We start from the raw sequence: 52,486 nt of genomic DNA, 5'->3' as shown, positions 1-52,486 counted from the left end.
AGGCTTTGCGCCAAGGTATAGCCCTCAACGACTTTCGAGCGCACGGCGGTGAGTAGGCGTTTAACGGTGGCTTTTTCTGATTGCTGAGCAACTGAGCGCAAAGAATCATCGAGCGTTAAGCCTGCCTGCACGAGCGTGGCAATTTGCCGGGTGATTAAGGCTAGGTCTTGGGCGCTGAGTTTGGGCTTGAAGAATGAGAACGACATGCCCGCTTGTTGAGCTGCGGGCTTTTCACTGGCGTTATTAACTGAGATTGGCACCAATTGGCGCTCACGTAAAAGCGAGCGTGCATGACGCAAATTGTCGGCATCGATTACCCCTTTACGGCGCTTTCCCTGAGGATCAACACCAACGTAATCAAATGCCGCCATAGATTAATCTTCTCTAGTTACGCGCAGCACCTCATCCAATGATGTGATGCCAGCTAGCACTTTTACCATGCCATCTTGGCGAATGCTCGGGCCGTGAACGCGAGCCTCTGTTTCTAGTTCTTGCTCGAGGCCGCGCTCGTGAATCAACCGGCGAAGCGTATCATTGATGGACACAACTTCGTATATCCCAGTACGACCTTTATAGCCGCGTTGGTTACATTGTGCGCAACCAGCTGAGCGATAAATTGTTGGTGGGTTCGCTACTTTAACGCCCAGCAATGCGCACTCAGCTTTATCGGCAATATGCTCTTCGCGGCAAGCTAGGCATAGGACACGAACCAAACGCTGGGCTACAACACCAATCAATGATGACGACAGCAGAAATGGCTCAACACCCATGTCGACCAAGCGCGTGACAGCGCCGACAGCTGAGTTGGTGTGGAGCGTCGATAACACCAAGTGACCTGTCAGCGAGGCTTGCACAGCAATCTCAGCAGTTTCACGGTCACGAATCTCACCAACCATGACGACATCGGGGTCTTGGCGCAAAATCGCACGTAGACCGCGAGCGAAGGTCATTTCAACCTTAGTGTTGACCTGAGTTTGGCCAATGCCATCGAGCTGATATTCGATGGGGTCTTCGACCGTGAGAATATTGCGGCTGTGATCGTTAAGCTCAGTCAGCGAGGCGTATAGCGAGGTGGTTTTACCGGAGCCGGTTGGGCCGGTAACTAGCAAAATGCCGTGTGGCTTTGCGATCAATGCTTGTAGAGCAATATGATCTTTATCAGCTAAGCCCAGACTGGATAGATTTAAGCGCCCTGCCTGTTTGTCGAGCAAACGCAGCACAACGCGCTCGCCGGCGCTTGAAGGCATAGTCGAGACACGAACATCGACTTCACGGCCAGCTAAGCGCACAGAAATGCGGCCATCTTGAGGCACGCGCTTTTCAGCGATGTCTAAACGAGCCATAACTTTAATACGCGAAACCAATAGCGGTGCTAGCTCGCGGCGTGGCTGCAAGACTTCACGTAGCACGCCATCGATGCGCAAACGCACAGTCAGGCGGCGTTCAAAGGTTTCAATGTGAATATCCGAGGCGTTTTCGCGCACGGCTTCCTGCAAAATTGCGTTAATCAGGCGGATGATCGGCGCGTCATCCTCCTGTTCCATCAAATCTTCAGTCTCTGGCACTAAGTCGGCCAAGCTTTCTAGGTCGATGTGGTCGCTGATGCCCTCGGCGGCTTGCATTGAGTCGCCGGCATCGCCTTGATAGCTGCGCGATAAGGCCTCATTGAATTGATTTTCTGAGACCGGGCGGCAATACACAGGCCGGCCCAATAGGCGTCGTGCTTCTGCCAGAGAACTTAACTTCCAGTCTGGGCGAGCCAGTAAGCACCAGCTTTCCTCCGACTCAATATGCAGCACGAGGCCATTACGTTTAGCAAAGCTATACGGTAGGCGCGTCATGGCAGCTGCTTGGGGCCAGGCAGTGGATGTTTCTGGTTGAGCTAAAGCAGTCATCATGCGATGAACACCTGTTGGAACATTGGACTGCAGTCTACTGCAAGGAAACGTTGCTCAACAGTCAGACTGTGTTGGTGTTTTATTAAAATCGTGGTTGCTGCGTGCTTTTGCTCGTAAATCGCACGAACGGCGCAAGATAGAGTGCGTTGTAGTTGACGCTCCTAAGAGCCATCGCTATTATGCCGCCTCCCGAGAGGGCGCTTGGTATTAGGCTGGGTGGCAGAGTGGTCATGCAGCGGACTGCAACTCCGTGTACGCCGGTTCGATTCCGACCTCAGCCTCCAATATCCTCGCTATTCTCGACCGCCCCGATGGTGAAATCGGTAGACACAAGAGACTTAAAATCTCTCGACCGCAAGGTCGTGCCGGTTCGATTCCGGCTCGGGGCACCATCTTTGTATCGTAACACCCGCTTCCAGCAAGCATCCCTGCTCTCTATTACAACTCGTTGAAATCAGCCGACGCCATCCTTGGCATCAACTTATTCGTCTTAAGCGATTGCGCCTGAACGTTTGGCTTGCGCGATCTCATCTGCACTAAAACCAGCTGTTTTCATTACAGCATCTGTGTGCTCGCCTAATGCGGTGCCGGTATAGGCGTAATGCGCCTTGGTTTCCGAGAACTTAATTGGCGATGCTAGCTGACGCTGGGTCTGGCCATTGCTCATTGGTACATCAACTAAAAGCTCACGAGCTTGAATGTGCGGATGCTCAGTAGACTCAGCAAAGCTCAATACTGGCTCTGTGCACGAATCTAGTGCGGCAAAAATCGTCGACCATTCGTCGTAAGTCTTCTTCTTCATTTCGATCTGAATATCGATTTTTAGCTGCTTGACCACTTCTGGTTGCAACATATTTAAGCCCAATGGTGCCAACTCTGGGCGACCGAGCGCTGCGCAAAATTGCATGAAGAATTGTGGCTCTAAACCACCGACAGAGAAGTAACGGCCATCTGCGGTTTCATAGCAGTCATAAAAGCTACCGCCGTTGAGCTGAGTATTCTCCAAGCCGGGCTGATCGCCACCGTTGAGCGCGCCTGGAGCGGTGAGCGCGTGCAAGCTGAAAGCGGCATCGGTCATGGAAATATCGACGTGTTGGCCAATACCGGTGGCTTGACGATGAATTACTGCGGCCAATAAGCCAATAACTGCATGGCATGAGCCACCAGCAATATCTGCTACTTGCACAGCCATTGGTGCAGGGCCTGAGGCTTTGCGGCCGTTATAACCAAGCACACCAGCAATGGCTAAATAGTTCATGTCATGGCCGGCACGATTTTTGTACGGGCCAGTTTGGCCATAGCCGGTGATCGAGACATAAATAATTTTTGGATTAATGGCTTTAAGTGCTTCGTAGCCAACGCCTAATCTATCCATAACGCCAGGGCGGAATTGCTCAACCACGATGTCGTACTCGGCGACCAAACGCTTAACGACCTCAAGGCCTGCAGGCGACTTCATATCGATGCCAATCGAGCGCTTCGAACGGTTCAAATAACCATGAGCGGCGGAATTACCATCGCTGGCCATGGGGGGCAGCATGCGCACCATGTCTGGGCGTGATGGCGACTCAACGCGCAGCACATCTGCGCCCATGTCGGCGAGCATTAAGGTGGCGAATGGGCCTGGCAGCAGCGCTGAGAAATCAAGCACTTTCAGGCCAGTAAGTGGACCGGACATAACTATACCTCTGTGAGTAACGACGAAAATGACTAAGCGGTCAGCATGCTATTACGACAAACAGCAGCTGCCAATGACCAGAACGCTCATCTGCTGACGAATTCAGCTAGTTGAAGTCATTGCGCCTTGGTCTGTGTGGGCGACATACTTTGGCTATAACTTTTCGAGCAAGAACCTATGCTGTCTTTTTTACCCGCCCCGCTGCTGGGCTTTATCGTTGCGTTTTTACTGGTGGTCTCAACACTCCTTGCTTCTACTATTATTTTGCTGATGAGCCCGCTAAAACTATTGTCACTTGTCTTTCCGGCCCTAAGCCCGCGTGTGCGCCGTGCTATTGCCGCCATTCAAGAGACATGGACTGGCACTAACTCGACTATTTTCAAGCTTCTGCCCGACTTAACATGGGATATTCGTGGCCTGTCCGAGCTTCGCCGTGACCGTTGGTATTTTGTCGTCTCTAACCATCAATGCTGGATGGATATTTTGACGGCCTTCCATGTCTTGAATCGCCGTATTCCGCCGCTGAAGATTTTCATCAAACAAGACTTGCTGTATGTGCCGGTGATTGGTCTGGCGGTATATACGCTCGATTACCCATTTATGAAGCGCTATAGCCGTGAATTGATTGCGAAAAAGCCGCATTTGCGTGGCAAAGATTTAGACACCACGCGCCGAGCTTGCGAGAAATACAAAGACTATCCGGTCAGTGTTATGAGCTATCTTGAGGGCACACGGGCAACGCCTGAGAAAATGGCCGCAAGCCAAACGCCTTTCCGGCATTTATTACCGCCAAAAAGTGCAGGCGCGGCCTTCGTGCTCAATGCCTTAGGCGAAAAAATGGATACCGTGTTGGACTTAACCATTGCCTATCCAAATGCAGTGCCTAGCTTCTGGGACTTCTGCTGTGGCCGAGTGCGTCGCATCGTGGTCGATGTCGCTTTACGTGAGATTCCAGCGCACTTTTGCCAGGGTAGTTTTGAAAGCGACCCCTCCTTCCGCGAAGAGTTTGCGCAGTGGACTCAGCAGATGTGGGTAGAAAAAGATGACTTACTTCTGACATTACAGCGTGTCAACGATTAGACTAGTGCAAATAAAGACTTATATCGGAGCCGTATATGGCCGTTTCACAACCCGCTAACTTCAACGAAACCTGGTCGGACAAGCGCATTGAAAGTTTTCTCGCTTTTCAGCCGCCCGCTGGTGAAAGCGCTGACTTTCACACGCTCTACAACGCCTATAAGCATATGCGTGATTCTGACTTCAGTATTTTTCTAGAGCACTTTAAAGCGGCAGGCCGCGATATTCATGCGCTTAATGGTTTGGGTTTATCATTGCTCGACATCGTTAAAACGCATGCACAATCACAGGCTTTTGCCGACCTGCTCAGCGCTTAAACGTGACGATGATCAATGGTATAAAACGTAGCGAATCTGCCCTGCTTCACGCAGGCTCGCCGCTATTTGGCCAGTTCAAAGACAGCCTTCGTCATGTGCAGGGCCAGTTAGACACAAGCTTAGATGCTTTTGGGCACAGTCGAAGCGCCTTTGCACGCCGCTTAGGCTATAAGCAATTTCAGTTTTTTGGCGGTATGAGCGAAGAGCTGGTATTCGGTTGTGCCTTGGTCAGCTTAGGCCATTCCTGCAGCGCCTTTATTTATGCCGTTGATATGCGCACGGGCGAACGCTTTGAGCATAGCAGTATGCGGCCCGGCAGCATGGGTATGAGCCTCAGTGATAACCCCCGCGAAGGTAGTAGCCATTGCCAAATGGGTCGCTTACAGGTCGAGCAGCGCTATTTCGATCAACCCCGACAAAAGCAGCTAAAAGTAAGCATTGGTGAAGAGTTTGTACTTGAGGCATTAAGCCATGAGACAGACTTCGAGCCCATGTCGCTGTGCACGCGCAGTGGTTATAACGGCTGGACATACGCCAATAAAACCGCTGGCGTAGCGTTGACTGGCAGCTTGCTCTGGCGCGGCAAAAAAATCGACTTAGAAACCATTAAGTGCATGGGCCATCACGACTTTTCCTGTGGCTTTATGCGACCTGAAACGTGGTGGAACTGGGCTTGCTTTTCAGGCCATGCTGAGCTTGAAGGTGGCGCTGAATCAGCGGCGATAGGCTTGAATATCTCCTGTGGTGTCAATGAAACTAGCTATAGCGAAAACTGCTTTTGGCTTAATGGCGAATGCATTAATACTGCTGCTGCAGTGTTTGATTTTGACCGCCAAGTGCCATTATCTGAATGGAAAATTCACACTCACGATGACAGCGTAAGCTTGCGTTTCACACCACTTGGCATCTACGAGGACAATACGCGACTTGGCCCTTTGGCGGCACGCTTTCGCCAAGTCTTTGGCCACTTTGATGGCTATCTTATCCACCAAGGTCAGCGCTACTTAATTAAGCGTTTAAGTGGATTTGTTGAAGATCAATTTGTGCGCTGGTAAATCGCGCCCACCTACTGAGCACAAACTCAATGTCAAAACATCATAAAAAACATGCGCATACTGTCGAAAAACCAAGTAAGCGCGCACTATTTCGCGATTACTTGGTACTGCTTTGTGACCTGCGGTTTTCGCGCTATTTAACGGTGCAAATGCTACCAATTTTATACGTCCTACTCGTCATAGGTGGTGCTGGCGTCATTGGCCAGTTTGTGTGGGACGCCTTTGCGCAAAGCCTTTTGCGTGGCATAACTTTTCTTGTTGCGGCTCCTGTCGCTGTTTTGATTTGGGCATCTGCTTGCCGAGCTATTACTGAGTTTTTACTCGCTGTTTTTCGCATGTCTGAAGATGTAAATAAGCTAGCGGGCATTCGCCCAACGGTCGATAAGCTTGACCAATTCATTAGTGGCCCAAGCTGGATGAGCCGAATCATGGGCTCAGTCCAGGCTGCATCACAACAACAAAAATCTCCGCGTGCTACGCCCGCTATTCATCCAGAGAAACCCCAGTGAAATTACTATCGACTAACACCTGCTTTATTCCGAAAGATTTAAGTTCAGTCACTCAGTACGACCCTAGCAGCGAGGCTGACCTTGCTGCCATAGGCATGAGCGCTAAGCAAAAAGACACGATTTGGCGCGCGGTCGAAGGTTTTTATCGCACCGGCATCTCGCCTGCCGTGACCATTTGCATGCGGCGCCAGGGCCAGATCGTGTTTAACCGCGCCTTAGGCCACGCACGGGGTAATGGCCCAGACGATAGCCGTGATACACCAAAAGTATTGGCGCAGCCGGACACGCCCATGTGCTTGTTTTCGGCCTCGAAAGTGGTTACCGCCATGCTTATTCATAAGCTCGCCGAGGATCATCTGATCGACTTGCTAGCACCGGTGGCGCATTACCTGCCTGCTTTCGGTGTCAATGGTAAGCAATACGTAACAGTCGCTCATATTTTGGCGCACCGAGCAGGCATTCCAACCATACAAGGCGATTTCGACACCGAAATCCTGTTCGACACACCGCAAGTTGTCGATATTTTATTTAACTCCAAACTCAATGCTCGTAGCGGTCATCGCGCCGCCTATCACGCCGTCACTGGTGGCTATATTTTGGGTGAGTTGATTCGAGCTGTTACTGGCAAAGACGCCCGAGAATATTTACGCGAAACAATCCAAGAGCCACTGGGCATGCGTCACTTAAATTATGGTCTAGCGCCTGAGCATCGTGGAACCGAGGCAATTGGCTACGCTACTGGCTTTAAGCCCGTATTAGCCATCGATTGGTTTTTGCAGCACGCACTAGGCGGCAATCTCGACACCGTGGTTAATGTCACTAATGACCCACGCTTTATGGACATCATCTGCCCGGCCGGTAATATTTTTGCTAACGCCGATGAGGCCTGTCGCTTCTTTGAGCTCATGCTTCGCGGCGGCACGCTCGATGGCAAACGCATATTTGATCCACTAACTATTCGTCGCGCTACCCTAGAAGCCGGCAAGCCACAGTTCGATGGCACCTTGTTAGCGCCGTTACGCTACAGCCACGGCATGATGCTCGGCGGCAACCCAGTCGGGCTTTATGGGCCAATGACTGGCCATGCCTTTGGCCATCTTGGTTTTTCCAATATTTTCTGTTGGGCCGACCCCGAGCGCGACATCTCCGTATCTCTGTTAACCTCAGGCAAGCCGATTGTTGGCCCACACTTACCTGCTCTAGCAAAGCTGCTCGCGAGTATTTCGTTTAATGTGCCTAAACTATGAGTTTGAGCCCGAAATACCCTGTCATAATTTTGAATTGTTAGCAGTGCAATATCTGACTATAATACAATCTCTGTGAACACTCATACACTGAAACTATTGAGGCAAGACCCTATGTCCGATGACATCGCGTCAACACAACAAGCCCCGGCAGAGAAACCGCCGATTAACTGGCTAGGTGCAAGCGTATTACTTTCTACGCCTATTTTAGCGCTGTTGTTGATTCCAACTTATGCATGGTTTAATGACTACTCAACTGCTGCCTGGGTGAGTTTTGTCGTGCTCAGTGCCTTAAACGGCATGTCGATCACTGGCGGCTATCACCGTCTGTGGGCTCACCGTGCCTATGAAGCGCATTGGTCATTACGCATTTTCTATATGCTCTTTGGCGCCATGGCGACCCAAAATAGCATTTTAGTATGGGCCTCAGGCCACCGCACGCATCACCGCCACGTTGACCATGTTGATCATGATCCCTACTCCTCAAAACGTGGATTTTGGTTCTCGCATATCGGCTGGATGTTGCGTAAATACGAGTCGGGCAAAGAAGACTTCCGCAACGCACCGGATTTACTCAACGATCCAATCGTCATGTTTCAGCACAAACACTACTTGGGTGTTGTGCTCGCGATGAACTTTGGCTTACCTCTAGCTATCGGCCTAATAGTCGGCGATGTCTGGGGCGTATTGCTGCTTGGTGGTCTTTTCCGCTTAGTTTGGAGTCACCACACCACTTTCTTTATCAACTCGCTCGCTCATATGTGGGGCAGCCGGCCATACACTGATGAAAACACCGCGCGCGATAATGGCTTTTTAGCGCTATTCACCTACGGTGAGGGCTATCACAACTATCACCATATCTTCCAATACGACTACCGTAACGGCATTCGTTGGTATCAGTTTGATCCAACCAAATGGATGATTTTGGCGCTATCGTGGGTTGGTATTACGCGTAATCTCAAACGTTGCCCTGAGTTTGCCATCGAGAAAGCTAAGCTCACCATGCAGTTCAAACGTGCTGAAACTAAGCTGTCTTTGATTGCTGCTGGTCATGCCCAGCTAGAAGCTTGGCGTGCCAAATTGGCACAAGAATCCGAGCACTTCAGCCAAGTTATGGCCGATTGGAGCCAGCTGAAAGAAGCTTGGTATGGCGAGAAAAAACGTCAGTTATTGCAGAAATGGGAAGAGGCTAATTTCCACAATCGCTTTCAAGAAATTGAATATCGCCTGAAAATGCAACGCAAACGCTTACGCATGCTCACCGCGCAGGTTACTGCCTAAAGCATGTTGGCTTTCGACAACTCCTACGTCACCTTGCCGACGTCGCTCTGGCGTCGGCAACGCCCCACCCCCATCCAAAACGCTAAACTACTGACGCTAAATACAGCGCTAGCCACTGAGCTTGAGCTGGATATTGCGTGGTGGCATTCGCCTGAGGCGCTAGCTGGCCTCGCCGGCGACGGTGTATGGTCTGGCGCAGATCCGGTTGCGATGAAATACGCTGGCCATCAATTCGGTGGCTGGAATCCTGACTTGGGCGATGGCCGCGGTGTGTTGCTTGGCGAAATCATCTCGCCGCAGGGGCAGCGCTTAGATTTGCACTTAAAGGGTAGCGGCCCAACGCCATTCTCTCGCCAAGGCGACGGCCGAGCCGTGCTGCGCTCGAGCATTCGCGAATACTTGGCTGGGGAAGCCTTGCATGCGCTTGGTGTGCCGTCCACGCGCGCCTTAGCCATCGTAAGCTCTACGCATCCCGTGCGCCGCGAGCGCATGGAATCCGCCGCCACGCTATTACGCGTAACGCCCTGCCATATTCGCTTTGGCCATTTCGAATGGTTGTTTCACAGCAACCAACACAATGACCTGCGCGATCTCGCCGACTATTGCATCGAGCGCTATTACCCAGAAGCTAAAGCTCAGTCCAAGCCTTATATGGGCTTGCTGGAAGGCATCATTAAGCGCACGGCTAAGCTGATGGCGGATTGGCAGTGCCAAGGCTTTGCTCACGGCGTGATGAACACCGATAACTTCTCCATTGCCGGCGAAACACTAGATTTCGGCCCTTATGGCTTTCTTGAGCAATACGACCCCTACTTAATTTGCAATCACTCCGACCATAACGGCCGCTACGCTTGGTATTTGCAGCCATCTGTTGGCCTGTGGAACCTAAACGCTCTCGCCCAAGCTTTTACGGCACTGCTTAGCATTCCCGAGATAGAGCTCGCGCTGGCGCAGTATGAGCCGCAGTTGGTTAAGCATTATGATCAATGCATGAATGCCAAGTTAGGCTTAGGCGCAGTACAAGATGGCGACCGTGACTTAGTTGCTGGATGGTTGGCGTTATTGCAGCGCGCGAAGCAGGATTATCCGCAGCGCTTTCGCTGGCTTAGTGAGCATGATATAGCGGACTTAAGCACTGATGATTGGGGCGTACAGGCCGCCGAGGTACAGCAATGGCTTCAGCGCTATCAGCAACGCGTCGAAAAGCAAAAGGCCGTAGACTATAGCGAGCCAGAGCGGCAAGCGGCCATGCAAGCGGTAAACCCTTGCTATGTGCTACGCAATTACTTGGCGCAGCAGGTCATTGAGGCCGCCGAGCAAGGTGATGCAAAACCGCTAGAGTTACTAACTCAGGCCTTACAGTCACCCTTCACTCGCCGATCTGAGCTAGAGCACTTCGATGCCGCTGCACCGGAGTGGGCATCGTGCTTATCGATCAGCTGCTCGTCTTAAACGGCCATCAGCATATCGCCAAAATAGCGACCAAAAGCTTTTAGCTCCGTAGGCTTCAACGCAGGTATTAAGCGGCGAATAGCTGCTTGAGAGCCTTTGCGAATAGCAGCTTCGCCAACGGCAAAAACATTGCGCGCGATAAAGCCAAGCTTTACTGCTTGCGCAGACTCTTGGTAAAACGCCTGAATGGCCAGCTCCGAAAAGCGCAACATCGCCTGAGTCATGGCGACTTGGTTTATGCCTTCAGCAGCGGCATCGGCCCAAGCCTGCTGCAGCAAATCATAATCTGCCTTAGCCAAACCAAAACTGATGAAGTCGCGCAACGTGCCCTTGACCATATGCTGTGTACGGCGAGCAGCAATATAAGTCGTTAAAGGCTGTAGCTCCGCGTTAGACATTTTAGCTAGCACTTGGCGCACCAAGGTGTGCGAGGCGCCTTTAATCACACTAGCGACTGTTTCGAGTACTTTCGGCGCACTACTTGATGGCGATGAGCCTTTCATCAGGTTCACTACCAATGCATCGACGATTTCATCGGCGTAGCGCTGCGCCAATGACACTACAGCGCCAGCTTGTGGCTGCGCAGGAATGCCATTGGCAAAAGCATTTAGCACCTCATTAAACTCTTCGGTAAGGCTTTTTGAGGCTTGAAAAGCAAACAAAAACGTCATGATTTAACCTTGCGTGAACATGCTGCCGTAGTGCGCAGCTACTGCTTGTAGCTCAGCATCATTCATCGACACGAAAAGCTTTGATGTTGCTGAGTTGCTGCCCTTAATAATTGTTGAACGGCCTATCGAGACCATTTTCTTTTTCACAAAGCCCACTTCTAATGAATTGGTGAAGTCATCGTAAAAAGCAGCTGTGGCGGCATCAACAAAATCGCTCATGGCAGCGGTTAAGTCTTCACGGGCACCGGTCATATTACCAGCAGCAATGCGCGCTAAAATCTCTTCAAAGCGCTTGCCTAAAGGCTGTGGCATAACAAAGCCAAACTTCGATGCACCATCGACCACTTGCCGGCGGCGACTTAAATAACCAGCTAACTTGTCTTGCTCAGCATCGCTAACTTTGCCCATAATTTGTTTAATGAGCACGTGCATGGTGCTTTTAAGCAAGTTGGCGAGAACAGCTAAAACGCCACCGCCCTCTCCACTGGCCTTCAAGATATCAATAACATCTAGGGCTAATGCTTTCACCACACCATCAGTGGTACCAATCGCTAATTTAATAGCAGTAGCTGACTCTGCATACTGGCCTTTGGCGTGGTTAGTTAGTAAGTCATCAATCGTCTTTTGTAGCGAGGCGTCTAGCGGAAATCCAAATACGTACTGGCTCATGGTTATTCTCAACAGCTTTTAGAGGAAGAAGTGGCATTCACAGTGTTTGTGCCTGAAGTGATTTATACCTTATTGGCGCGCCATGCGCAGCGATTCTGTCAGGCTTTCGAAGTTGGAGCGGAATGGATTGATGTCCAAGCCACCGCGTCGCGTGTAGCGCGCATAAACGGTCAGTTGCTCAAGCTTCGCATGGCTCATTAGATCCATAAAAATACGCTCTACGCATTGCTCATGAAAGTCTGAATGACGGCGATAGGACACTAAGTAGGCAAGTAAACTCTCGGGCACTAAAGCAGGCCCGCGCGCATGAATCATCACGCTGCCCCAGTCTGGCTGGTCGGTAACCGGACAATTGCTGCGCAGTAAATGGCTATGCCAAATAGCGTCTTCATATACGCCTTCACGCACGTGAATCAGGCTTGGGTCTGGCCTGTAGACATCGGTGCTGAGCGCCAGATCATCTAAGCAAGTGCCAGGTAAAGCGACCAAGCTAGCAGCCGCGCCTACATCTAATAAGCTTAAGGTGACTTTCGCTCCAGCAACTGGGCTTAAGTCGGCTTCAACGTGTGCGACGAATGCCTCTGGACTTGCGAAGCGCGTAAAATTCAAGCCATTGAAATACAGCTTCAGCGATTTTGACTCGATGATATTGGCTGATTCGGCCGGCACGCGTATTTCACCAATGGCGACGCGTGGCTTGCCCTGGCCATCAAGCCAAGACAACTCGTAATGTGTCCATAAATCCACGCCCTGAAAAGGCAGCGCTGAGTGAGCGCCTAGCCCAAGGCCATCGCGTGAAAACTGGCGTGGTATGGCCTGCAGGCGCTCGGCGCAAGGCATATCAGGATAATCTGTGGCTTGGCCAAGCTGAGTCAGTAAGTGTAAGTCCATGGTAATTAATCACGCATGCCTGTGCCGCGATTGAGCAAATGCAGCGCAAAAGCAAACATTGCAGCGGTGATCAATGTGATAAGCAGTAAAGAGCTGAAAATCGGCACGTCACTATGGCCAAGCACGCCGTAACGGAAAGCATTAACAACATAGACGATGGGGTTAAGCATGGATACGCTTTGCCAAAATGGCGAGAGCAAGTCCATCGAGTAAAAAACCCCGCCTAAATACGTCAGTGGCGTCAGTACAAAAGTAGGTACGATAGAGACATCATCGAAGCTTTTGGCATAGACCGCATTGATAAAACCACCGAGCGAAAACAGCACTGCTGTGATGAACACGCTGTAAATCATGACAAAGCCGTTATGCAGGCTTAAATCGGTAAAGAATAGTGATAATAGCGTGACGATGGCGCCAACCATGAGGCCGCGGGTGACACCGCCTAAGACAAAACCGACCAAAATAACTGCATGCGGTACTGGCGATACCAGCAGCTCTTCAATGCTGCGTTGGAATTTCGCGCCATAAAAGCTAGACACCACATTGGCATAGGAGTTAGTGATGATCGCCATCATGATCAGCCCAGGCACAATGAACTGCATATAGCTAAAGCCCTGCATGCTGCTGATATTACGGCCAACTAAGTTGCCGAAAATAACGAAATACAGCGTCATCGTAATAGCCGGTGGCAGCAGTGTTTGTACCCAAATTCGAGTAAAACGACGTATCTCTTTTAAAACGATGGTCTGAAGCGCAACCCAGTTTTCAGGTGAAAGTACAACGCTCATGCTGCACTCCCATGGTCTGGACCTAGGTTTTTCTCGACTAAACGCACAAATAGTTCCTCTAAGCGATTGCTTTTATTACGCATGCTGCTGACCTGTAAGCCTTGCGCACTGAGTGCAGCAAAGACCTGATTTAACGATTGGCCACGGCGAATATCGACCTCTATAGCCCGCTCTGAAGTCTTTCTCAATTGGTAGTCATCGAGCGTGGGCAACGCTAATACAGGCTCCACTGTGTCTAGGACAAATGTCTCTTGCTGCAACTTGGCTAGCAAAGAGCGCATGTCGGTATTTTCGACTACCGTGCCTTTGTCCAAAATCGCGATATTACGACACAGCGACTCTGCCTCTTCAAGATAGTGAGTGGTCAAAATAATCGTCGTGCCTTGCTCGTTTAGGCGAGTGAGATACTCCCACATAGATCGCCGCAATTCGATATCCACACCAGCGGTTGGTTCGTCTAAAATCAATAGCTTAGGCTCATGAACTAAAGCCCTTGCAACCATTAATCGGCGCTTCATACCACCCGATAATGTGCGCGCTTGCTGGTTTCGCTTCTCCCAAAGTCCAAGCTGCTCGAGATATTTCTCGGCTTGGTCATACGCTTTTGTACGCGGCAATCCGTAATAACCTGCCTGTGTCGCCAAAATATCGATGACTTGCTCGAACTGGCCAAAGTTAAACTCCTGTGGAACCACGCCCAGGTAGCGTTTGGCGGCATTTAGATCGGTATCAATGTTGTGTCCAAACACGGAGACCTGACCGCTTGTTTTCTTTACTAAAGAGCTAATAATGCCAATACAGGTCGATTTTCCGGCACCATTGGGGCCCAGCATGGCAAAGAAGTCTCCTGGAGCTACGCTCAAGTCAATTCCTTTCAGTGCGCAAGCACCTGATTTATAAGTCTTTACAACGGAGTTTAGTTGCAGCGCTGCGATCATATTACCCTCTCCTCCGATTCAATAAAAAAACTTCATATTTTTCTGTAACGCACCGAATGCTCGCGAGTCTAATTGGCAAGTTGTATAAAACAGCGCGGGAAAAATGATGAAACTCACACAATCAGTACGACACTTTTGCGGGCATTGCCCGCATGACTAATTCTAAAATCGCCGTCATTGGCTCCGGCATTGCCGGTCTAAGCTCAGCATGGCTGCTGTCCAAGCAGCACAGGGTCACCGTTTTTGAAGCGGCAGACTACGCTGGCGGTCATAGCAACACGATCGATGTCACGCTAAATGGTATTAGCTACCCCGTAGATACCGGATTCTTGGTTCATAACGATCGCACCTATCCTAACCTGATTGCCCTGTTTAAGCATATTGGACTAGACACTCCAGCTAGCGAAATGTCGTTTAGCGTGAAGTTACCGCACGTCAATTTAGAATGGGCTGGAGCCACCACAGCCAGTTTATTTGCGCAAAAGCGAAATCTATTCAGGCCCAGTTTTTGGCGCATGATTCGCGACATTCTAAATTTCAACAAGCGCGCTCACGACTTGCTCGCCAGTGTTGAGGACAGCAATATGACCTTAGGTCAGCTGCTCGATCGTGAAGGCTATAGCCGAGAATTCCGTGAATGGTATTTATTGCCCATGGGCGCGGCTATTTGGTCTAGCCCCATGGATGATATGGCTGACTTTCCGGCTAAAACCTTTATCCAGTTCTGCTTAAACCACGGACTGCTGCAAATTCATGATAGGCCGCAATGGAAAAGCATTCGCGGTGGCTCACGCGTTTATGTGCAACGCTTATGCCAAGACATCGAAGCGAATGGCGGCCGCGTACTACTCAGCACGCCGGCATTAAATGTGACGCGACATGCCGATGGTGTGCACATAGAAACTGCCGAAGGCGTTGAAGTCTTCGATCAAGTCATTATGGCCTGCCACACGGATCAATCATTAGCCTTATTGAGCGATGCCCATCCGCAAGAGCAAGTCGTGCTTGCCGCCGTGCGCTATCAGCCTAATACGGCTTATTTGCATACCGATGAAAGCCTGATGCCTGTGCGCAAAAATGCGTGGTCAGCTTGGAATTACTACGCCGGTGCTGTGCAAAACGGCCAATTTCCAGTGGCCGTCACGTACTGGCTCAATCGCTTACAGCCACTGCCTTTTGATCGTGCCGTGATGGTTACGCTGAACCCACCAGAGCCGCCACGTGCAAATGAAATCATTGCCGTTATCAATTATGCCCATCCGCTTTTAGACACCGCTGCATATCAAGCACAGCAAGCGCTGCCATCGGTACAAGGCTTAGATCGTGTCTATTTTGCCGGCGCATGGGCAGGTTTTGGCTTTCATGAAGATGGCCTGAAGTCTGGCTTAGTCGTAGCGAATTTGCTGGGTGTGTTTGCACCTTGGCAAAAAGCTGACGATTCAAAGCAGGAGCAATCCGCATGAATAAAAATTGGCTTTTTAAAGGCCGAGTCGGCCACGCCAGAATAGGTGAAAAGCGCAACGCATTCGTTTATGACAGCTTCTTCATCTGCTTTCCTCTATCTCAACGAGAGCAGTTGAAGTCGCGCTTCTTTGGCCTCAATCGCTGGAATCTATTTTCGTGGTTTGAGAAGGATCATGGCGATGGTGTTGATGCTGAGCATTGGATTCGCCAGCTCTTTAGTGATCATGGCGCCAATGCTGTTGATGGCGAAATACATTTGCAAACAATGCCGCGCATCTTCGGCTATGTTTTTAATCCAATTAGCTTTTGGTATGGCCACGATAAGCAAGGTCAGCTCCGCGCCGTACTCTGCGAAGTACGCAACACCTTTGGCGAACAGCATCGCTACCTACTGCAAGCTCCAGAGCAAGCCGTGATCACGAACGACACTGCTCTGCACAGCGAGAAAGTCTTTCATGTTTCACCGTTTTATCCGGTTAGTGGCGAGTATCGCTTCCGTTTTAGCGGCAGCAATGGCAATCGCCGCGTCGCCATTGACTACTGGCAATCTGGCGAGCTAGCGCTGAAAACCTATGTCAGCGGTGAAGCCTGTGAGCTCAATGATCGCCACTTAATGGCTACGTTAGCGCAATTAGGCTGGACCACCGTGATGGTGGTGTGGCGCATTCATTGGCAAGCGCTACGCCTATGGCTGAAAGGTGTGAGCTTTCACCGCAAACCTAATCCCCCTACGCTGGAAACTACACGATGAATATGTCCGTCTCAGCCTCTATAGATTTATCTCGTGCCCCTGCTATGGCGCGTTTACTTATTTCTTTGTTTGAGCGCCTGCAAGTCGGTGTGATGACGGTGCAATTTCCAGATGGCTCGCAGCGCCATTTTGGCGGCAAAGTCGAAGGCATCAATGCCACCTTGATCATCAATGACTGGACTGCCTGCAGCCAAATTTTGCGCGCAGGCGATATTGGTTTGGCAGAGGCGTATCGCGACAAAAAAATCGAGATGCCCGACATCACCGCCCTACTATTACTGGCGATGGCCAATGAAGATGCGCTGACTCAAGCCTTTTATGGCAGCTTTTTTGGCACTTTGTTTTATAAAATCAAACACTTCCTAGGCAATCGCAACACACGTAAAGGCAGCAAGAAAAATATCCATGCGCATTACGACCTTGGCAATGATTTCTACAAACTCTGGCTAGATCGTGGCATGACTTATTCTGCGGCCTTGTTTGATGGCACCGATATCAGCCTAGAAGATGCACAAACCGCAAAATATGAGCATTTGTTAGATCAGCTTAATGTGAAAGCCGGCGACCATATTTTGGAGATCGGCTGTGGCTGGGGCGGCTTCGCTGAGCATGCCGCACGCACACGTGGAGCACGTGTCACCGGCATTTCTTTGTCACAAGAACAGCTGAAATGGGCGCGTGAACGCGTCAAAGGCACTGATATTGAAGACCTATGCGAGTTTAGTTTCCAAGATTATCGCGATGTTAAGGGTCAATTTGACGCCATTGCTTCGGTTGAAATGATTGAAGCCGTTGGCCAAGCATTTTGGCCATCGTACTTCGGGCAAATTGAGCGACTGCTGAAGCCCGGCGGCAAGGCCGGCATCCAGGCTATCACCATTGCTAATGAACGTTTTGATGATTACGCCAGCGGTACCGACTTTATTCAGCAATACATCTTCCCCGGCGGCATGTTGCTGTCGCCACAAGCCATCGATGAGCAAGCGGCGAAAGCCTCATTGCTGGTTGAGTCGCGCCGCTTCTTTGGCCTCGACTATGCCGAAACACTACGGCGCTGGCGTGTTGAGTTCGAAGCCAATCTCGAGGAAATCGGCGCTCAAGGTTTTGATGAAGCGTTTCAGCGCATTTGGCGATTTTATTATGCCTATTGCGAAGCGGGCTTCGACTCAGGCCGCACCGATGTTTGCCAAGTTGTTATGAGCAAATCCTAAATAACTGCCCCCTTTGACTAGTTGGAGTTCGACATGATCGCAGAAGCCACTCGCGCTAAATCTGGCGCAGAAGAAGAGCCCGTGCTGTTACCAATTAATGCTGTCGAGCGCGAAACTGGCGTATCTAAAGAGTTGTTGCGGATGTGGGAACGCCGCTATGGCTTTCCTGCCCCGCAGCGTGATGCCCAAGGTGACCGCATTTATCCCATGGTGCAGATCACAAAATTACGTCTGCTACGGCGTTTAATCGATAATGGTTTTCGTCCCGGAAAAATCATGGCGCATGAAATCCCTGAGCTTGAGCGTTTAATGCGAGCCCAGAGTAAGGCTGGCCAAGAAGTCCCTAAAGATCTTGAGGTCGAGCTTTTGCAAGCTTTACGCTCACGCGACCATCAGCAGTTGCGCGACTACTTATCGCACCAGCTCATCAAAATGGGCCTGCAAAGCTTCATCCTCGACTTTTTGCAGCATGCCAATACCATCGTTGGCGATGCTTGGGTGCGTGGCCAGCTCGAAGTGCATGAGGAGCATCTATTTACAGAGCAAGTGCAGGGTTTGGTACGCCAAGCTATTGGTAACCTGCGTGAACCGACACAGGCTCCACGCATTTTATTGACGACGCCGCCAGAGGAAACGCATACCTTGGGCATTCTGATGGTCGAAGCCCTACTGCGCCTCGATAATGTCGATGCCGTTTGTTATGGCGCGCAAATGCCCGTGCGAGACATCGCGCAGGCCGTGACACGGCACAAAATGAATATCGTTGCGGTCTCTTTCAGCGCATCCTATCCGGCGAGTAATGCAGTTAATTTCCTTGAAGAGCTACGCTTTAAGCTGCCATTAGCAGTGGATATTTGGGGCGGCGGCGCAGCACTGCGCTCGACACGACGCAGTATTGAGGCCGTCAGTTTTCTACATGATTTATCGGCTATGCGCCAAGCCGTGTTGGGCTGGCGCCGCGTGCATGGAGTTGGCTAAACACAATGAGCGTTCCGCATCATCTTGTCTGCTTGCGTAATGATTTACGCGTAGCCGATCATCCAGCTCTTCACGCCGCCTGTGCCGATCCAACGGCACAGGTTACTGCGCTCTATGCCTATACGCCGGAGCAGTGGCAGCAGCACGATGTCGCCGCAGTTCGTATCGACTTTGAATGGCGTCAGCTACAAAGTCTGGTGACTGACTTAGCTGAGCTAAACATCGCCTTAGTAGTTTTAGCAGCGGACGACTACTCATCGCTCGTGCCCAAGCTGCTGGACTGGTGCCAAACCCAGAAGGTGAGCAGCGTATTTGCGCATGAGGCTTACGAAATTAATGAGCGCGCCCGCGATAACGCTATTAGAGATGGCTTGAGCGAGCTTGGCATTGAGGCGCAATGGTTTCATGACAGCTGCATTATTGCGCCAGGCCGTGTGTTTACTGGCGATGGCCGCGTTTACACGGTATTTACACCATTCAAGCGCAATTGGTTGATGCAATTAGCTGAGCATCCAGTGCGTTTGCTGCCAGTGCCAGAAAAGCGCACAGCCTGTGCCGTGGCTTTTAGCCAACTCTCTGTGCGTGCACCGGGCATTACCGTGCCTATTGCCGATGACTTAGTGCAAACGCTATGGCCGGTCGGCGAGGCTGAGGCGCATGCGCGTTTGGCGCAATTCATTGAAGAAGATGGCGGCCGCTATCACGAACGTCGCGACCTTCCTGCAATCAATGGCACCAGCACTTTATCGCCGTATTTAGCCGCTGGCGTTATTTCCGCAAGGCAATGCCTATATCGCGCCGAACAGCACAAACATCATCATGCTGGGCAGCAAGGTTTGGATACTTGGATTAGTGAACTGTGCTGGCGTGATTTTTATAAGCATATTTTGCTCGGCTTTCCTCACGTATGCCGCCACCAAGCCTTTAAGCGCGAAACGGATAAACTGCCGTGGTCGCATAACGAAGCGAATTTTCAGGCGTGGTGTGAAGGCCGCACAGGCTTTCCTATCGTCGATGCCGCCATGCGCCAACTCAACGAAACTGGCTGGATGCACAATCGCCTGCGCATGATCACAGCGATGTTTTTGACGAAGGATTTGTTTATCGACTGGCGCTTAGGCGAGCGCTACTTCATGCAGCACCTGATCGATGGTGATTTATCGGCTAATAATGGCGGTTGGCAATGGAGCGCCTCTACTGGCAATGATGCCGCGCCCTACTTCCGTATTTTTAACCCATTTCTGCAGAGCAAAAAATGCGACCCCGATGGTGAGTTTATTCGCCGTTTTGTGCCTGAACTGGCTCATCTCGACGCTAAACGCATACATGAGCCGCACGCTAAAGGTGTGGATGTGCGTTTGAAATATCCTAAGCCCATTGTCGATCATGCCCTTGCGCGACTCGATACCTTGGCCTATTTCAAAGCGTTAAACGCCGCTAGTGCTAACTAGCTGGCGTTAATCTGATCAAATAAGGCTTCGAACTCGCCCGTGAGCTTATGCTTAGGCGCGCAGCTGATCAGTGGCGAGCAGCGCTGATGGGATTCACGCATGATCACTGAGGCTGATAATGGCGGATCTAAAATCGGCAAGCCCTCTGCTTTTAATTCACTGACTAATTGTCTAGGCAAAGCGGCCCGTGGCTGAAATTGGTTAATGATGATGCCCTCAACCTTTAAGTCCGGGTTGTGGTCTTTGCAGGTTTCATCGACATTTTCCAGCAAGGTGTAGAGCGCGCGCCGCGAAAAGGCATCGCAGTCGAATGGGATCAAGCAGCGCTCAGCGGCTATCAAGGCCGATAAGGTGTAGAAGTTAAACGCTGGCGGTGTATCGATATAAATCGCGTCGTAATTATCAGAAAGCTCTTTCAATGCGGCGGCAAGCTTATAAATCTTGTGCTTACTTTCTAGCAAATGCTCAATTTCACGCAGTTCAGGATTCGATGGAATCAAAAACAGCTTGCTGTAATTAGTGGCGTGAACGAATTCGGACAGCGGTTTTTCTTTGGCGCGAAACGCTAAGGATTGCGCGAAAAATTGACCAATATTTGGCGAGAGCTCTGGCTTGTCGCGGCTAAACTCTGCGGCCTCACCAAGCAGGTATTGGCTCGCGTTGCATTGTGGATCTAAATCAATAATCAGCGTCTTTAAGCCTCGCTGAGCGCTGATTGCCGCGAGGTTTACGGTGATGCTCGATTTGCCAACACCACCTTTTTGATTAAATACGACGCGACGCATAGTCATTCCCGCTTAAGCTAAAAATCGGCTCGATGGTAGCAGCGCGGCCTCGCTGACGCGAGACAGAAAACACTCAGTTCGGCGGGAAAAACAGATAACAGGCATAGATAGCCGTGACCACGCCAGCAAGGTCGGCGAGCAGGCCACACGCTAAAGCCCCGCGATCACGCTTAATGCCGACGACGCCGTAATACACCGCCACCACATAGAAGGTGGTTTCGCTTGAGCCTTGCACCGTAGCCGCGACTAGTGCGGGAAAGCTATCAACCCCGTAGGTCTGCATGGTCTCGAGCATCATGGCGCGCGCACCACTGCCCGATAATGGCTTGATCAGTGCGGTTGTTAGTGCTGGGATAAAATCAGTCGCCATGCCAAGCTGAACAGCCAACCATGCAAAGCCAGCCAAGGCCGCCTCTAAGGCTCCGCTCGCCCTTAGGCCAGCAATGGCCACCAGCATTGCTAACAAGTATGGAATTAGGCCGATAGCAGTTTGAAAGCCCTCTTTCGCGCCATCGATAAACTGATCATAGACGGGTTGTTTACGCCAATAGCCCCAGCCTAAAAACATCACGATGAGTGCTATCAATAAGCCGTTACCTAAAGCACCTGAGTTTCGCCCCATATCGGCAGGAGCCCATTGCGACACCCAGGTAATTAGGCCAGCGAGTGCCAAGGCAAAGCCTGCGGCATAAGCTAATACCACGCGATTAAACAGGCCAATGCGCTGGCTTAAGCAATAGGCCGAGACACCAACCAGCGTCGACATACTGGTGGCCATTAAAATTGGTAAAAATACGCTGGCTGGATCGGCGGCGCCCTGCTGTGCACGAAATAGAAATACGGTGACTGGGATCAAGGTCACCGATGAGGCATTGATCACCAGAAACAAGGCCTGTGCCTTGGTTGCACGCTCGGGCTCAGGGTTTAGCGTTTGCAGCTCATGCATGGCTTTTAAGCCCAATGGCGTAGCGGCGTTATCAAGACCCAGCACATTGGCAGACAAGTTCATGGTCATCGCGCCTAAAGCTGGATGACCTTTTGGTACCTCCGGCATTAGGCGCGCAAACAATGGGCTTAAGCCACGACCAAGCACAGCAATTAGGCCAGCATGTTCAGCAACTTTAAACAGCCCAAGCCATAGCGTCATTAAGCCAATAAGGCCAATGCTGATATCGACACTGACTCGTGCGGCGTCGAACCACGCCATGACCACACGCGTACTGATTTCTAAGTCATTAGCGAAAATTGACTGATAAGCAACACAGAGCACTGTGATGAGAAAAAAACTGAGCCACAAACGATTGAGCAAACGAGCGCTCCTGCTTAACGCATGTCTACTTAAGACATGAAAAATATGTCATCGCAGCATAGCCTCCACAGCGTAAAAATTCAGTAAATCTTCGGCCACTTTGTCGATAGCCGCACAGCACGCGGCCTTGGTGACTTTTCCACAGAAACTGTGGATAAGTCTGTTGATATCCTCTCTATGCACGCAGAGGCTGCAGCAATTACCTAAACCTACACAGATTGATCATTTTTTGATCAAAGTATAATTTCACTTACTTATCAATGATTTATATTTGTCAACGTTGAAACATATAATATATAGGCCACTATCGCTGAAAATAAACAGGGCTTTTTGAGCAAGTGCATTTCATCGGTCGATAAAATGCACTTGCCCGTCTTTTGTCTGACAAAAAATATTAGCGAATAGATAAAATTGCTTTATTTCGCTCGTACAGCGATGGGCCGATACCTTTCACTTCCATGAGCTGTGCTGGATTTTTAAAACCACCATTCGCCTTACGCCAAGCAACAATAGCTTCCGCTTTTTTCGGGCCAACGCCGACTAATTTATCCGTTAGCTCTGCGGCATTCGCGCTATTTAAATTCAATGAGCCAGCTTTCGACTTTGTCGCTGCTGGCGCTGTCGCTGCAGCATTGGTTTTCGCCACAGCTGTGGCTTGTGCTGCGGCCACAAAAGGTGAAAAACTGCATGCCATGACGATGGCAGCCGCCGATAAAGCCTTTGTTAGTGTGGTGAGTGTCATGGGGCGTCCTCCTTGGACTGTTTGGGTACACTCCAAGGTATAGATGCGCTTGTGCTGAATTGCCAAAAAATAGATGAAAAATATGCCTAATTATTTTCACTAGACCAAAAAAAACCGCTGAAGCAAGGAGCCTCAACGGTTTAGAAACTTTTGTATGGTCGGGACGGCAGGATTTGAACCTGCGACCACTTCACCCCCAGCGAAGTGCGCTACCAGGCTGCGCTACGCCCCGACGAAGCACGCATCATACTGAAATTGTTTTCGATGTCTAGCCTGGCTTAAGCGTCTTGGCTCAACAATTGAGCAATTTGCTCTAAATCGTTCAGCATTTCATCAATCGCCTGTTGTAGGGACTGCGATCCGGCAGCGATGACTGGTGCTGCTAAAGCCTCACCTGCCACTTTTGCATGATTACTTGGAGCTACACCTTGCTTAAGCTCTTGCAGCTGAGCACGCGCACCTTGGATGGTGTAGCCCTGAAAATACAATAGCTCGCGAATACGGCGAATCAACTGCACATCTTCGCGCTGATAATAGCGGCGATTACCGCGTCGTTTCACTGGTTTAAGTGAAGGAAACTCTTGCTCCCAATAACGCAGGACGTGGCACTTCACATCACAGAGTTCGCTTACCTCACCAATGGTCAAGTAACGCTTATTAGGGATTTCCGGCAGCGCAGAATCAGTCGCTGTGATGGACATGCTCATCTACTCGCTGCTTGAGTTTCTGGCCCGGTCTAAAGGTCACCACACGACGAGCCGAAATAGGAATCTCCTCGCCAGTTTTTGGGTTACGACCAGGGCGTTGACGCTTATCGCGCAACTCAAAATTGCCAAACCCTGAGAGCTTCACAAACTGGCCATCGACCAGTGCTTGGCTGACCTCTTCAAAAAACTGTTCAACCAATTCTTTGGCTTCACGTTTATTCAGGCCGAGCTCGTCGAACAAGCGATCAACCATATCGGCTTTAGTTAAGGCACCCATCGACGTCTCTCCTGAACGATTTTATCGCTTAGCGTAAGCGCACGGCTAAATCAGCCAATGCCGTTAGCACATTATCCACACTACTCTGCACCTCGGCATCTAATAAGGTACGCTCAGCATGCTGCCAAATGACAGTAATCGCCAAGCTGTAATAGCCCTCAGGCAAACCAGCCCCGCGATACACATCAAACAAATCTACTCGCTGCAGATCGGCACCTGCGTGCTGCCTAATGCTGCTAATAACAGCGTCTGCATTCGCAGCCAATGGCACTAGCAAGGCCAGATCACGCTGCATCTGCGGAAAGCGCGATAGCGGCGTAAAGCCCGGCAGACTACCTAAAGCTAATAGTTGCTGTGACAACTCAAATGCAAACACAGGGCCATCAACATCGAAAGCCGCTAATGTGCTGGGATGGATTGCGCCAAGCACACCTAAACAGGTATCGCCTTCGTATATCTCAGCACATTGGCCGGGATGAAAACCGTCACGTTGCGCCGACACAAATCGCAGCGTAGCGACTCTAGCGACACTCAGCAAGTGCTCAATATTTCCTTTTAGATCATAGAAGTCGACATTAGTCTTCGTGTTACTCCAGAGCATCGGCAAAGCTGAACCCACCAGTACGCCAGCAAGCATCGGCTCTTGCACCAAGCCATCGGCCTTAGGCAGGAAACGCATGCCTGCTTCAAATAGGCGAATACGACTTTGCTGGCGGCTTTGGTTATGACGAACAGCCATCAGCAGGCCCGGGAGCAAGCTGGTGCGCATGCTCGCAAGCTCTTGCGACAACGGATTAGCTAAGGTCAGCGGCGTCAAATTTGGGGTAAAGGCTTGCTGCACTGAAGCTTCGGTAAAGCTAAAAGTAATGGCTTCTTGATAGCCCATATCGACCAAGGCACGTTTTAGACGACGCAGGCTTTGCGCTGACTCTGTGCGCGGCGCTAACTTGATAGCGGCGAGCGCAGGCGTAACGGGAATATTGTTGTAACCAGTCAGGCGGGCCAACTCTTCAATCAGATCAACTTCAATGCTGATATCGAAGCGATGGCTCGGTGGAGTAACCAACCAACCATCGTTAGATGCCTCAATCTGCATACCTAAGCGCTTGAGCAAGGCGATCACACGCGCATCATCAATACTAAAGCCGAGAACGCGAGTGATGCGTTGGCGTCGTAAATTTATGGCTAGCCGTTGTGGCAAATGCTTAGCGTTAGTCATTTCCAACACAGGGCCAGTTTCGCCGCCCAGTACTTCGATAATCAGCGCCGTAGCCAACTCAATGGCATGACGTGGCAATTCTGCATCGACACCACGCTCGAAGCGGTGCGAAGCGTCAGTGTGCAGGCCATAACGGCGCGCCTCACCGGCTAAGGCGAGCGGATCGAAGTGTGCTGCTTCTAAAAATACATCAACGGTTGTGTCAGACACTGCGCTGCCCTGCCCACCCATAACGCCAGCTAGCGCAATCGCGCCATGATCATCGGCAATAACTAAGCTGCTCTCGCGCAGGCTCAGCACTTGGCCATCGAGTAAAGTCAGCGCTTCAGCTGCGTTGGCACGGCGCACGCGCACGATGCCATTAAGCTTTTGCTCATCGAAGGCGTGCATGGGCTGGCCGAGCTCAAGCATGACCCATTGCGTGATATCGACCAATGGGCTGACGCTGCGCACACCATAGCGGCGCAGGCCATCAACTAACCATGCTGGGCTTGATGCTTGGCGCAAGCCGCGAATTACACGGCCAACATAGCGCGGGCAAGCACTCGTATCTTCAATAACAATGTCGCGTTGATGTTCAGTAGTTGCAGTCATCGCTGATGGCAATGACAACTGAATATCTAAATCAAAAACCGCTGCCGCCTCGCGCGCCAAGCCTCTTAAACTCAAGCAGTCACCGCGATTAGGCGTTAAACCTAAAGTGATGAGCTGATCATCTAGGGCTAAATACTCGCGAATATCGGCACCAATGGGCGCATCGAGAGGCAGCTCCCAGAGGCCATCTGATTGCTCAGCTAGACCAAGCTCTTGTTCGGCGCAGAGCATGCCGCTAGAGGCAACACCACGCAACTTAGCGGCCTTGATGCGAAAATCGCCAGGCAAAACCGCGCCAATCGTGGCCACCGGCACACGAATATCGGCACGCACATTGGCAGCACCGCAAACGATTTGCAGCAGCTCGGGCTGGGCAATATCGACCATGGCCACGCGCAGCTTGTCGGCATCGGGATGCGGCTCAGTGCTGACCACTCGGCCAACAACTACGCCAGTAAAAGCAGGAGCCATCGACTCAATAGCATCGACTTCAAGACCGGCCATGGTGAGCTGATGCGCAAGATCGGCGGTGTTGACCGCTGGGCTGGCTAAACGACGCAGGCGTTGTTCACTAAATTGCATAGTTAACTCGCAAAGCGTGCTTCAAACACGCCTTATAAATAATTGATATTTAAGAGAATTGACGCAAGAAACGAACGTCATTATCGAAAAATAGGCGCAGGTCATTGACGCCATAGCGGAGCATAGCAAAACGCTCAACGCCCATGCCAAAGGCAAAGCCTTGGAATTTTTCAGGGTCAATGCCGCAATTGCTTAGCACTTGTGGATGCACCATGCCGCAACCCAAGACTTCCAACCAACCGGTCTGTTTACAAACACGGCAGCCCTTACCAGCACACATTACGCAGGCAATATCGACTTCAGCCGAAGGCTCGGTAAAGGGGAAATACGAGGGGCGAAAACGTACTTTCAGCTCTTGCTCGAAAAACACCTGCAAGAACTCAGAAATAATGCCTTTGAGATTAGCAAAGCTGACATTCTCATCGATCAACAAGCCTTCGACCTGATGGAACATTGGCGAGTGCGTTAAGTCAGAATCGCAGCGATAAACTCGGCCAGGGCAAACAATACGAATTGGCGGTTGCTGTGACTCCATGACGCGCACTTGCACGGGTGAAGTGTGCGTGCGCAGCAGGCGATTGGCATCGAAATAGAAAGTGTCGTGCATGGCGCGCGCTGGGTGATGCGAAGGGATATTTAGCGCTTCGAAGTTATGGAAATCATCTTCTACTTCTGGGCCATCAGCAATTTGAAAGCCTGCTTGTGTGAAGAAGTCCTCAATGCGCTCCATTACGCGGGTCACGGGGTGCAAACCACCCGCTTGCTCACCACGGCCGGGCAAAGTGACATCGATTTGTTCGCGGCTCAGCTTATCGCTCAAAGCCTGAGCTTCTAGTGTGGCTTTACGCGAGCTGATGGCTTCAGTCACGGCTTCGCGCACGGCATTTAGCTCAGCGCCAAATGTCCGGCGAGCATCAGCATCCATTCCGCCTAAGCGGCGTGATTGCTCACTCAGCACACTTTTTTTACCTAGATACTCCACGCGTAACAGCTCAACGCTAGCTACATCATGGGCAGCGGCGACGGCAGCGCTAGCGGCGCTGACTAATGCCTGCAAATCACTCATAGGCTTTCATCTCATTTAAAAACCAGCCTTCAATAGCCAGCATTCAACCAATATTCAAGATGGGTGTCTGCGCAAGTTGCAGCAAGACAGGTCAATAAAAAAGGGGAAGAACCGCAGCGGCCCTTCCCCCTTTATACCGCGCTAGCACGCCAGCGCGGTTGGTTATCGGCACACTTAAAGCGTGCAAATAACCGATCGATCAGGCAGCGAGGCTGGCCTTGGCCTTTTCAGCAATCGCAGCGAAAGCGGCAGCATCATGCATAGCAATATCTGCCAATACACGACGGTCGATTTCGATGGACGCTTTTTTCAGACCGTTGATCAAACGGCTGTAGGACAGACCGTTCAAACGCGAAGCCGCGTTGATACGAGCAATCCAAAGGGCACGGAACTGGCGCTTTTTCTGGCGACGGTCACGGTAAGCATACTGGCCGGCTTTGATAACCGCCTGGAATGCTACGCGATAGACGCGCGAACGAGCACCATAGTAACCCTTGGCACGATCGAGAATTTTTTTGTGACGACGATGGGCGACAACGCCGCGTTTTACACGAGCCATATTTTATCCTCCGTCAGATCAGCAGTTAGGCAGCATGCGCAGCACGCTTGGCACGTCACAGGCAGCAACCTGTGTCATGGGGCGTAGCTGACGAATACGCTTCGCCGATTTCTTGGTGAGAATGTGGCGCTTGTAAGCTTGCTTGCGCTTGAAGCCATTCGCCGTTTGTACGAAGCGCTTTGCAGCGGCTCGTTTGGTCTTGATCTTTCCAGACATTATGTCTACCTCGTTAGTGACCCTTTCAGCCTTTATCGAACGGTCCGCAGACTGAGCCCGACTGACTTGGGGGTAAGTAATAAATTAGCGTCCTGCCAACTTACTTCTTTTTCTTAGGACCGATGAGCATGCCCATCAGACGTCCCTCTATTTTCGGGTGTTGTTCCACAACCCCGATCTCGGCCAGATCGACCTCGATTCTTTGCAGCTGTTTTAAGCCCAGCTCTTGGTGCGCCATTTCGCGTCCGCGAAAACGCAATGTAATCTTGCACTTATCGCCATCTTCTAAAAAGCGAACGATGTTGCGCAGCTTGACTTGATAGTCGGCCTCTTCAGTACCAGGACGCAATTTGATCTCTTTGATCTGCATCTGGTGCTGCTTCTTCTTAGCTTCTTTGGCCTGCTGCCTTTTTTCGAAAACGAACTTGCCATAGTCCATGATGCGACAGACGGGCGGCTCAGCATCGGCCACGATTTCAACAAGATCCAGTGCAACTGCTTCAGCAGCGGCAATAGCCTCACGAATACCTACAATCCCGACTTGCTCACCATCTTGGTTAATCAGACGCACTTCACGGTGCGTGATGTCCCCGTTAATGGTCGCGCGCTTGCTGTCACGACCCGACTTATTATCTGGCTTAATGTTCATTCTCCGTTAATTGACCCTTCTGGGTGATATCCGTTTGCAAACGCTCAATGAACGCGCTCAACGGCATAGTGCCAAGATCTTCACCTTGACGAGTACGCACAGCCACCAAGCCTTGCTCGGCTTCCCGATCGCCAATCACTAGCATATACGGAACGCGCTGAAGCGTACGCTCGCGGATTTTATAGCCAACCTTCTCATTTCTCAAGTCGCTAATGGCGCGAAACCCCTGAGATTTCAACGATTTTTCAATATCAGCGACATATGGAGCTTGTTTATCGGTGATATTCATCACGCAGACTTGTACTGGCGACAACCACGTTGGCAAGATGCCGGCGTAGTTTTCCAGCAACATGCCGATAAAGCGCTCGAACGAACCCAAGATAGCACGGTGCAACATGATCGGGCGTTGGCGTGTGCTGTCTTCAGCAATAAAGCTGGCATCGAGACGTTCAGGCAAGTTTGGATCGTATTGCAAGGTACCGCATTGCCAGGCACGGCCCAAGCAATCATGCAGCGTAAATTCGATTTTTGGACCATAAAATGCGCCCTCGCCTGGCAAGTACGACCAGCTTAAACCTGATTCATCGAGGGCATCGGCCAAGGCTTTTTCGGCGCTATCCCATTGCTCATCGCTGCCAATGCGTTTTGCAGGGCGCGTGGACAGCTTCAAGGTGACATCGTCAAAGCCAAAGTCAGCGTAGACCTTGAGCGTAAGGCGAATAAAGTCGGCGGCTTCTTGGCGCACTTGAGCCTCGGTACAGAAAATATGCGCGTCATCTTGTGTAAAGCCGCGCACACGCATGATGCCGTGCAGTGCGCCCGATGGCTCATTGCGATGGCAGGCACCGAACTCGGCCATACGTAGTGGTAAATCGCGATATGACTTCAGGCCTTGGTTAAACACTTGCACGTGGCATGGGCAGTTCATCGGCTTCACCGCGTAGTCACGACTTTCCGACTGCGTCGTAAACATGTTTTCGGCGTAGTTGCCCCAGTGTCCTGACTTTTCCCAGAGCACACGATCAACGACTTGCGGCGTACGCACTTCAACATAGCCGGCATCGCGCTGAATGCGGCGCATGTACTGCTCAACTTCCTGATAAATCGTCCATCCGTGCGGGTGCCAAAACACCATGCCTGGCGCTTCTTCCTGCAAGTGGAACAGATTTAGTGCGCGGCCGATTTTGCGATGGTCGCGCTTTTCTGCCTCTTCAATGCGTTGAATATAAGCGGCGAGCTGCTTTTTATCGGCCCATGCGGTGCCATAAACGCGTTGCAGCTGTTCGTTATTGGCATCACCACGCCAGTAAGCGCCGCTCAATTTGGTAAGTTTAAATACTTTCAAAAACCGTGTATTAGGCACGTGTGGGCCACGACACATATCGACGTATTCCTCGTGAAAATACAGACCCATGGCCTGCTCATCGGGCATATCGTCGATCAGGCGTAGCTTGTATTCCTCGCCACGCGCCTTAAACAGCTCAATGACTTCCGCACGCGGCGTCATTTTTTTGATCACGTCATAGTCGGTAGCGATCAGCACTTTCATGCGCGCTTCAATCGCCGCCATATCATCGGGCGTGAAGGGACGCTCATAGGCGATGTCGTAGTAAAAGCCCTCAGCGATAACCGGGCCGATAACCATCTTCGCCGTTGGAAATAGCTGCTTAACGGCATGACCAACCAAGTGTGCGCAGGAGTGGCGGATAATTTCGATGCCAGCATCATCTTTCGGCGTGATGATTTGCAGCTGTGTATCGTCGCTAATGAGGTCGCAGGCATCAATTAGACGCGCCTCGCCCTCGGCGTTGAGTAGGCGGCCGGCGATAGTGACTTTCGCCAAGCCCGGGCCAATGCTTGCGGCCACATCCATGACACTAACGGGCTGCTCAAACTCGCGCTGCGAGCCATCGGGCAAAGTAATAACCGGCATGAAAACTCCTGATTGCACGACGTAAAACGACGCGGTGCAGACTCACAAAGGCTGAAAATTAGCGCGCTAGTGTAGCGCTAAAAGCGCCAGCTATAAAACAAGGTAATTGCCGATTCGAGCGCACTTAAGGCCTCAAGCGAGAGCCGACGATTGATTTGATAGCGCACGGTCACCGACTGTGACGGCTGAAACACGCCGCGGCCAATGCTCAGCCACACTTTTTCACTTAAGCGCCCAGATACCGCTACCTCGGTGGAGTCTGAGTCGCCTTGCGTACCAATGGTCAAATCACTAAGGCCTAAGCGTTCGCCGAGCATGCCGATAGCACCTGTTTTCCCGGTTAAATTTAGCGCTGCACTAAGGGCCAAAGCTTGTTTGTCAGCGGCACTAGTTTCTTGTTTATTGCCCAATGAACGCCCTAACACCAAGTAGGACAAAATCTCGTCTTGCGACATCGGGCTATCACTGGTGAGTGTTATCGCTGGTTTCGGGGCTTGACCGATAACATTAACGCCAACTTTTATGCCGTCGATTTCGCGCGAGGCCGTAAGCCGGATATCTGGTGTTGTTAACGGGCCGGCAAAGAGTAAGCGGCCTTGCTCTATGGTTAATCGCTGGCCATAAGCGGCAAATTTAGCATCGGGCTTTAAGCTGATTTCACCATTTGCTGCCAGCGCGGTATTTGGCGTTTGCGTGAGTAGTAGCTGGCCACGCAGACCTGCGTCAAGACCATAACCGGTGAGCGTGATGCCTTCGCCCAACACAACGCGAACACGCAAATTAAGCGGCAGGCCATTGGGTGTGTCGCTTAGGGCAATTTCGCGACCACTGCGGTTGCGCACAATAACCACATCACTCGATGGCTTTGGCGCGCCTGCAGCTAGCGATTTTAATGTGATATCGGCTTTATTAACGACGACCTCACCATTGATCGTCAGTTGCTCATCTAGCCAGGCAATATCAAGCGCTGGCGACACTTTGCCTTGCACCCATGGGGCATAGGCAAAAGCCATGGCTCCGCCGCTAATTTGTGTTTTTACGCGAATATCGGGCTGCCAAGTGGCCTCGCCTGTGATGGCTAGTTGGCCATTGCTGCTGTCTTTTACGTTGGCCGTCCAGGTCGCACGCTGCCCCGCTAGGCGGCCATCAACGACGAGTTCAGGCCATTCAAGCCCATAACGCGGCCATGATAAATTGGCGCCAAGCGACCATTGCCCTGTGAGTACGGGCTTATCGAGCGTGCCAGAAGCGCGGATCTCGCCATCGCTGCGGCCAGCAAAAGCCAAGCCCTCGGGCAGAGCCATCGGCAGCTCGGCGAGGTTTATATCCTGCCATTTTATGTCAGCGTCTAGTGGCGGCTCAGCAAGCGTAGGGTTACGCCGGAAACTCGCCGTTAAGCCACCACCTTTAGGTGCTTGCACAGCAAGATTTGCCAGCCATTGCTTAGGGTCTAGGTCGGCTTTAACGCAAACAAACCATGCGCTAAAAGCTGGATCTATCTGCTTCCAGCAAGCCTGTTCTAGATGGCTGTGCTTAGCAGAAAGCGATAACGCCACGGGCTTATTGAGCTGCCAACGGCTTTGTTTTGGCGCCAGCTTGGCCTGCTTGAGCTGACCTTCCCAAACTAACGTTTTTAATGCCAAACCGCCCGCTGCCTGCAATGACAAAGTGCCTTGGTCAGCGAGTATATCGAGACTTAAATTATGCTTCTCAACACGGCCATCGAGCTTAATCTTGGCCTGATTGAGCAAAGGCTGTGCGACTTTGTCGGCGCTGTACTGAGCCAAATGCTTCAGCAAGATGTTAGCTTTGCCCTGACCGTCTGGCCAAGCACCCCGCCACTGCGCATCTGCGGTTAGTGCGCCGGCGATCTGAGTTTGAAAGCGCTGCAAGCGCGGCACATGGATGCTTGCCATTAGGCCGCTATCAGGCCAGCCTTTGGCGCTGATCAATGCATTTGCTAAGCGCATATTAACCAGTGTTTGCGCTGTTTTAGCCTGATCAAATTGAGCGACGATAGTCCACGGCTCTTTGCCCAGCTTGCCCCGCCAGTCGATGCTGGCCTTGAGGCTGCTTTCAGGGCTTTGCCAGCGCAATGGCCCCGCCAAATGCGCAGTTCTGGGGACATTTTTAGGCCATTCTAGGCTTGAGCTTTTTAGTAAGTTGGCGCGCAAGTCTAAGGCCAACTCGCCTTGCTCAGTGCTGCCGGCAAATGTCATCGCGCCTGGTGCTAAGTGCCAATCGTCTTGCCCAGGCGGCTGCCATTGTGGCCACGAAATACGGCCCCGAAATGGCAAGGTCGGCAATAAGGCATTGACGGTCGCATCAAGCGCAACGGGGTATTTTGCAGGACCACGCAGCTTCGCGCGCAAGGCCGACAAATCACCTGCTAAGCTGATGCGCTGGCTTGGCATCGTGTTAGAGGCAATCGTCACCGAGGCAGTAAGAGGCCATTGTTGCTCTAGCGCTAGCTCTGCCTGAAGCTGTAATTTCCATTCGCTATAGGCAAGAGACAGCTGATCAATAGTAATACTGCTGCCATGGCCTCTGGCAGATAGCTTAATGTCGTCGAGCGTCAACGGCTCAGCCTCAAAGGCTCTCCAATGCAGCTGCTTTATATGCGCATTAGACAGCCCCCAAAGCAGCGGCAAGGTGATGGTTGGCGGGATAAATACCTCTGGCTCACTGGCCTTTAAGGCTTGAGCTGAGACGCTATCGGCCTGCACATTGGCGATAACTAGTCGCCCAGCGAGTAGCTGCGAATAGCTCAGTGCAAGCGCTAGCTTTTCGACTTGCACGGCAGTTGAGGCGTTATGCCATGCGAGTCTGTCTACACTCAGGCCTGTCGCCAATGAGCCAGATAGGCCATCGAGCTCAAGATCAGGAACCATGGACTGAGTCTGTTGCCAGATCCAGCGCGGTGCTGACTCGCTAAAAAATACGATGCCCGCTGTGATGACCAGCAATAACACGACATAAAACAAAATCGTGCTGCTTAGCCGCCAAAGCCAAGCCAGTATAAACGCTAGCACTCTGCGTGCTTTGATGATTAGCGTGTTTGGCTTTAGCTCCTCGGTCAAAGCGCAGCCCCTAGCGTTAAGTGCAAACGCAGCGGCTTACCGGGCTCAGATATAGCCGAGGCAATATCGAAGCGCACAGGTCCAACAGGGGAAATCCAGCGTAAACCAACGCCGGCGCCTAACTTTAGCGGCTGCCAAGAGCCCGTATAGGCGTTGCCGGCATCGATAAATACGGCAGGTCGCCACGTTGGCAACCAACGCCAGGCGTATTCAAACGAGCCCGCCACCAAATTCTGACCGCCGACACTGTCACCAGCGGCATTCACCGGCGAAATACTGCGGTAATCATAGCCGCGCACGCTGCTGTCGCCGCCGGCATAAAAGCGAGTGCTAGGCGGCACATTGCTGAAATCTGGACTGATGATATGGCCTAACTCTAGGCGCGTAAGAAACATATGCTGTTTGGCTAGCGTGGTGAGGTGGCGCCAATTGGCGCGAAGCAACAGAAAGTCTGCATCGGAGAAAAAATCTCTGCTCGCGGTTTCAATTTGATATTGCTGATTAAAGCCACGAATGGGGTCAAGCCCGCCTCGACTTTCAAGTTTCGATAAGCTCACACTTGGCACTAAAAGCGCCTGCGCACCAGACTCGCCGCTCTCACGCTGAAAACGCTCCTCGCTCAGACGCAAGCCATACGTACGTTGCCAGCCCTTAGTAGGTGCTATAACGCGCTGTACACCTACTACTGTTTGCGTGGTTTGGGTGTCGTCAATGTCGTCGCGCAAGACGCCCGCTAAAAGCTGAATCGTGTCTTCAATTGGGTGCTTATATGGGATGCGATAGCGCACATCAGCCTGCTGGCGCACTACCGAAACTTCGCTGCTGGCCTCAATGCCATGGCCTTTTTCGTTAAAGCGCGGACGCTGCCAATTCACGCTGATACGCGGGCCAACATCGGTGGCATAACCTAAACCAACGGACATTTTATTGGGCTCACGAACATCGACCTGAACTATCACTGGGCGCAGGCCAGCGCTGTTCTCTTCCTGCAAGTCAACGCGGACATCTTGGAAGTAGCGTGCATCGAGTAAGTTTTTTTGCAATGCCACCAGCTGCTTAGCGCTAATGGGATCGCCCGCTTGAAATGGCGTTAATGCCTGCAACCACTTTGGCTCTATGGCATCTAAGGGTTTGCCATCTTGATCGATAAAGCTCAATTCACCGAAATGCGAACGCGGGCCGCGCTCAAACGCCAAGCTGATGTCTGCTTTACGGCTGAATAAATCCAGCGCAATGCGTTGCGTGACCCAATGACCTGAATAGTAGCCACGAGATAAAGCCAAGTTCTCAACGGATTGTTTATAGTCGCTATAGGCGGCTTGGTTCAGCACATCGCCTTTTTTCAAAGGAAACTTAGGTGGCCGAAAGCCACGATCTGGCTCGTTTTCACCCAGCCATTGCAGCTCAATATTATCAACAAGCACAGGCTCACCTGCTGCCACGATCACAGCCATGCCCTCGCCTGCAGGCATAACACTGACTTCTGCGTCGTAATAACCAACAGCTTTTAAGGTGTCATTAATGGCATCTTGCACAGCCACGGCGCGCGCTAGTTTTGCCGCTGCGGTTAAAGGCTCAGGCTTCTTTTTGGTGAGGTCGATGACATCAAGCAATTCACCTTTTTCATACCAAGGCCCAGCTGCGAGCTCAACCACCGCGCGCAAGCTATCTGGCGTCACTTGAAAGCGCCAGTCATCTGCCCATGCCGCGCTCGTTATTAGCAGCGCGGTCAACAGCAGGATGATTTTTTGCCAAATTCGGCGCATGCCCACAGCCTATGGAAAAATTAATGCGCCATGATAGCGATTATCGCCTCAGTCTGGGCATACTCGACGCTAAATTCCGCTACGAGTTTCACTTATGGTCTCGCTACGTCACGTACTCGCTCAGCGCCAATTTTGGCCATTGTTTGGTACTCAGTTTTTCGGCGCTTTTAACGACAACGCGTTTAAGCAGGCGCTGATTTTATTACTGACCTTCCAAACTGCCACCTATAGCGAACTGCCCGTTGGCCTACTCACCAACCTCTGTGCAGGCCTATTCATTCTGCCGTTCTTTCTATTTTCCGGCATCGCTGGGCAATGGGCTGATCGCTTCGAGAAAGCCCAACTTACCCAGCAAGTTAAAGTGCTAGAAATTTGCCTGATGAGCTTGGCTTTTCTTGGATTTTATTTGCAGTCATTGCCGCTGCTACTCATCACACTATTTGGCATGGGCTCACAGTCAGCACTATTTGGCCCAATCAAATATGCATGGTTGCCCGAGCGCCTAGCCCCCAATGCTCTAATGCCAGCCAACGCCTTAGTTGAGACCGCCACATCTTTGGCGATCTTGCTTGGCAGCTTATTTGGCGGCGTATTAGTTACCGTGTTTGATGCCGATGTCGCTGTACTGGGTGGCAGCCTGATTTTCCTAGCGGTGGTTGGTTGGGCTTTTAGCCGTAATATGCCGATCGGTGTTGCCATCGAGCCAAAACAGCGCACTGACTATCATCTCGTACGTAACACCAAGGCCTGCTTAGGCGCGCTGCGGCGCAATGCCTTTCGCTGGCAACTAAGCTTAGGCATCTCTTGGTTTTGGTTATTTGGCGCACTATGGCTAACGCAGCTGCCCGAATTCACCGCACTTTATTTAGGTGGTGATGCTGGCGTGGCAACGGCTCTATTGGTGCTGTTTTCGGTTGGCATTGGCATTGGCTCATTGGCCTGTCACTCACTAGTGAAAGTGTTGCCACCAGGTCGAGTGGTGATGGTCGGCGGCCTAATGATGGCGGCGCTAAGCCTGCTCATCCCTAACCAGCACTACGTTGGTGAGCTCTTAAATCTGCGGCAATGGATGGAAACGTCTGGTGTCTGGCGTCATATATTTCAGCTCACAGCAGTCGGCTTCGGTGCGGGCCTTTATATCGTGCCTTTATATGTGCTAATTCAGACCGATGCGGCCAAGCATGAACGCGCGCAAGTGATCGCCGGCATCAACGTACTCAATGCGCTATTTATGGTCAGCAGCGCATTGATCGCGATGGTGGTGCTCGGCGTACTGGGCTTATCGCTGTATAGCCTGATGGCTGGCCTAGGTGTGTTGACCTTGCTAACTACTTGGCTGTGGCGCTTTAAACAAGCGCCACAGTAAAGCCCTTTCGAGTCTCTCAATAAGAATGACTCGAAAGGCTCAATAAGCGGGCTTATCGCCAGGATGACCCGCTGCTTCAATGGCCTCTTTCACCCGCGGTGACATATAGTTTTCATCGTGTTTGGCCAAGACTTCACTGGCGACAACCTCGCCATTGACCCACTCACCATTGGCGACAATGCCCTGCCCCTCGCGAAATAAATCGGGCAGGATGCCGGTAAATTGCACCGGGACAGTGGCTTTTAAATCACTGAGCATAAAGCGCACAGCAAGGCTATCTGGCGAGCGCTGCACCGAACCCTGCACAACCAAACCGCCAACCTGAATGTTTCGGCCTTCTGGCGCTTCATGGGCTGCAAGTTGGCTTGGTGTATAAAACAGATTAATGTTTTGCCGCAGTGCATAGCTAGCGAGCGCAACAACCGCACCTAAACCTAGCAGCAATAGCACGACCCAAATTAGGCGACGGCGACGTTGTGGATGCATGGTTTAGCGCTCCTGAGTGGTTGAAATAGTGGTTTTATTAGGTTTTCCCGCAGAGAAATGTTGTTGTGCAATCTGCCGGCGTCGGCGTTGCAATGCCAGCCAACGGCGCTGACTTAAGCGCGAGCCAATAATCAACGCCGCAAGGCTTAAAATCATAATGCCGTAGGAGGCCCAAACATAAGGCGCATGTCCGCCCATGGCGAAAAACTCAGACCAGCTTGCGAAATACATTAGCGGCCTCCTACTGAGTTCGAGGGTGTGACTAATTCGGCTATAGCTGCCTCACCATGAATCTCTGCCTGCACCCAGCGACTACGCACTTCTCGGCGCAAAATCTCATGACGGCTGCGCATTAAAATCACGCTAGCAAACAAGCAATACAGCCCTAAAAACATCACTAACAATGGTAGGTACATATCTGGCGGCATGGTTGGCCGTTCGGTAATGCGAAAGGTTGAGCCTTGATGCAGCGTATTCCACCACTCCACCGAGTATTTGATGATGGGCAAGTTGATGACGCCGACCAAAGCAAGCAGGGCCGAAGCTTTGCTGCCCTGGCTTTGGCTATCAAAAGCTTGCTGCAAGGCCATGACGCCGCAATACAAAAACAGCAAAATCAGCATCGAAGTCAGGCGTGCATCCCACACCCAATAAGTGCCCCACGTTGGCTTGCCCCAGAGCGAGCCGGTAATTAGCGCCAGCAAGCAAAATAGCGCACCCACTGGAGCTGCCGCACGCGCCACGGCATCGGCTGTTTTCACTCGCCACACCAGTGAAATCACCGCGCAGATGGCCAGGAGTAGATAGCCGCCCATGGCCAAGCTTGCCGCCGGCACATGAATGAAAATAATGCGATAGCTATTACCTTGCTGGTAATCCTCGGGGGCAATCGCTAGACCCCAGATCAGACCAACACTGAGCAATATCGCAGCAGGCCAAGCAAACCATGGCAGCCAAAGCCCACTTAAGCGGTAAAAATGCCGCGGGCTTACTGTGCTTTCAATGCTTGCCCACGCTCGTTTAAATACATTCATCTCGGTCGTTGTACTCGCGTTAATCAATACTTTGGGTCAGGCCAATGGCAGCAGCGCTAGCGATTGGCGCGATCATCAGTGCCAGTAATAAAAATGCCGCTAATAAGGCCATAAAACCAGACACAGGCTGCCCAGCGACACTGGCTTGCACGGCAGCTGTGGCAAAAATCAATACTGGAATGTGCAGTGGCAAGGTAATTAATGGCACCAATAATCCGCCACGCCGCAAGCTAACCGTCAATGCTGCACCGATGGCGCTAATCAAGCTCAGTGTTAACGTGCCCATGAGCAAGCTCAAACACAGCACGCCAATGGCATGTGCCGGTAAGTTTAGTAACAGCGCCGCTAATGGTGCCAGCAACGTTAAACACAGGCCAGTAAGCAGCCAGTGCGCGATGATTTTTGCCAGCACCAGCCACGCCAATGGCGCCGAATGTAGCGATAATTGCTCTAGCGTGCCATCGTCAAAGTCGCTACGAAACAGCCCATCCATGGCCAATAGCACGGCCAGCAAGGCCGCAATCCAGATGATGCCACCGGCGAGCTCACGCAATTTATCGGGCGCTGGGCTTACCGCGAGCGGGATTAGCGCAATCACCATCAGGAAAAAAACCAGCGGGTTTAGCCAGCCGCCGCCTTGGCGCAGACCGATGCGGAGATCGCGAACAAGCACCGCGGTAAAGGCCGACATCAGTGCCAGTCCTCAACAATCGCTTGAAGATCAAGGAATTGCAGCGGACAGTTTAGCGCTAACGGATGGTGCGTAGTGAGTAGTACCACGCCACCTTGCTCGCTGTGTGCTGCCAACCAGCCCTCTAGCTCGCGCACGCCAGCTTGGTCGATCGCGGTAAATGGCTCATCGAGCAGCCATAACGGCACAGGCTCAGTAAACAGTCGAGCTAGTGCAACGCGGCGCAATTGGCCGGCAGAGAGTTGGTGGCATGGCATATCGTCATAGCCGCCGAGGTGAACGGTATTGAGTGCTTGCGAAATAGTATGCGTCAACAAATTGATGCCGCGACACGCCGCGAGGGCTTTTAGGTTTTCAGCCACAGTTAAGGCCGATTTCACGCCAGGCAAATGACCAAGATAAAGCATCTGTTGCGTGAAGGCATCGCGGTCATGATGACTGTCTGTAGATGCCCAGCTGACCTGCCCTACTCGCCGCCCTGATAAGCCGGCGATGTGTTTGAGCAACGTGGTCTTGCCAGCGCCATTGGGGCCGCGAATTTGCATGACCGTGCCGGTCGGCAACGACAGATCGACATCGCGATATAAGCAACGGTCATCTCGCCACGCACTCAAGCCTTGCACTCGTAACACGGCCACCCCCGAAAAATCTGCGCGTAGTGTAGCCTAAGCGCTCGGCTTATGCGTCTATCTAGCATCACCGACGGATTTGTCGGCATAGGCTTTGCAGCCTTCGCCCGTGCAGGCCATACTTGCGCGCCTTAACTGCCCTGAAATGTGCTTAATCTCATAGGTTTTGCCATGCCGAGTTTGAATACGCCATGAATTGCTCTCAGTCGCTAGCTTGCCCTGCGCCGCGTGATCTACGCATGAAACGCGGTCTTTTCACCTTTGCGCTTTTTTGCTTGCTGTTTATTAGCACCAGCGTAAGTCATGCCTCTGGCCTTTTTGGCAACACACCGCGCCAAGGCGAGTTTTTACCCGTTGATCAAGCGTTTATTCCTAGTGTTTTAGCAGAAGATGGCGACCTAGTTCTGCATTTTGCCATCACGCCAGGGCACTATCTTTACGATAATCAATTTCAGCTGAAATGGGCCGATGGCAGCATTGCACCCATGTTGCCGGCGCATACCATCTCCAGCCTTGGCGAAAGCCATGACGACCCGACATTTGGCCGCGTCACGGTCTATCGCGAAGATATTAATCTGACGATTCCGGCGCCGGCGCATGAGGCGACCGGTGTTGTCGAGCTTTTGGTGCGTTACCAAGGTTGCGCCGATGCGGGTTTGTGCTATCCGCCAGAAGTTTGGCGCGTGCCTGTGGACTTGGCGCGTTGGCAGCCCGATTTAAGCGGCTCAGCTACGATGGCGAGTGCGCCTGCTGTGATTCAACAAGAGCAAGCCTCTTTTGAAAATCTCCAACCTCAAGTTGCAAACCCCTCAACTGCACCAGATGCCACCAACGCCAACGCCCTAGCACAATGGCTAGCAACAGCATCATTTCCAGTTGTGCTCGGCATGTTCCTTTTACTCGGTCTAGGCCTAGCATTCACGCCCTGCGTGTTGCCGATGCTGCCGATCTTGTCGGCCATTATTGCGGGGCAAAAAACACCAACCACCCGCCAAGGCTTTCTACTAGCACTAAGCTATGTACTCGGCATGAGCGTCATGTACACCATCGCCGGCCTGCTCATTGCCAGCCTCGGTGCGGCAGCAAACATCTCGGCCTTATTGCAAAAGCCGGCTGTGCTCATCAGCTTCGCGCTGATTTTTATTGCACTCGCCATCATGCTTTGGCAAGGCCGCGCCATCGCCCTGCCGCAAGCCTGGCAAGACAAACTCAACCAAGCGCAGCAGCAACAACGCGGTGGCGTCTACGGTTCAGTATTTGTCATGGGTGCAATCAGCAGCGTCATCGTCTCGCCTTGCGTATCAGCACCATTGGCTGGCGTCATGCTCTTCCTAAGCACGAGCCAAGACGCCGTCCTCGGTGGCAGCGCCTTATTTGCCCTAAGTATGGGCATGGGCCTGCCATTACTCGTGCTGGGTGCCGGCGGCGCGCGCTTGATTCCCAAAGCTGGCGGTTGGATGGATAACGTCAAACGCCTATTCGCCTGGGGCTTGCTCGCCGTTGCCGCATTGATGTTATTACGCTTAGTCAGCCCTGCTCAGGCACAAATTGGCTGGGGCGTATTTTTCGGCCTAAGCGCGCTTGGCCTCGTCAGCATCGGCTCGCAACGTCGCCTCCTCGCCTTACTGCTCGCCACCATTATGATGATCTATGCCGGCAGCCTCGTTTGGTCTGGTGCGCAAGGTGGCCATCAATTGCTAAAACCATGGCAGCTGCCCGCTAAAGCTGTGCAAAACGGCAACGGTGAAGACGCTCTGGGCTTTGTCCGTGTTAGCGAGCGCGCAGATCTCAATAGTCTAATTGCCGAGGCTAAAGCCAAAGGCCAGCCAGTCATTGTCGATGTGTACGCAGACTGGTGCGTGAGCTGCATCGAAATGGAAAACGATGTGCTCGCCAAACCCAGCATTCAAGCGCTATTAAAACCGGCGAAACGCATCAAATTTGATATCACCGCCACCACCGCCGACCAATTAGCGTGGATGTCAGAAAACAACTTATTTGGCCCACCCGCGTATTTGTTTTGGGATGCCGCTGGCACGCCGCAAAACAACCTCGTTGGCGCCACCAGCCTTGATAACTTTGCCGCACATTTGGAGCGCGTATGGAACTGATCGACTTCATCTTGCATGTGGATGTTCACTTGCAAACCTTCGCCAATGAGCACGGTTCGACCATGATTTATGGTCTGCTATTTCTCATCGTGTTTGTCGAAACTGGCGTAGTCGTGATGCCGTTTTTACCCGGCGACAGCCTGCTCTTTGCCGCCGGCGCACTGGCCGCGACTGGCATCATGGACCCAGTGACATTGACGCTGCTGCTCTGGTTTGCTGCGGTGCTAGGCGACAACTGCAATTACTGGGTTGGCCGCACCATTGGTGAGCGTGTCTACACCTGGGATTCGCGCTGGATACGCCGCAAGGATCTTGATCGCACGCAGTCATTCTTTGCTAAACATGGCGGCAAAACCATCGTTATTGCCCGCTTCATGCCCATTGTCCGCACCTTAGCGCCGTTTGTTGCTGGCGTTGGCCACATGAACTATCGCCGCTTTTTCGCCATCGATGTCTTTGGTGGCATTCTCTGGGTCGGCACATTTGTCACGCTAGGCAATTTCTTTGGCAACCTGCCTGTCGTGAAAGAAAACTTTGTTTTCGTGATTTTCGGCATCATCGGCTTGAGTGTATTGCCAGGAATCATTGGCTTTATTAAAGCTCGTCGTACTGGGCCAATATTGCCGTAGTGCTTTTGATGAGGGCCGCTACTGACAGCGGCCCTTAATTAGCCACAGGGCGTTTACTTAAGCGCCGCTGCAATGTGCGCCGATGCATTCCTAAGCGACGCGCGGTCGACGACACATTGCCATCCTCTTCCAGTAACACTCGCTGAATATGCTCCCAAGCCAGCCTATCCACGCTTAAAGCCGGCACATCGACGTGATGATCCGCCGCCGTTTCTTCGGGTGCATTGCCTACGCGCAAGGCGGACAAAATGTCTTCCACAGATGCAGGTTTGGCCAAATAGTTCACCGCCCCGCGCTTCACTGCCTCCACTGCTGTCGCAATCGAGCTAAAGCCAGTAAGCATGAGCATGCGCAATGCCGGTCGAATGGCCAAAAGCTCAGGCAGCAACGCCAGCCCCGAAGCATCAGCCAAACGCAAATCCACTACCGCTGCATCCGGCTCAAACTCTAAAGCTAAGCCTAGAGCCGATGCACGATCAGCCGCCACGGCAACTGTGCAGCCACGGCGCTCACAGGCGCGCGCCAAGGCTGAACGAAAACCTTCATCATCATCAATAATAAGTAACTTCATCGGCGACTCATTAGTAAGCGCATCATTTTGACGCCAGCGGCAGCGGTAACGTAATGCTCACCACTGCACCGGCATCATTGCTGAGCGATAACGAGCCGCCAAGCTCATCTAAGGTAATCAGCGCCAAGCACAGACCAAGGCCTAAGCCATCGGGCTTTTGACTGGCATAAGGCTCCAAGCGCTGCTCATGTGCCGCGGTGAGCATGGCCTGCGTGAAGCCCGGGCCATTGTCACGAATCTCACAGCTAAAATGCACAGCATTGGCACTCGCCTTAATGAAAACCTCCGTGGCTGGCGCCTCCAAAGCATTTTTCAAGGCATTGCTAATAACTTGCTGAGCCTTCCACGGCATAGCCAGCGCAGTACTTGGTGAGCTAACAGTCAGCGTGATCTTTTTACTGGCGAAGCTTTCACGTAATGGCGCAACAATATGTTCCATGAGTTGCGCCAAAGGCTGCTCTGGCAACAGCTCAGGATGCTGCGCTTGCTCACGCAGCTCAGCCAAAATACTACGACAGCGCTGTAGCTGGGCTTGAACATCGGCACGTAAATCTGTCGACACGCCATCTAGCTCTTCCGCCAATAGCGTTAAGGTGGCAATCGGCGTCGCTAAATCATGCACGGCAGTGGCTGCTAAAGAGCCTAAAGCCAACGCCTGATCGCGTAATAACTGCTGGCGCTGCTGCTCAATGTGATGCTGCTCTTGTGCCCGTAAGCGCTGATGCATACGGCTGAGAAAAAATACCAGCAAGCCAGCACTAATGCCGAAGTTTGCCCACATGCCGAGCAAATGACCTTCATAGCTATGCCACGGCCAAGGATTTTGCGCGACGGGACTTGGCCAGCAAAATAACGCGCCATAGGCACTAAGCATCAGCAGCGCTAAGCAATACGTTTGCCGCCACGCCAATGTCGATGCAGCTACCGCCAGTGGCACAAGGTAATAGGTAATAAAGGGATTGCTACTGCCGCCGCTCTCGCGAAATAGCCAGGTCAAAACCACTAAATCAAACAGTAGCTGGAGAAATAACTCGTCATGATCAACGGCGAGCGTTGAGCGCAGCCGTAGCTGACTCAATACGTTAATTAGTATCAGTAAAGAAAAAGCCAGAAGCAGGCTTGTAGACCAATTTGGCGCAGGTTCAGCTAGCCATTCGCAAGCGAATGCCATCAGCACAAGCAGTAGCGCAAATGCCCAACGTAAGTTGATAAGCATGCGCACATGGCGTCGCAACATGGTCTCGGAATGCAAAAAAGCACCACGAGGGTGCTTTTTTGTAGACACGTTACGCGGCAACTTCGTTGTCAAAGTAGCCGCGTCACTAGGCACTTAGCCAGCCAAATTGGCGTTGGCGAAGTCCCAGTTAACCAGCTTGTCTAGGAATGTGCTGATGTAATCTGGGCGACGGTTTTGGAAGTCCAGATAGTAAGCGTGTTCCCAGACATCAATGGTTAACAGGGCTTTATGGCCATGAACCAATGGTGAGTCGGCGTTGCCGGTTTTGGTGACGGCTAATTTGCCATCGGTACCAACAACCAACCATGCCCAGCCTGAGCCGAACTGTGTAGCTGCTGCGGCTTTGAACAACTCAACGAATTTATCGTATGAGCCGAAGTCAGCATCGATTTTTGCAGCGATGGCGCCAGTTGGCTTGCCGCCGCCATTAGGCGTCATGCTGTTCCAGTAAAATGTGTGGTTCCACACCTGTGCGCTGTTGTTGAAGATGCCTGCTTTAGCGGCATCACCAGCACTAGCCTTCATAATGTCTTCTAAGCTTTTATCAGCCAGATCAGTATCTTTGATCAGGTTATTCAAGTTAGTCACATAGGCATTGTGGTGTTTAGCGTGATGGAAACTTAAGGTATGCGCAGTGATATGTGGTTCAAGTGCGGCGCTGTCATAGGGCAGAGCGGGCAATTCAAAAGCCATGATCAAATCCTTGTTTTATGTGAGTGAATCGAACCCCGCCATTATGCCCAGTCAGCGCCGACGTGCAAGTTTAAGGCGCTAACTGGCTTGAGCAACCGAACAATTAATCGTCTAAATCAAAATCGTAGTCGCGTAGTTCGCGACGTAAACGGCGCTCATCGAGCTTGTCATCCAAGGTTCGCCGATTATCGAGCACATTTTTAACGGAGTTGGTCTTTTCCGTTTCGTCGTTATCTTGATCACCCGCGTCGTCTTCCAAAAATGCTTCTTCCATCACCAAGCCCTCCTACAGGCCACGCGTTATCGTGCTTAGCTGGCGATAGCTCATGCTCGAGCATGCAATTGCGCCGCTAAACGCGCTATTTACTCCAAGATTTTTCATCTGTAAAGCAATCTTTATAGCCTCATCCTTCGCAGGCGCACGGCGACTTCGCTATACTTGCCCACCTGCTGAATTAGCAACAGCTATTCACCCCATTTTTGATCTGAGAAGTTGGCCTTATGCGTAGCCATTATTGCGGTAATTTGAATCAATCGTTTATCGACCAAACCGTGACTCTATGCGGCTGGGTGCACCGTCGTCGTGATCACGGCGGCGTGATTTTTCTCGATCTGCGCGACCGCGAAGGCTTGGTGCAAGTAGTCATTGATCCAGATACTCCAGAAGCATTTGCTACCGCCGATAAATCTCGCTCGGAATATGTGTTGAAAATCACTGGCCGTGTGCGCCAGCGTTATGCCGGCACTGAAAACAGCACCATGCCATCGGGTCAAATTGAAGTCTTGGGCAAAGAAATCGAGATTTTGGCTCAATCGGAAACGCCACCCTTCCCGCTCAACGATGACTTCAGCAACGTCGGCGAAGAAACCCGTCTTAAATTCCGTTTTCTCGATATGCGTCGACCAGAAATGCTCGAGCGCATGCGTTTTCGCTCAAAGGTCACTACGCTAATTCGCAATTATTTAGATCGCCACGGCTTCTTAGATGTGGAGACGCCCATCCTGACTCGTGCCACACCAGAAGGCGCGCGTGATTACTTGGTGCCGTCACGGACACAGCCCGGTAGTTTTTTTGCGCTGCCGCAGTCACCACAGCTGTTTAAGCAGTTATTGATGGTTTCCGGCTTCGATCGCTATTACCAAATCGCTAAATGCTTCCGTGACGAAGATTTGCGCGCCGATCGTCAGCCAGAATTCACACAGATCGACATCGAAACCTCGTTCATGAACGACGAGCAAATCATGCAGATCACTGAGGATATGGCCGTTGAGCTGTTTGATCAGCTGCTCGGTGTGAAATTTGACGCCTTCCCGCGCATGACTTATGCCGATGCCATGCGCCGCTTTGGTTCAGACAAGCCCGACCTACGTAACCCTTTAGAGTTGGTCGATGTCGCTGATTTGATGGACAAGGTTGAGTTCAAAGTTTTCGCCGGCCCAGCGAAAGATCCTAAAGGCCGTATCGCCGCCCTGCGCGTACCTGGCGGCGCTGCTATGCCACGCAGCCAGATCGACGAATACACCAAATTTGTCGGCATTTATGGCGCCAAAGGTTTGGCATACATCAAGGTCAACGATGTCAGCAATATCCATAATGGCGAAGGCAGTGGCTTGCAATCGCCCATCGTTAAGTTCCTGCCCGATGACGCATTAAAAGCCATCATCGAGCGTACTGGCGCTGGCAATGGCGACTTGATCTTCTTCGGCGCCGATAAAGCCCGTGTGGTCAATGACGCTCTCGGTGCATTACGCGTGAAAGTTGGCAACGATCAAAAACTACTAACTTGCGAATGGGCACCGCTATGGGTCGTCGACTTCCCGATGTTTGAAGAAATCGGCGATGGCCAGTGGACTTCAGTGCACCATCCTTTCACTTTGCCAAAATGCGACGTTGAGACACTGAAAACTAATCCAGGCGAAGCCATTTCGGTCGCCTATGACATGGTGCTCAACGGCACCGAACTCGGCGGCGGCTCACTGCGTATTTACAATCTCGACATGCAAAAGGCCGTGTTTAAAGCCCTGGGCATTAGCGATGAAGAAGCCAATGAGAAGTTCGAATTCCTGCTCGACGCACTGAAATACGGTGCACCGCCCCACGGCGGCTTGGCATTTGGCCTCGATCGCTTAGTCATGCTGATGACTGGCGCGACCTCCATTCGTGACGTGATTGCTTTCCCGAAAACGAAAACTGCCGAATGCTTAATGACGCATGCGCCAGCGCCGGTTGAAGCGAAACAGTTACGTGAACTGGGTATTCGTCTGCGTGAAGAGGCGAAAGTGGCCGCGCCAGCAACCACACCGACAACTACGCCCGTAACTGGCGCCTAAGGAGTAAGCCATGGCTGGACATTCCAAATGGGCAAACATCAAGCATAAAAAAGCGCGTACCGATGCCTCGCGCGGCAAAGTTTTCACCAAGTTTATTCGTGAAATTACCGTTGCTGCGCGCTTAGGCGGCCCCAATGAAGCCGACAACCCGCGTTTGCGTGCCATTGTCTACAAGGCCTTGGGTGCGAATATGACGCGCGATGTCGTCAACCGTGCCATCTTGCGTGGTGCTGGTGGCGACGACGATAAGAAGCTCGATGAACTCACCTATGAAGGCTATGGCGTTGGTGGTGTTGCCGTGTTGGTCGAAACCATGACCGACAACATCAACCGCACAGTCTCGGAAGTGCGCCATGGCTTTAGCCGAAATGGTGGCAACTTGGGCACCAGCGGCTCAGTGGCTTACTTGTTTGCTAAGCGTGGCGAAATCGTTTTCAGTGCCGACACCAATGAAGACCGCCTGCTCGAAGTTGCTTTAGAGGCCGGTGCTGAAGATGTCGAAAGCGATGAAGATGGCTTCACTGTTGTTACCACGCCAGAAGCATTTGGTGCCGTCGCTGATGCCTTAGAGGCTGCTGGCCTAAAGTCTGAGCAAGCTGAAGTGACCATGAAAGCCAGCACCGAGGCCGACATCACTGAACTTGAGCAGGCCGAGAAAATCCTCAAGCTAATCGATATGTTAGAAGATCTTGATGATGTGCAAAACGTCTACACCAACGCCAATTTCAGCGAGGCAGTGATGGCCGCGCTGAACGCGTAAGCCACGCTTGAGCATCATCCTCGGCGTTGATCCCGGCTCGCGCATTACCGGCTACGGGATCATTGCCGCCGAGGGTCGTGGTTGGCGCTATGTCGACAGCGGCTGCATCCGTATGAAAACTGAAGAGACGCTGCCTGAGCGGGTGCTGACGATATTCCAAGGCTTAAGCCAAGTCATCGCGCAATGGCAGCCAACTCAGGCCAGTGTCGAGCAAGTATTTTTATCGAATAATGCCGACTCAGCACTCAAACTAGGCCAAGCTCGCGGAGCCGCGCTAGTTGCTATCGGCCATGCCGGCATAAGTGTTGCCGAGTACAGCGCCAGACAAATTAAGCAGTCTGTAGTTGGCACCGGTGCAGCCGATAAGGTACAAGTTCAGCACATGGTCATGCGCCTGTTACAGCTACAAACTTGCCCACAAGCCGATGCTGCCGATGCCTTAGCGGCTGCCTTGTGCCATGCTCATGCCAACGCAAATATGCTAAAAATGACGATTACTGGCTTGCGTCGAGGCCGTGGCCGTTAATGCCTCACGGCAGGCTCGTACACAATGTGCCAATTCGGTCCAGCGCAGCCTCATATAACAAGGATAACGTGGCATGATTTCGCGCTTAAGCGGCATTTTGATCGATAAAGAAAGCGCACAAATTGTGCTCGATGTTCAGGGCGTTGGTTACGCCGTAGATGTGCCGTTGACCACGTATTATCAGCTACCAAGCACGAACGAGCCGCTGACCTTGTGGACGCATATGGCTGTGCGAGAGGATGCGCATCAACTTTTTGGCTTTCATGAGCGCGAGCAACGCAGCGTGTTTTTGCTACTGATAAAAGTCAGTGGCGTTGGGCCAAAACTGGCTTTAACTATACTCTCCGGCATGGAAGTCAGCGCCTTACGTAACTGCTTGCAGCGCGAAGATATCGCCACCCTCACCCGCATCCCTGGCATTGGTAAAAAAACCGCTGAACGCTTAGTGATAGAACTGCGCGATAAACTTGATAAGTTCTCCGTGTCATTGCCCGGCGAGCAAAAAGCCGCCAATGTTTCGCTGGTGCCAGAGGCAACCGCCAGTGAAGAGGCGATGAGCGCGCTTGTGGCCTTGGGCTATAAGCCAGTAGAGGCGCAGCGGGCGGTTAATGCCGCGCTAAAAGACAGTGCCTTAAACAGCGATGACACCGCCAGTGTCGTCCGCGCCGCGCTAAAAGGCCTATTGAAATCATGAGTGTCGAATCCGATCGCCTCATCACCGGTGAGCGCAAACCTTTAGAGCAAGCCATTGATCGCGCCATTCGCCCAACGCGCCTTGAAGACTATATCGGTCAGCCGCAAGTGCGTGAGCAAATGGCCATCTTCATTGAGGCCGCGCGCAGCCGTGAAGAAGCGCTAGACCACACCTTAATCTTCGGTCCACCAGGCTTAGGCAAGACCACTCTGGCTAATATCATTGCCCGAGAAATGGGCGGCGAATTGCGCTCAACCTCCGGCCCTGTGCTTGAGCGCGCTGGTGATTTAGCCGCACTCCTGACCAACCTAGAAGCCGGTGATGTCTTATTTATCGACGAAATTCACCGCTTATCGCCGGTAGTGGAAGAAATTCTTTATCCAGCAATGGAAGATTATCAGCTCGATATTGTCATTGGCGAAGGCCCTGCCGCGCGTTCGATTAAGCTCGACCTGCCGCCATTCACACTGATTGGCGCCACCACGCGCGCTGGCCTGCTCACTTCGCCATTGCGCGACAGATTCGGCATCGTGCAACGCTTACAGTTTTATAACGTCGCCGACTTAACGCATATCGTCACCCGCTCTGCAGATTTATTGAATTTGCGAATCGAGCCTGCAGGCGCGGTTGAGATCGCTCGCCGAGCTCGTGGCACACCGCGTATCGCCAATCGACTGCTACGACGCGTGCGTGACTTTGCTGAGGTCAAAGGCAATGGCGTCATTTCGCAAGCCATCGCTCAAGATGCATTGACTCTGCTCGATGTTGATCCACAAGGACTCGATGGCCTCGATCGGCGCTTCTTATCGCTATTAATAGAAAAATTTAGCGGCGGCCCAGTTGGCGTTGAGTCATTGGCGGCGGCACTTTCTGAAGATGCTGGCACGCTTGAAGATGTCATCGAGCCCTATTTGATTCAGCAAGGCTTACTAATACGTACGGCTCGCGGGCGCATGGCCAGCCAACAAGCGTGGTTGCAACTCGGCCTAAAGCCGCCGGAGCAGCGTAATGACTGAGTTTAGCTGGCCTGTGCGCGTCTATATTGAAGACACCGACGCCGGCGGCATTGTCTATTACGTCAACTACTTAAAGTTTTTCGAGCGCGCTCGCACCGAATGCTTGCGTAGCCTCGGCTTTGACCATTATTTAACGAGCCCAGACCCCGTGTTATTCGTTGTCCGTCACGCCAGCGTTGACTATAAACAACCCGCTCGCCTAGATGACCATCTCATGGTCAGCGCAGCCATAAGTAAAATTGGCCGTGCATCGCTACATTTTCGTCAACGCATTACGCGCGCCGGCGTCTTCATAGCCGATGCTCATATTGAAGTTGCCTGTGTTGACCAACAGCACTTGAAACCACGGCCGCTGCCCACTACCTTGTCCGACTTACTTGCACCCTTGCTAGGAAATACCCCATGACCGCTGCTCCCGAGATGACCATCACTTCCTTAATCCTCGGTGCCAGCCCAGTTGTTCAGGCTGTCATGCTTATTCTTGTCATCGCCTCTGTGATGTCTTGGGGCATTATCATGCAGCGCCGCGCTGTCTATAGCCGCGCAAAAACACTGGCATCAAAATTCGAAGAACGCTTTTGGTCCGGTGCTGATATGCGTCAACTCAGCGAACAAGTAGCGCAATCACCTAGCACCGACTCTGGCTGCGAGAATCTATTCCGTGCCGGCTTCCAAGAGTTTCTCCGTCTGCGTGAAAAAAATGCCGACCCAGATGCCACCATGCAAGGCGTGGCACGTGCTTTACGCATTGCGCTGAGCGTTGAGCAAACTCGCTTAGAAACACAACTACCCTTCTTGGCCAGCGTTGGCTCTACCAGCCCATACATCGGCCTATTTGGCACAGTCTGGGGCATCATGTCGTCGTTTATTGGCTTGGCAAAAGTGCAGCAAGCCACGCTCGCAGTGGTCGCCCCCGGCATTGCAGAAGCCTTGATTGCGACTGCCATCGGCCTGTTTGCTGCTATTCCAGCAGTGCTTGCTTACAACCGTTTTGCTGCAGAAAGTGATGGTTTATTGTCGCGCTACGAAATCTTCGCCGAAGAACTAAGCAGCATTTTGCATCGCGAAGCACACTCTGCTCGCTCGAGCACAGGCCACTAAGCATGAGCTTACAGTCTTCGTTTCGGCGCCCACGCAAAAAGCCCATGTCGGAAATGAACGTGGTGCCTTATATCGACGTCATGTTGGTGCTTCTAGTAATTTTCATGATCACAGCGCCAATGCTCACGCAGGGTATTGAGGTCGACTTGCCTGAAGCTGAGGCCGATGCATTATCAATTAATGACCAACAGCCGCTCATCGTCACCATTAAAGCCAATGGCAGCTTCTGGCTGCAATCTGACCCGACCACGCGAAATGAAGTGAGCATGCAAAACCTACCGAATGAGATTCGGGCGCTACGTCAATCACGCGGTGAAAAGCTGCCAGTCTTGGTTAATGGCGATCAGCGCGTCAGCTACGGCCGTGTCATTGAGCTGATGTCATCTCTGCAACAAGCTGGCGTCACGCAAGTAGGCCTGCTGACTGAGTTACCCAACACGCCATGAGAGCGCCCAGCCGTTTAGTCTGCTTACTAAATAGCTCACCCGCGATGTTGAGCGGTGCAAACTCGTCTTGCTGCAGGATTAACGCTCGATGAAGCTGAGCTGGCCTGCCACCACGCTATCGCTTATTGGTCACGCCGTATTGGTGTTGATCTTGGTGCTATTTGCTCGACCACATACATTGCCGGACGTTCCTAGAGCTATGCAGGCAATGTTGGTAGCACCTCCAACCACGGTAAAGGCGGCACCTAAGTCATCGGCACCAGCAGTTGAACCTGCGCCCGAACCATTGCCGGCTCCTGACCCAGAGCCGAAAATTGAGCCAAAGCCAGAGCCCAAAGTAGAGCCTAAAAAAGAGCCT

The 52,486-nt window shown here is 52.0% G+C and carries 53 protein-coding genes, 3 tRNA genes and 1 pseudogene; 26 read left to right on the top strand and 31 right to left on the bottom strand.

From position 1 onward, the window contains the following. Both AC3DKE_RS01965 and gspE read right to left on the bottom strand, forming a co-directional pair. Window positions 1-371: type II secretion system F family protein (locus AC3DKE_RS01965; protein WP_487989915.1), on the bottom strand; the 371-nt coding region annotated here is incomplete at its 3' end. A 3-nt stretch (window positions 372-374) separates the two neighbouring features. Continuing rightward, window positions 375-1,841 (bottom strand): type II secretion system ATPase GspE, encoded by a 1,467-nt coding sequence (gspE, locus tag AC3DKE_RS01960; protein ID WP_484216764.1) that lies wholly within the window; start codon window positions 1,839-1,841, stop codon window positions 375-377. Window positions 1,842-2,108: 267 nt separating this feature from the next. On the opposite strand from gspE, the gene AC3DKE_RS01955 reads away from it, so the two are divergent. Then, a tRNA-Cys gene (locus AC3DKE_RS01955) sits at window positions 2,109-2,182 on the top strand. Between the two features lie 21 nt (window positions 2,183-2,203). After that, window positions 2,204-2,290 (top strand) — tRNA-Leu (locus AC3DKE_RS01950). A gap of 98 nt (window positions 2,291-2,388) precedes the next feature. On the opposite strand, the gene AC3DKE_RS01945 is transcribed toward AC3DKE_RS01950, so the two are convergent. After that, the gene (locus AC3DKE_RS01945) at window positions 2,389-3,576 is read right to left on the bottom strand and encodes a CaiB/BaiF CoA transferase family protein (protein WP_487989913.1); all 1,188 of its coding nucleotides are present in this window, start codon (window positions 3,574-3,576) and stop codon (window positions 2,389-2,391) included. A 177-nt stretch (window positions 3,577-3,753) separates the two neighbouring features. Here AC3DKE_RS01945 and yihG point away from each other — a divergent pair, with 177 nt between their 5' ends. The 7 genes from yihG to AC3DKE_RS01910 all read left to right on the top strand — a co-directional run bounded on the left by yihG (window position 3,754) and on the right by AC3DKE_RS01910 (window position 10,511). Further along, a complete protein-coding gene (gene yihG / locus AC3DKE_RS01940; protein ID WP_379069354.1) occupies window positions 3,754-4,656 on the top strand; it encodes a 1-acylglycerol-3-phosphate O-acyltransferase, YihG family in 903 nt (300 codons plus the stop codon). A 35-nt stretch (window positions 4,657-4,691) separates the two neighbouring features. Continuing rightward, entirely contained in the window at window positions 4,692-4,970 is a 279-nt protein-coding gene (locus AC3DKE_RS01935) for a PA4642 family protein (protein WP_340674667.1), read from the top strand. An 8-nt stretch (window positions 4,971-4,978) separates the two neighbouring features. Continuing rightward, on the top strand, window positions 4,979-6,025 hold the full coding sequence (locus AC3DKE_RS01930) for a DUF2804 domain-containing protein (protein ID WP_487989932.1): 1,047 nt from the start codon (window positions 4,979-4,981) through the stop codon (window positions 6,023-6,025). 29 nt (window positions 6,026-6,054) lie between these two features. Then, window positions 6,055-6,534, top strand: coding sequence for a DUF4282 domain-containing protein (locus AC3DKE_RS01925; RefSeq protein WP_487989911.1), 480 nt, complete (start codon window positions 6,055-6,057; stop codon window positions 6,532-6,534). Further along, window positions 6,531-7,781 carry a serine hydrolase domain-containing protein gene (locus AC3DKE_RS01920; RefSeq protein WP_487989909.1) on the top strand — a complete coding sequence of 417 codons (1,251 nt, stop codon included), beginning with the start codon at window positions 6,531-6,533 and terminating at the stop codon, window positions 7,779-7,781. Before AC3DKE_RS01925 ends, AC3DKE_RS01920 begins: the two co-directional genes overlap by 4 nt. A 111-nt stretch (window positions 7,782-7,892) precedes the next feature. Beyond that, entirely contained in the window at window positions 7,893-9,059 is a 1,167-nt protein-coding gene (locus tag AC3DKE_RS01915) for an acyl-CoA desaturase (protein ID WP_340674664.1), read from the top strand. A gap of 3 nt (window positions 9,060-9,062) precedes the next feature. Beyond that, the gene (locus AC3DKE_RS01910) at window positions 9,063-10,511 is read left to right on the top strand and encodes a protein adenylyltransferase SelO (protein ID WP_379069348.1); all 1,449 of its coding nucleotides are present in this window, start codon (window positions 9,063-9,065) and stop codon (window positions 10,509-10,511) included. Here AC3DKE_RS01910 and AC3DKE_RS01905 read toward each other — a convergent pair. The 5 genes from AC3DKE_RS01905 to AC3DKE_RS01885 all read right to left on the bottom strand — a co-directional run bounded on the left by AC3DKE_RS01905 (window position 10,508) and on the right by AC3DKE_RS01885 (window position 14,468). After that, window positions 10,508-11,182, bottom strand: coding sequence for a hypothetical protein (locus AC3DKE_RS01905; RefSeq protein WP_487989906.1), 675 nt, complete (start codon window positions 11,180-11,182; stop codon window positions 10,508-10,510). The two genes, AC3DKE_RS01910 and AC3DKE_RS01905, sit on opposite strands and share 4 nt — an antisense overlap. Before the next feature lie 3 nt (window positions 11,183-11,185). Then, a complete protein-coding gene (locus AC3DKE_RS01900; protein ID WP_340674661.1) occupies window positions 11,186-11,851 on the bottom strand; it encodes a hypothetical protein in 666 nt (221 codons plus the stop codon). 69 nt (window positions 11,852-11,920) lie between these two features. Further along, window positions 11,921-12,742, bottom strand: a complete 822-nt coding sequence (gene queF / locus AC3DKE_RS01895; protein ID WP_340674660.1) for an NADPH-dependent 7-cyano-7-deazaguanine reductase QueF — start codon at window positions 12,740-12,742, stop codon at window positions 11,921-11,923. A gap of 5 nt (window positions 12,743-12,747) precedes the next feature. Continuing rightward, complete coding sequence (locus AC3DKE_RS01890) at window positions 12,748-13,530, bottom strand: ABC transporter permease (RefSeq protein ID WP_340674659.1); 783 nt, start codon at window positions 13,528-13,530, stop codon at window positions 12,748-12,750. Continuing rightward, entirely contained in the window at window positions 13,527-14,468 is a 942-nt protein-coding gene (locus tag AC3DKE_RS01885) for an ABC transporter ATP-binding protein (RefSeq protein WP_487989903.1), read from the bottom strand. Before AC3DKE_RS01885 ends, AC3DKE_RS01890 begins: the two co-directional genes overlap by 4 nt. Before the next feature lie 152 nt (window positions 14,469-14,620). Between AC3DKE_RS01885 and AC3DKE_RS01880 the strand changes: the two genes are divergently transcribed. The 5 genes from AC3DKE_RS01880 to phrB are packed head-to-tail and all read left to right on the top strand — an operon-like array spanning window position 14,621 to window position 20,323. Continuing rightward, complete coding sequence (locus tag AC3DKE_RS01880; protein ID WP_487989902.1) at window positions 14,621-15,931, top strand: NAD(P)/FAD-dependent oxidoreductase; 1,311 nt, start codon at window positions 14,621-14,623, stop codon at window positions 15,929-15,931. Further along, window positions 15,928-16,683, top strand: a complete 756-nt coding sequence (locus AC3DKE_RS01875; protein ID WP_487989900.1) for a DUF1365 domain-containing protein — start codon at window positions 15,928-15,930, stop codon at window positions 16,681-16,683. The genes AC3DKE_RS01880 and AC3DKE_RS01875 overlap by 4 nt, the downstream gene beginning before the upstream one ends. Beyond that, on the top strand, window positions 16,680-17,894 hold the full coding sequence (locus AC3DKE_RS01870) for a class I SAM-dependent methyltransferase (RefSeq protein ID WP_487989898.1): 1,215 nt from the start codon (window positions 16,680-16,682) through the stop codon (window positions 17,892-17,894). The genes AC3DKE_RS01875 and AC3DKE_RS01870 overlap by 4 nt, the downstream gene beginning before the upstream one ends. A 33-nt stretch (window positions 17,895-17,927) precedes the next feature. Then, window positions 17,928-18,872, top strand: coding sequence for a MerR family transcriptional regulator (locus AC3DKE_RS01865; protein WP_487989896.1), 945 nt, complete (start codon window positions 17,928-17,930; stop codon window positions 18,870-18,872). Window positions 18,873-18,877: 5 nt separating this feature from the next. Next, window positions 18,878-20,323, top strand: a complete 1,446-nt coding sequence (phrB, locus tag AC3DKE_RS01860) for a deoxyribodipyrimidine photo-lyase (RefSeq protein WP_487989894.1) — start codon at window positions 18,878-18,880, stop codon at window positions 20,321-20,323. Here phrB and AC3DKE_RS01855 read toward each other — a convergent pair. The 14 genes from AC3DKE_RS01855 to AC3DKE_RS01790 form a co-directional block, all read right to left on the bottom strand. Continuing rightward, complete coding sequence (locus tag AC3DKE_RS01855; protein ID WP_340674652.1) at window positions 20,320-21,108, bottom strand: ParA family protein; 789 nt, start codon at window positions 21,106-21,108, stop codon at window positions 20,320-20,322. The two genes, phrB and AC3DKE_RS01855, sit on opposite strands and share 4 nt — an antisense overlap. A 73-nt stretch (window positions 21,109-21,181) precedes the next feature. Next, the gene (locus tag AC3DKE_RS01850; protein ID WP_340674651.1) at window positions 21,182-22,417 is read right to left on the bottom strand and encodes a nucleoside recognition domain-containing protein; all 1,236 of its coding nucleotides are present in this window, start codon (window positions 22,415-22,417) and stop codon (window positions 21,182-21,184) included. 394 nt (window positions 22,418-22,811) lie between these two features. Further along, window positions 22,812-23,159 carry a ComEA family DNA-binding protein gene (locus AC3DKE_RS01845; protein ID WP_487989891.1) on the bottom strand — a complete coding sequence of 116 codons (348 nt, stop codon included), beginning with the start codon at window positions 23,157-23,159 and terminating at the stop codon, window positions 22,812-22,814. Between the two features lie 155 nt (window positions 23,160-23,314). Continuing rightward, a tRNA-Pro gene (locus tag AC3DKE_RS01840) sits at window positions 23,315-23,391 on the bottom strand. A gap of 46 nt (window positions 23,392-23,437) precedes the next feature. Next, entirely contained in the window at window positions 23,438-23,866 is a 429-nt protein-coding gene (locus AC3DKE_RS01835; protein WP_449304925.1) for a MerR family transcriptional regulator, read from the bottom strand. Next, window positions 23,841-24,143, bottom strand: a complete 303-nt coding sequence (gene ihfA / locus AC3DKE_RS01830; RefSeq protein ID WP_340674649.1) for an integration host factor subunit alpha — start codon at window positions 24,141-24,143, stop codon at window positions 23,841-23,843. The genes AC3DKE_RS01835 and ihfA overlap by 26 nt, the downstream gene beginning before the upstream one ends. Window positions 24,144-24,171: 28 nt before the next feature. Further along, a complete protein-coding gene (gene pheT, locus AC3DKE_RS01825) occupies window positions 24,172-26,538 on the bottom strand; it encodes a phenylalanine--tRNA ligase subunit beta (RefSeq protein WP_487989889.1) in 2,367 nt (788 codons plus the stop codon). A gap of 49 nt (window positions 26,539-26,587) precedes the next feature. Beyond that, window positions 26,588-27,604 carry a phenylalanine--tRNA ligase subunit alpha gene (gene pheS / locus AC3DKE_RS01820; RefSeq protein ID WP_340674647.1) on the bottom strand — a complete coding sequence of 339 codons (1,017 nt, stop codon included), beginning with the start codon at window positions 27,602-27,604 and terminating at the stop codon, window positions 26,588-26,590. A 199-nt stretch (window positions 27,605-27,803) separates the two neighbouring features. Continuing rightward, window positions 27,804-28,163: a 50S ribosomal protein L20 gene (gene rplT / locus AC3DKE_RS01815; RefSeq protein ID WP_340674646.1), complete on the bottom strand. Its 360-nt coding sequence runs from the start codon at window positions 28,161-28,163 to the stop codon at window positions 27,804-27,806. An 18-nt stretch (window positions 28,164-28,181) separates the two neighbouring features. Beyond that, on the bottom strand, window positions 28,182-28,379 hold the full coding sequence (rpmI, locus tag AC3DKE_RS01810) for a 50S ribosomal protein L35 (RefSeq protein WP_340674645.1): 198 nt from the start codon (window positions 28,377-28,379) through the stop codon (window positions 28,182-28,184). 100 nt (window positions 28,380-28,479) lie between these two features. Then, window positions 28,480-29,028 (bottom strand): translation initiation factor IF-3, encoded by a 549-nt coding sequence (gene infC, locus AC3DKE_RS01805; protein ID WP_340674644.1) that lies wholly within the window; start codon window positions 29,026-29,028, stop codon window positions 28,480-28,482. After that, window positions 29,018-30,961, bottom strand: coding sequence for a threonine--tRNA ligase (gene thrS, locus AC3DKE_RS01800; protein ID WP_487989887.1), 1,944 nt, complete (start codon window positions 30,959-30,961; stop codon window positions 29,018-29,020). Before thrS ends, infC begins: the two co-directional genes overlap by 11 nt. Window positions 30,962-31,038: 77 nt before the next feature. Continuing rightward, on the bottom strand, window positions 31,039-34,041 hold the full coding sequence (locus AC3DKE_RS01795; protein ID WP_487989885.1) for a translocation/assembly module TamB domain-containing protein: 3,003 nt from the start codon (window positions 34,039-34,041) through the stop codon (window positions 31,039-31,041). Beyond that, window positions 34,038-35,807: an autotransporter assembly complex protein TamA gene (locus AC3DKE_RS01790; protein WP_484216645.1), complete on the bottom strand. Its 1,770-nt coding sequence runs from the start codon at window positions 35,805-35,807 to the stop codon at window positions 34,038-34,040. Before AC3DKE_RS01790 ends, AC3DKE_RS01795 begins: the two co-directional genes overlap by 4 nt. Before the next feature lie 94 nt (window positions 35,808-35,901). On the opposite strand from AC3DKE_RS01790, the gene AC3DKE_RS01785 reads away from it, so the two are divergent. Next, window positions 35,902-37,173, top strand: coding sequence for an MFS transporter (locus tag AC3DKE_RS01785; protein WP_340674640.1), 1,272 nt, complete (start codon window positions 35,902-35,904; stop codon window positions 37,171-37,173). A 39-nt stretch (window positions 37,174-37,212) separates the two neighbouring features. On the opposite strand, the gene ccmE is transcribed toward AC3DKE_RS01785, so the two are convergent. Genes ccmE through ccmA form a run of 5 tightly spaced genes read right to left on the bottom strand, consistent with a single transcriptional unit; the run spans window position 37,213 to window position 40,016 of the window. Next, on the bottom strand, window positions 37,213-37,659 hold the full coding sequence (ccmE, locus tag AC3DKE_RS01780) for a cytochrome c maturation protein CcmE (RefSeq protein WP_340674639.1): 447 nt from the start codon (window positions 37,657-37,659) through the stop codon (window positions 37,213-37,215). Window positions 37,660-37,662: 3 nt separating this feature from the next. Continuing rightward, window positions 37,663-37,890, bottom strand: coding sequence for a heme exporter protein CcmD (gene ccmD / locus AC3DKE_RS01775; RefSeq protein ID WP_340674638.1), 228 nt, complete (start codon window positions 37,888-37,890; stop codon window positions 37,663-37,665). Next, a complete protein-coding gene (locus AC3DKE_RS01770) occupies window positions 37,890-38,693 on the bottom strand; it encodes a heme ABC transporter permease (protein WP_411730104.1) in 804 nt (267 codons plus the stop codon). The genes ccmD and AC3DKE_RS01770 overlap by 1 nt, the downstream gene beginning before the upstream one ends. A gap of 19 nt (window positions 38,694-38,712) precedes the next feature. After that, complete coding sequence (gene ccmB, locus AC3DKE_RS01765; RefSeq protein ID WP_340674636.1) at window positions 38,713-39,384, bottom strand: heme exporter protein CcmB; 672 nt, start codon at window positions 39,382-39,384, stop codon at window positions 38,713-38,715. Beyond that, complete coding sequence (ccmA, locus tag AC3DKE_RS01760; protein ID WP_487989881.1) at window positions 39,384-40,016, bottom strand: cytochrome c biogenesis heme-transporting ATPase CcmA; 633 nt, start codon at window positions 40,014-40,016, stop codon at window positions 39,384-39,386. Before ccmA ends, ccmB begins: the two co-directional genes overlap by 1 nt. 236 nt (window positions 40,017-40,252) lie before the next feature. Here ccmA and dsbD point away from each other — a divergent pair, with 236 nt between their 5' ends. Together dsbD and AC3DKE_RS01750 are read left to right on the top strand one after the other, a co-directional pair. Beyond that, window positions 40,253-42,124: a protein-disulfide reductase DsbD gene (gene dsbD, locus AC3DKE_RS01755; RefSeq protein WP_487989879.1), complete on the top strand. Its 1,872-nt coding sequence runs from the start codon at window positions 40,253-40,255 to the stop codon at window positions 42,122-42,124. Then, window positions 42,115-42,753 carry a DedA family protein gene (locus tag AC3DKE_RS01750; RefSeq protein WP_379069301.1) on the top strand — a complete coding sequence of 213 codons (639 nt, stop codon included), beginning with the start codon at window positions 42,115-42,117 and terminating at the stop codon, window positions 42,751-42,753. The genes dsbD and AC3DKE_RS01750 overlap by 10 nt, the downstream gene beginning before the upstream one ends. Before the next feature lie 34 nt (window positions 42,754-42,787). Here AC3DKE_RS01750 and AC3DKE_RS01745 read toward each other — a convergent pair whose 3' ends face one another. From AC3DKE_RS01745 to AC3DKE_RS01730, 4 genes are all read right to left on the bottom strand, one after another. After that, the gene (locus AC3DKE_RS01745) at window positions 42,788-43,324 is read right to left on the bottom strand and encodes a response regulator transcription factor (RefSeq protein ID WP_411730229.1); all 537 of its coding nucleotides are present in this window, start codon (window positions 43,322-43,324) and stop codon (window positions 42,788-42,790) included. Window positions 43,325-43,346: 22 nt separating this feature from the next. Further along, window positions 43,347-44,561, bottom strand: coding sequence for a sensor histidine kinase (locus tag AC3DKE_RS01740; RefSeq protein ID WP_487989877.1), 1,215 nt, complete (start codon window positions 44,559-44,561; stop codon window positions 43,347-43,349). A 93-nt stretch (window positions 44,562-44,654) separates the two neighbouring features. Further along, the gene (locus AC3DKE_RS01735) at window positions 44,655-45,254 is read right to left on the bottom strand and encodes a superoxide dismutase (protein WP_340674630.1); all 600 of its coding nucleotides are present in this window, start codon (window positions 45,252-45,254) and stop codon (window positions 44,655-44,657) included. A 103-nt stretch (window positions 45,255-45,357) separates the two neighbouring features. Further along, a complete protein-coding gene (locus AC3DKE_RS01730; protein ID WP_340674629.1) occupies window positions 45,358-45,528 on the bottom strand; it encodes a PA3496 family putative envelope integrity protein in 171 nt (56 codons plus the stop codon). Between the two features lie 227 nt (window positions 45,529-45,755). Here AC3DKE_RS01730 and aspS point away from each other — a divergent pair, with 227 nt between their 5' ends. The 9 genes and pseudogenes from aspS to AC3DKE_RS01685 form a co-directional block, all read left to right on the top strand. Next, on the top strand, window positions 45,756-47,585 hold the full coding sequence (aspS, locus tag AC3DKE_RS01725) for an aspartate--tRNA ligase (RefSeq protein ID WP_340674628.1): 1,830 nt from the start codon (window positions 45,756-45,758) through the stop codon (window positions 47,583-47,585). A gap of 10 nt (window positions 47,586-47,595) precedes the next feature. Next, window positions 47,596-48,345 carry a YebC/PmpR family DNA-binding transcriptional regulator gene (locus AC3DKE_RS01720; protein ID WP_340674627.1) on the top strand — a complete coding sequence of 250 codons (750 nt, stop codon included), beginning with the start codon at window positions 47,596-47,598 and terminating at the stop codon, window positions 48,343-48,345. Window positions 48,346-48,352: 7 nt separating this feature from the next. Beyond that, complete coding sequence (gene ruvC / locus AC3DKE_RS01715) at window positions 48,353-48,871, top strand: crossover junction endodeoxyribonuclease RuvC (protein ID WP_340674626.1); 519 nt, start codon at window positions 48,353-48,355, stop codon at window positions 48,869-48,871. A gap of 73 nt (window positions 48,872-48,944) precedes the next feature. Further along, window positions 48,945-49,565 (top strand): Holliday junction branch migration protein RuvA, encoded by a 621-nt coding sequence (ruvA, locus tag AC3DKE_RS01710; protein WP_340674625.1) that lies wholly within the window; start codon window positions 48,945-48,947, stop codon window positions 49,563-49,565. Then, entirely contained in the window at window positions 49,562-50,581 is a 1,020-nt protein-coding gene (ruvB, locus tag AC3DKE_RS01705; RefSeq protein ID WP_484216652.1) for a Holliday junction branch migration DNA helicase RuvB, read from the top strand. Before ruvA ends, ruvB begins: the two co-directional genes overlap by 4 nt. Next, entirely contained in the window at window positions 50,574-50,987 is a 414-nt protein-coding gene (ybgC, locus tag AC3DKE_RS01700) for a tol-pal system-associated acyl-CoA thioesterase (RefSeq protein WP_340674623.1), read from the top strand. The genes ruvB and ybgC overlap by 8 nt, the downstream gene beginning before the upstream one ends. Then, window positions 50,984-51,682: a protein TolQ gene (tolQ, locus tag AC3DKE_RS01695; RefSeq protein WP_449304924.1), complete on the top strand. Its 699-nt coding sequence runs from the start codon at window positions 50,984-50,986 to the stop codon at window positions 51,680-51,682. The genes ybgC and tolQ overlap by 4 nt, the downstream gene beginning before the upstream one ends. 2 nt (window positions 51,683-51,684) lie before the next feature. Then, window positions 51,685-52,128: a protein TolR gene (gene tolR / locus AC3DKE_RS01690; protein WP_340674622.1), complete on the top strand. Its 444-nt coding sequence runs from the start codon at window positions 51,685-51,687 to the stop codon at window positions 52,126-52,128. Between the two features lie 88 nt (window positions 52,129-52,216). Then, window positions 52,217-52,486: pseudogene (locus tag AC3DKE_RS01685) on the top strand (hypothetical protein); the annotation flags it as partial.

This window comes from Paraperlucidibaca sp., from assembly GCF_982810325.1.
Note: the sequence above shows the minus strand (reverse complement) of the source record. Positions and strands in the feature narration are given on the sequence as shown.

What these genes read in the sequence shown, in the direction of transcription:
- AC3DKE_RS01730 (WP_340674629.1), bottom strand. Translation starts at nt 45,528, where the DNA reads ATGGAAGAAGCATTTTTGGAAGACGACGCGGGTGATCAAGATAACGAC.
- tolR (WP_340674622.1), top strand. Translation starts at nt 51,685, where the DNA reads ATGAGCTTACAGTCTTCGTTTCGGCGCCCACGCAAAAAGCCCATGTCG.
- infC (WP_340674644.1), bottom strand. Translation starts at nt 29,028, where the DNA reads ATGAACATTAAGCCAGATAATAAGTCGGGTCGTGACAGCAAGCGCGCG.
- AC3DKE_RS01740 (WP_487989877.1), bottom strand. Translation starts at nt 44,561, where the DNA reads ATGTTGCGACGCCATGTGCGCATGCTTATCAACTTACGTTGGGCATTT.
- AC3DKE_RS01855 (WP_340674652.1), bottom strand. Translation starts at nt 21,108, where the DNA reads ATGCGTCGCGTCGTATTTAATCAAAAAGGTGGTGTTGGCAAATCGAGC.
- yihG (WP_379069354.1), top strand. Translation starts at nt 3,754, where the DNA reads ATGCTGTCTTTTTTACCCGCCCCGCTGCTGGGCTTTATCGTTGCGTTT.
- phrB (WP_487989894.1), top strand. Translation starts at nt 18,878, where the DNA reads ATGAGCGTTCCGCATCATCTTGTCTGCTTGCGTAATGATTTACGCGTA.
- AC3DKE_RS01910 (WP_379069348.1), top strand. Translation starts at nt 9,063, where the DNA reads ATGTTGGCTTTCGACAACTCCTACGTCACCTTGCCGACGTCGCTCTGG.
- ccmE (WP_340674639.1), bottom strand. Translation starts at nt 37,659, where the DNA reads ATGCATCCACAACGTCGCCGTCGCCTAATTTGGGTCGTGCTATTGCTG.
- ruvA (WP_340674625.1), top strand. Translation starts at nt 48,945, where the DNA reads ATGATTTCGCGCTTAAGCGGCATTTTGATCGATAAAGAAAGCGCACAA.
- pheT (WP_487989889.1), bottom strand. Translation starts at nt 26,538, where the DNA reads ATGCAATTTAGTGAACAACGCCTGCGTCGTTTAGCCAGCCCAGCGGTC.
- AC3DKE_RS01865 (WP_487989896.1), top strand. Translation starts at nt 17,928, where the DNA reads ATGATCGCAGAAGCCACTCGCGCTAAATCTGGCGCAGAAGAAGAGCCC.
- AC3DKE_RS01875 (WP_487989900.1), top strand. Translation starts at nt 15,928, where the DNA reads ATGAATAAAAATTGGCTTTTTAAAGGCCGAGTCGGCCACGCCAGAATA.
- tolQ (WP_449304924.1), top strand. Translation starts at nt 50,984, where the DNA reads ATGACCGCTGCTCCCGAGATGACCATCACTTCCTTAATCCTCGGTGCC.
- AC3DKE_RS01770 (WP_411730104.1), bottom strand. Translation starts at nt 38,693, where the DNA reads ATGAATGTATTTAAACGAGCGTGGGCAAGCATTGAAAGCACAGTAAGC.
- AC3DKE_RS01790 (WP_484216645.1), bottom strand. Translation starts at nt 35,807, where the DNA reads ATGCGCCGAATTTGGCAAAAAATCATCCTGCTGTTGACCGCGCTGCTA.
- AC3DKE_RS01735 (WP_340674630.1), bottom strand. Translation starts at nt 45,254, where the DNA reads ATGGCTTTTGAATTGCCCGCTCTGCCCTATGACAGCGCCGCACTTGAA.
- pheS (WP_340674647.1), bottom strand. Translation starts at nt 27,604, where the DNA reads ATGAGTGATTTGCAGGCATTAGTCAGCGCCGCTAGCGCTGCCGTCGCC.
- ruvB (WP_484216652.1), top strand. Translation starts at nt 49,562, where the DNA reads ATGAGTGTCGAATCCGATCGCCTCATCACCGGTGAGCGCAAACCTTTA.
- AC3DKE_RS01935 (WP_340674667.1), top strand. Translation starts at nt 4,692, where the DNA reads ATGGCCGTTTCACAACCCGCTAACTTCAACGAAACCTGGTCGGACAAG.
- AC3DKE_RS01720 (WP_340674627.1), top strand. Translation starts at nt 47,596, where the DNA reads ATGGCTGGACATTCCAAATGGGCAAACATCAAGCATAAAAAAGCGCGT.
- queF (WP_340674660.1), bottom strand. Translation starts at nt 12,742, where the DNA reads ATGGACTTACACTTACTGACTCAGCTTGGCCAAGCCACAGATTATCCT.
- gspE (WP_484216764.1), bottom strand. Translation starts at nt 1,841, where the DNA reads ATGACGCGCCTACCGTATAGCTTTGCTAAACGTAATGGCCTCGTGCTG.
- aspS (WP_340674628.1), top strand. Translation starts at nt 45,756, where the DNA reads ATGCGTAGCCATTATTGCGGTAATTTGAATCAATCGTTTATCGACCAA.
- AC3DKE_RS01750 (WP_379069301.1), top strand. Translation starts at nt 42,115, where the DNA reads ATGGAACTGATCGACTTCATCTTGCATGTGGATGTTCACTTGCAAACC.
- ybgC (WP_340674623.1), top strand. Translation starts at nt 50,574, where the DNA reads ATGACTGAGTTTAGCTGGCCTGTGCGCGTCTATATTGAAGACACCGAC.
- AC3DKE_RS01900 (WP_340674661.1), bottom strand. Translation starts at nt 11,851, where the DNA reads ATGAGCCAGTACGTATTTGGATTTCCGCTAGACGCCTCGCTACAAAAG.
- AC3DKE_RS01785 (WP_340674640.1), top strand. Translation starts at nt 35,902, where the DNA reads ATGGTCTCGCTACGTCACGTACTCGCTCAGCGCCAATTTTGGCCATTG.
- AC3DKE_RS01945 (WP_487989913.1), bottom strand. Translation starts at nt 3,576, where the DNA reads ATGTCCGGTCCACTTACTGGCCTGAAAGTGCTTGATTTCTCAGCGCTG.
- AC3DKE_RS01885 (WP_487989903.1), bottom strand. Translation starts at nt 14,468, where the DNA reads ATGATCGCAGCGCTGCAACTAAACTCCGTTGTAAAGACTTATAAATCA.
- AC3DKE_RS01880 (WP_487989902.1), top strand. Translation starts at nt 14,621, where the DNA reads ATGACTAATTCTAAAATCGCCGTCATTGGCTCCGGCATTGCCGGTCTA.
- AC3DKE_RS01835 (WP_449304925.1), bottom strand. Translation starts at nt 23,866, where the DNA reads ATGAGCATGTCCATCACAGCGACTGATTCTGCGCTGCCGGAAATCCCT.
- ccmB (WP_340674636.1), bottom strand. Translation starts at nt 39,384, where the DNA reads ATGTCGGCCTTTACCGCGGTGCTTGTTCGCGATCTCCGCATCGGTCTG.
- ihfA (WP_340674649.1), bottom strand. Translation starts at nt 24,143, where the DNA reads ATGGGTGCCTTAACTAAAGCCGATATGGTTGATCGCTTGTTCGACGAG.
- AC3DKE_RS01930 (WP_487989932.1), top strand. Translation starts at nt 4,979, where the DNA reads ATGATCAATGGTATAAAACGTAGCGAATCTGCCCTGCTTCACGCAGGC.
- AC3DKE_RS01870 (WP_487989898.1), top strand. Translation starts at nt 16,680, where the DNA reads ATGAATATGTCCGTCTCAGCCTCTATAGATTTATCTCGTGCCCCTGCT.
- AC3DKE_RS01915 (WP_340674664.1), top strand. Translation starts at nt 7,893, where the DNA reads ATGTCCGATGACATCGCGTCAACACAACAAGCCCCGGCAGAGAAACCG.
- AC3DKE_RS01845 (WP_487989891.1), bottom strand. Translation starts at nt 23,159, where the DNA reads ATGACACTCACCACACTAACAAAGGCTTTATCGGCGGCTGCCATCGTC.
- AC3DKE_RS01745 (WP_411730229.1), bottom strand. Translation starts at nt 43,324, where the DNA reads ATGAAGTTACTTATTATTGATGATGATGAAGGTTTTCGTTCAGCCTTG.
- AC3DKE_RS01905 (WP_487989906.1), bottom strand. Translation starts at nt 11,182, where the DNA reads ATGACGTTTTTGTTTGCTTTTCAAGCCTCAAAAAGCCTTACCGAAGAG.
- rplT (WP_340674646.1), bottom strand. Translation starts at nt 28,163, where the DNA reads ATGGCTCGTGTAAAACGCGGCGTTGTCGCCCATCGTCGTCACAAAAAA.
- rpmI (WP_340674645.1), bottom strand. Translation starts at nt 28,379, where the DNA reads ATGTCTGGAAAGATCAAGACCAAACGAGCCGCTGCAAAGCGCTTCGTA.
- thrS (WP_487989887.1), bottom strand. Translation starts at nt 30,961, where the DNA reads ATGCCGGTTATTACTTTGCCCGATGGCTCGCAGCGCGAGTTTGAGCAG.
- ccmD (WP_340674638.1), bottom strand. Translation starts at nt 37,890, where the DNA reads ATGTATTTCGCAAGCTGGTCTGAGTTTTTCGCCATGGGCGGACATGCG.
- AC3DKE_RS01890 (WP_340674659.1), bottom strand. Translation starts at nt 13,530, where the DNA reads ATGAGCGTTGTACTTTCACCTGAAAACTGGGTTGCGCTTCAGACCATC.
- AC3DKE_RS01925 (WP_487989911.1), top strand. Translation starts at nt 6,055, where the DNA reads ATGTCAAAACATCATAAAAAACATGCGCATACTGTCGAAAAACCAAGT.
- dsbD (WP_487989879.1), top strand. Translation starts at nt 40,253, where the DNA reads ATGAAACGCGGTCTTTTCACCTTTGCGCTTTTTTGCTTGCTGTTTATT.